This window comes from Streptomyces sp. NBC_00083 (assembly GCF_026343295.1).
Classification (GTDB): Bacteria; Actinomycetota; Actinomycetes; order Streptomycetales; family Streptomycetaceae; genus Streptomyces.
This window is the reverse complement of record NZ_JAPELY010000003.1, coordinates 512673-569359: the sequence shown is the minus strand read 5'-3', so window position 1 is coordinate 569359 and position 56687 is coordinate 512673. Positions and strand designations below refer to the sequence as shown.

48 protein-coding genes and 1 tRNA gene (2 of these 49 cut by a window edge) are annotated in these 56687 nt (G+C 72.5%); 21 read left to right on the top strand and 28 right to left on the bottom strand.

Annotated elements, in window-relative coordinates; translation table 11 throughout:
* On the bottom strand, positions 1 to 83 hold the 5' end (the start) of the coding sequence (locus OOJ98_RS26405) for a TetR/AcrR family transcriptional regulator (protein ID WP_267057525.1). The gene continues 517 nt to the left of window position 1, outside the view; 83 of the gene's 600 nt are visible here — the first part of the coding sequence; the start codon lies at positions 81 to 83; the stop codon falls past the left edge of the window.
* 170 nt (positions 84 to 253) lie between these two features.
* Here OOJ98_RS26405 and OOJ98_RS26400 point away from each other — a divergent pair, with 170 nt between their 5' ends.
* Both OOJ98_RS26400 and OOJ98_RS26395 read left to right on the top strand, forming a co-directional pair.
* Complete coding sequence (locus tag OOJ98_RS26400; protein WP_267057524.1) at positions 254 to 1258, top strand: phosphatase PAP2 family protein; 1005 nt, start codon at positions 254 to 256, stop codon at positions 1256 to 1258.
* Positions 1255 to 2187, top strand: a complete 933-nt coding sequence (locus tag OOJ98_RS26395) for a DMT family transporter (protein ID WP_267057523.1) — start codon at positions 1255 to 1257, stop codon at positions 2185 to 2187. The genes OOJ98_RS26400 and OOJ98_RS26395 overlap by 4 nt, the downstream gene beginning before the upstream one ends.
* 86 nt (positions 2188 to 2273) lie before the next feature.
* Here the strand turns inward: OOJ98_RS26395 and OOJ98_RS26390 are convergent, their stop codons facing one another.
* The 5 genes from OOJ98_RS26390 to OOJ98_RS34855 form a co-directional block, all read right to left on the bottom strand.
* Positions 2274 to 2627, bottom strand: coding sequence for a hypothetical protein (locus OOJ98_RS26390; protein ID WP_267057522.1), 354 nt, complete (start codon positions 2625 to 2627; stop codon positions 2274 to 2276).
* Positions 2628 to 2825: 198 nt separating this feature from the next.
* Entirely contained in the window at positions 2826 to 3392 is a 567-nt protein-coding gene (locus OOJ98_RS26385; protein WP_267057521.1) for a VOC family protein, read from the bottom strand.
* A gap of 267 nt (positions 3393 to 3659) precedes the next feature.
* A complete protein-coding gene (locus tag OOJ98_RS26380) occupies positions 3660 to 4649 on the bottom strand; it encodes an MDR family oxidoreductase (protein ID WP_267057520.1) in 990 nt (329 codons plus the stop codon).
* Positions 4650 to 4813: 164 nt separating this feature from the next.
* A complete protein-coding gene (locus OOJ98_RS26375; protein ID WP_267057519.1) occupies positions 4814 to 7435 on the bottom strand; it encodes a TIM-barrel domain-containing protein in 2622 nt (873 codons plus the stop codon).
* Positions 7436 to 8305: 870 nt separating this feature from the next.
* Positions 8306 to 8557, bottom strand: coding sequence for a hypothetical protein (locus OOJ98_RS34855; RefSeq protein WP_323177937.1), 252 nt, complete (start codon positions 8555 to 8557; stop codon positions 8306 to 8308).
* A 1138-nt stretch (positions 8558 to 9695) separates the two neighbouring features.
* Between OOJ98_RS34855 and OOJ98_RS26365 the strand changes: the two genes are divergently transcribed.
* From OOJ98_RS26365 to OOJ98_RS26355, 3 genes are all read left to right on the top strand, one after another.
* Entirely contained in the window at positions 9696 to 10139 is a 444-nt protein-coding gene (locus OOJ98_RS26365; RefSeq protein WP_267057517.1) for an NUDIX domain-containing protein, read from the top strand.
* Entirely contained in the window at positions 10136 to 10663 is a 528-nt protein-coding gene (locus tag OOJ98_RS26360) for an NUDIX domain-containing protein (protein WP_267057516.1), read from the top strand. The genes OOJ98_RS26365 and OOJ98_RS26360 overlap by 4 nt, the downstream gene beginning before the upstream one ends.
* Before the next feature lie 149 nt (positions 10664 to 10812).
* Complete coding sequence (locus tag OOJ98_RS26355) at positions 10813 to 12690, top strand: ABC transporter ATP-binding protein (RefSeq protein ID WP_267058252.1); 1878 nt, start codon at positions 10813 to 10815, stop codon at positions 12688 to 12690.
* A gap of 54 nt (positions 12691 to 12744) precedes the next feature.
* Here OOJ98_RS26355 and OOJ98_RS26350 read toward each other — a convergent pair whose 3' ends face one another.
* Positions 12745 to 13494 carry an SDR family oxidoreductase gene (locus OOJ98_RS26350; RefSeq protein WP_267057515.1) on the bottom strand — a complete coding sequence of 250 codons (750 nt, stop codon included), beginning with the start codon at positions 13492 to 13494 and terminating at the stop codon, positions 12745 to 12747.
* A gap of 172 nt (positions 13495 to 13666) precedes the next feature.
* On the opposite strand from OOJ98_RS26350, the gene OOJ98_RS26345 reads away from it, so the two are divergent.
* Complete coding sequence (locus tag OOJ98_RS26345; protein WP_267057514.1) at positions 13667 to 14308, top strand: TetR/AcrR family transcriptional regulator; 642 nt, start codon at positions 13667 to 13669, stop codon at positions 14306 to 14308.
* Between the two features lie 17 nt (positions 14309 to 14325).
* On the opposite strand, the gene rph is transcribed toward OOJ98_RS26345, so the two are convergent.
* Positions 14326 to 16953 carry a rifamycin-inactivating phosphotransferase gene (gene rph, locus OOJ98_RS26340; protein ID WP_267057513.1) on the bottom strand — a complete coding sequence of 876 codons (2628 nt, stop codon included), beginning with the start codon at positions 16951 to 16953 and terminating at the stop codon, positions 14326 to 14328.
* A 591-nt stretch (positions 16954 to 17544) separates the two neighbouring features.
* Here rph and OOJ98_RS26335 point away from each other — a divergent pair.
* Both OOJ98_RS26335 and OOJ98_RS26330 read left to right on the top strand, forming a co-directional pair.
* Entirely contained in the window at positions 17545 to 18981 is a 1437-nt protein-coding gene (locus tag OOJ98_RS26335) for an aminopeptidase P family protein (protein WP_267057512.1), read from the top strand.
* A gap of 106 nt (positions 18982 to 19087) precedes the next feature.
* On the top strand, positions 19088 to 20530 hold the full coding sequence (locus OOJ98_RS26330; protein WP_267057511.1) for an aminopeptidase P family protein: 1443 nt from the start codon (positions 19088 to 19090) through the stop codon (positions 20528 to 20530).
* A gap of 175 nt (positions 20531 to 20705) precedes the next feature.
* On the opposite strand, the gene OOJ98_RS26325 is transcribed toward OOJ98_RS26330, so the two are convergent.
* The 4 genes from OOJ98_RS26325 to OOJ98_RS26310 all read right to left on the bottom strand — a co-directional run bounded on the left by OOJ98_RS26325 (position 20706) and on the right by OOJ98_RS26310 (position 23756).
* Positions 20706 to 21560 carry a DUF1206 domain-containing protein gene (locus tag OOJ98_RS26325; RefSeq protein ID WP_267057510.1) on the bottom strand — a complete coding sequence of 285 codons (855 nt, stop codon included), beginning with the start codon at positions 21558 to 21560 and terminating at the stop codon, positions 20706 to 20708.
* Between the two features lie 251 nt (positions 21561 to 21811).
* Positions 21812 to 22141 (bottom strand): hypothetical protein, encoded by a 330-nt coding sequence (locus tag OOJ98_RS26320; RefSeq protein WP_267057509.1) that lies wholly within the window; start codon positions 22139 to 22141, stop codon positions 21812 to 21814.
* 258 nt (positions 22142 to 22399) lie between these two features.
* A tRNA-Pro gene (locus OOJ98_RS26315) sits at positions 22400 to 22473 on the bottom strand.
* Between the two features lie 86 nt (positions 22474 to 22559).
* On the bottom strand, positions 22560 to 23756 hold the full coding sequence (locus OOJ98_RS26310; protein WP_267057508.1) for a Gfo/Idh/MocA family protein: 1197 nt from the start codon (positions 23754 to 23756) through the stop codon (positions 22560 to 22562).
* Between the two features lie 1111 nt (positions 23757 to 24867).
* On the opposite strand from OOJ98_RS26310, the gene OOJ98_RS26305 reads away from it, so the two are divergent.
* Positions 24868 to 26073, top strand: a complete 1206-nt coding sequence (locus OOJ98_RS26305; RefSeq protein ID WP_267057507.1) for an acyl-CoA dehydrogenase family protein — start codon at positions 24868 to 24870, stop codon at positions 26071 to 26073.
* Positions 26074 to 26097: 24 nt separating this feature from the next.
* On the opposite strand, the gene OOJ98_RS26300 is transcribed toward OOJ98_RS26305, so the two are convergent.
* The 7 genes from OOJ98_RS26300 to OOJ98_RS26270 all read right to left on the bottom strand — a co-directional run bounded on the left by OOJ98_RS26300 (position 26098) and on the right by OOJ98_RS26270 (position 33433).
* Positions 26098 to 26670 carry a GAF domain-containing protein gene (locus OOJ98_RS26300; RefSeq protein ID WP_267057506.1) on the bottom strand — a complete coding sequence of 191 codons (573 nt, stop codon included), beginning with the start codon at positions 26668 to 26670 and terminating at the stop codon, positions 26098 to 26100.
* Between the two features lie 2 nt (positions 26671 to 26672).
* Positions 26673 to 27290 carry an ATP/GTP-binding protein gene (locus OOJ98_RS26295; protein ID WP_267057505.1) on the bottom strand — a complete coding sequence of 206 codons (618 nt, stop codon included), beginning with the start codon at positions 27288 to 27290 and terminating at the stop codon, positions 26673 to 26675.
* Positions 27268 to 27639, bottom strand: coding sequence for a DUF742 domain-containing protein (locus OOJ98_RS26290; RefSeq protein ID WP_267057504.1), 372 nt, complete (start codon positions 27637 to 27639; stop codon positions 27268 to 27270). The genes OOJ98_RS26295 and OOJ98_RS26290 overlap by 23 nt, the downstream gene beginning before the upstream one ends.
* A 2-nt stretch (positions 27640 to 27641) precedes the next feature.
* A complete protein-coding gene (locus tag OOJ98_RS26285; protein ID WP_267057503.1) occupies positions 27642 to 28076 on the bottom strand; it encodes a roadblock/LC7 domain-containing protein in 435 nt (144 codons plus the stop codon).
* Between the two features lie 7 nt (positions 28077 to 28083).
* Positions 28084 to 30069 (bottom strand): ATP-binding protein, encoded by a 1986-nt coding sequence (locus tag OOJ98_RS26280; protein WP_267057502.1) that lies wholly within the window; start codon positions 30067 to 30069, stop codon positions 28084 to 28086.
* 346 nt (positions 30070 to 30415) lie between these two features.
* Positions 30416 to 32506 (bottom strand): transglycosylase domain-containing protein, encoded by a 2091-nt coding sequence (locus OOJ98_RS26275; protein ID WP_267057501.1) that lies wholly within the window; start codon positions 32504 to 32506, stop codon positions 30416 to 30418.
* A gap of 30 nt (positions 32507 to 32536) precedes the next feature.
* A complete protein-coding gene (locus OOJ98_RS26270) occupies positions 32537 to 33433 on the bottom strand; it encodes an NAD(P)H-binding protein (RefSeq protein WP_267057500.1) in 897 nt (298 codons plus the stop codon).
* A 233-nt stretch (positions 33434 to 33666) separates the two neighbouring features.
* On the opposite strand from OOJ98_RS26270, the gene OOJ98_RS26265 reads away from it, so the two are divergent.
* Positions 33667 to 34869: an alpha/beta hydrolase fold domain-containing protein gene (locus tag OOJ98_RS26265; RefSeq protein WP_323177936.1), complete on the top strand. Its 1203-nt coding sequence runs from the start codon at positions 33667 to 33669 to the stop codon at positions 34867 to 34869.
* On the opposite strand, the gene OOJ98_RS26260 is transcribed toward OOJ98_RS26265, so the two are convergent.
* Complete coding sequence (locus OOJ98_RS26260) at positions 34790 to 35200, bottom strand: hypothetical protein (protein ID WP_267057499.1); 411 nt, start codon at positions 35198 to 35200, stop codon at positions 34790 to 34792. The genes OOJ98_RS26265 and OOJ98_RS26260 overlap by 80 nt on opposite strands.
* A 194-nt stretch (positions 35201 to 35394) precedes the next feature.
* Positions 35395 to 35877: a hypothetical protein gene (locus OOJ98_RS26255; RefSeq protein ID WP_267057498.1), complete on the bottom strand. Its 483-nt coding sequence runs from the start codon at positions 35875 to 35877 to the stop codon at positions 35395 to 35397.
* Between the two features lie 294 nt (positions 35878 to 36171).
* On the opposite strand from OOJ98_RS26255, the gene OOJ98_RS26250 reads away from it, so the two are divergent.
* From OOJ98_RS26250 to narI, 4 genes are read left to right on the top strand one after another with little or no spacing between them, the layout of a single operon-like run.
* Complete coding sequence (locus OOJ98_RS26250; protein WP_267058250.1) at positions 36172 to 39843, top strand: nitrate reductase subunit alpha; 3672 nt, start codon at positions 36172 to 36174, stop codon at positions 39841 to 39843.
* A gap of 4 nt (positions 39844 to 39847) precedes the next feature.
* Positions 39848 to 41503, top strand: coding sequence for a nitrate reductase subunit beta (narH, locus tag OOJ98_RS26245; RefSeq protein ID WP_267057497.1), 1656 nt, complete (start codon positions 39848 to 39850; stop codon positions 41501 to 41503).
* On the top strand, positions 41500 to 42162 hold the full coding sequence (gene narJ / locus OOJ98_RS26240; RefSeq protein WP_267057496.1) for a nitrate reductase molybdenum cofactor assembly chaperone: 663 nt from the start codon (positions 41500 to 41502) through the stop codon (positions 42160 to 42162). The genes narH and narJ overlap by 4 nt, the downstream gene beginning before the upstream one ends.
* Positions 42159 to 42899 (top strand): respiratory nitrate reductase subunit gamma, encoded by a 741-nt coding sequence (gene narI / locus OOJ98_RS26235; protein WP_267057495.1) that lies wholly within the window; start codon positions 42159 to 42161, stop codon positions 42897 to 42899. The genes narJ and narI overlap by 4 nt, the downstream gene beginning before the upstream one ends.
* Before the next feature lie 31 nt (positions 42900 to 42930).
* Here the strand turns inward: narI and OOJ98_RS26230 are convergent, their stop codons facing one another.
* Both OOJ98_RS26230 and OOJ98_RS26225 read right to left on the bottom strand, forming a co-directional pair.
* Positions 42931 to 43824, bottom strand: coding sequence for an NAD(P)H-binding protein (locus tag OOJ98_RS26230; RefSeq protein WP_267057494.1), 894 nt, complete (start codon positions 43822 to 43824; stop codon positions 42931 to 42933).
* A gap of 25 nt (positions 43825 to 43849) precedes the next feature.
* Positions 43850 to 44443 carry a MarR family winged helix-turn-helix transcriptional regulator gene (locus OOJ98_RS26225; protein ID WP_267057493.1) on the bottom strand — a complete coding sequence of 198 codons (594 nt, stop codon included), beginning with the start codon at positions 44441 to 44443 and terminating at the stop codon, positions 43850 to 43852.
* A gap of 149 nt (positions 44444 to 44592) precedes the next feature.
* Here OOJ98_RS26225 and OOJ98_RS26220 point away from each other — a divergent pair, with 149 nt between their 5' ends.
* The 3 genes from OOJ98_RS26220 to tsaD all read left to right on the top strand — a co-directional run bounded on the left by OOJ98_RS26220 (position 44593) and on the right by tsaD (position 48190).
* Positions 44593 to 44838, top strand: a complete 246-nt coding sequence (locus OOJ98_RS26220; RefSeq protein ID WP_267057492.1) for a hypothetical protein — start codon at positions 44593 to 44595, stop codon at positions 44836 to 44838.
* Positions 44839 to 45079: 241 nt separating this feature from the next.
* Positions 45080 to 46987 carry a chloride channel protein gene (locus OOJ98_RS26215; RefSeq protein WP_267057491.1) on the top strand — a complete coding sequence of 636 codons (1908 nt, stop codon included), beginning with the start codon at positions 45080 to 45082 and terminating at the stop codon, positions 46985 to 46987.
* Positions 46988 to 47128: 141 nt separating this feature from the next.
* Complete coding sequence (tsaD, locus tag OOJ98_RS26210) at positions 47129 to 48190, top strand: tRNA (adenosine(37)-N6)-threonylcarbamoyltransferase complex transferase subunit TsaD (RefSeq protein ID WP_267057490.1); 1062 nt, start codon at positions 47129 to 47131, stop codon at positions 48188 to 48190.
* Between the two features lie 56 nt (positions 48191 to 48246).
* Here the strand turns inward: tsaD and OOJ98_RS26205 are convergent, their stop codons facing one another.
* Together OOJ98_RS26205 and OOJ98_RS26200 are read right to left on the bottom strand one after the other, a co-directional pair.
* Entirely contained in the window at positions 48247 to 49443 is a 1197-nt protein-coding gene (locus OOJ98_RS26205) for an MBL fold metallo-hydrolase (RefSeq protein ID WP_267057489.1), read from the bottom strand.
* Between the two features lie 132 nt (positions 49444 to 49575).
* On the bottom strand, positions 49576 to 50019 hold the full coding sequence (locus OOJ98_RS26200; protein ID WP_267057488.1) for a PPOX class F420-dependent oxidoreductase: 444 nt from the start codon (positions 50017 to 50019) through the stop codon (positions 49576 to 49578).
* Positions 50020 to 50089: 70 nt separating this feature from the next.
* Between OOJ98_RS26200 and OOJ98_RS26195 the strand changes: the two genes are divergently transcribed.
* Entirely contained in the window at positions 50090 to 50689 is a 600-nt protein-coding gene (locus OOJ98_RS26195; RefSeq protein ID WP_267057487.1) for a GNAT family N-acetyltransferase, read from the top strand.
* 121 nt (positions 50690 to 50810) lie between these two features.
* Positions 50811 to 51803, top strand: coding sequence for an NAD-dependent epimerase/dehydratase family protein (locus OOJ98_RS26190; RefSeq protein ID WP_267057486.1), 993 nt, complete (start codon positions 50811 to 50813; stop codon positions 51801 to 51803).
* Positions 51804 to 51888: 85 nt separating this feature from the next.
* Here OOJ98_RS26190 and OOJ98_RS26185 read toward each other — a convergent pair whose 3' ends face one another.
* Positions 51889 to 52680, bottom strand: coding sequence for an SGNH/GDSL hydrolase family protein (locus tag OOJ98_RS26185; RefSeq protein WP_267057485.1), 792 nt, complete (start codon positions 52678 to 52680; stop codon positions 51889 to 51891).
* Positions 52681 to 52894: 214 nt separating this feature from the next.
* Between OOJ98_RS26185 and OOJ98_RS26180 the strand changes: the two genes are divergently transcribed.
* Positions 52895 to 54058 carry an erythromycin esterase family protein gene (locus tag OOJ98_RS26180; RefSeq protein WP_267057484.1) on the top strand — a complete coding sequence of 388 codons (1164 nt, stop codon included), beginning with the start codon at positions 52895 to 52897 and terminating at the stop codon, positions 54056 to 54058.
* A 74-nt stretch (positions 54059 to 54132) separates the two neighbouring features.
* Here OOJ98_RS26180 and OOJ98_RS26175 read toward each other — a convergent pair whose 3' ends face one another.
* Complete coding sequence (locus OOJ98_RS26175) at positions 54133 to 55374, bottom strand: S53 family peptidase (protein ID WP_267057483.1); 1242 nt, start codon at positions 55372 to 55374, stop codon at positions 54133 to 54135.
* Between the two features lie 357 nt (positions 55375 to 55731).
* Between OOJ98_RS26175 and OOJ98_RS26170 the strand changes: the two genes are divergently transcribed.
* On the top strand, positions 55732 to 56547 hold the full coding sequence (locus OOJ98_RS26170; protein ID WP_267057482.1) for a tyrosine-protein phosphatase: 816 nt from the start codon (positions 55732 to 55734) through the stop codon (positions 56545 to 56547).
* A gap of 32 nt (positions 56548 to 56579) precedes the next feature.
* Here OOJ98_RS26170 and OOJ98_RS26165 read toward each other — a convergent pair whose 3' ends face one another.
* Positions 56580 to 56687: the 3' portion of a DUF6126 family protein gene (locus tag OOJ98_RS26165; RefSeq protein WP_267057481.1), read on the bottom strand. It continues 63 nt past the right edge of the window; only the last 108 of its 171 coding nucleotides appear in the window; its start codon lies beyond the right edge, outside the window — the gene reads right to left on this strand; it ends in the stop codon at positions 56580 to 56582.

Below are 56687 nucleotides of genomic sequence, written 5' to 3'. Positions count from 1 at the left end.
AGCACCGCGTCGTACAGCTCCAGCTCCCGCTCGGGGCTGATCTTGCTGCGGCGTGCAGCGGCGGTGGCGGCCTGCGTCGACATCGTTCCCTCCGGAGAAAAACAAGCGGCACTCTGCACGTACGAGAGTAGGCTGCGCTCAATCGAGACGCAAACGTATCGAGACGTTTGCGTCTCGATGAGTTTCGATCTAGCCTTCCTACGTTTGCTTATGTTTTTCCCACGTATCGATCCAGGTTCAAAGGGGCCGGAGAATGTTTGCCGGTATAACCACGGGGGCGCGTCGCCAGACCCGCCCCGCCGGACCGGAGACGACCGCTTCCCGGCCGCCCCTGGTGCGCGAGCTGCTGCTCGTGACCGCGCTCTTCCTCGTCTACAAGTTCGGCCGGCAGCTGGCCAACGGACACGAGGCGAGCGCCTTCGACAACGCGGACCGCGTGTGGAGCTGGGAGCGCGCGCTGCACCTGCCCGGCGAGGGCTCCGTCCAGCATCTGCTGCTGCACGGCGACACTCTGGTGAAGGTCGCCAACACCTTCTACGCCACGGTGCACTTCCCCGCCACGGTCGCCTTCCTCGTCTATCTGTACCTGCGCCGCCCCGGCCACTACCTGTGGTCGCGCCGGGTACTCGCGGGGCTGACCGCCGCCGCCCTGGTGCTGCACATCACGGTCCCGCTCGCGCCGCCGCGCATGCTGACCACCGCAGGACTCGTCGACACCGCGCAGGTCTACGGACCCTCGGTGTACGCGGCGACCCCGGACACCGACACCATGGCCAACCAGTTCGCGGCGATGCCCTCGCTGCACTTCGGCTGGGCGCTGATGGTCGCCATCGGACTGATCTCCGCGACCCGGAGCCGCCTGCGATGGCTGTGGCTGCTGCACCCGCTGCTCACGCTGCTGGTGGTCGTCGGCACCGCCAACCACTACTGGCTGGATGCGATCGTGGCCTCGGCGCTGCTGGGTGCGGTGCTCTACTTCGTGCCGGCGCCCCAGCAGCTCGCACAGTTGCCTGCGGCATCCAAGTGGTTCCGCCGTGCGGCACCCCGGCGGACCACCCACGAGGCCGCGCCGGTCGCCCAGGCGGTCGCGGTCCCAGCGTCCGTGCCGCGGTCCGTCCAGGTCCCCGCTCAGCTGCCACTGCCCCAGCGGGCCCCCGCGTTCCCCGCCACACCTCTGGCGACGGCCGCGCAGGGGTCCTCTCCGGCGACCACTCCCCCGCGCATCCCCGCGCCCCAACTCTCCGAGGCCGTGCGATGAACCAGTCCGCGCTGCTCGCGATCGTGCTCTCGCTCGCCTCGGCCGCCGGCTACGCGCTGGCCGCCGTCGCCCAGTCCCGGCTGGCCGCCCAAGGCGGCGGCGGGGTCGGCCAGTTGCTCGCCCGGCCGCTGTGGTGGTGGGCGGTCGGCCTCAACGCGGCGGGCGCCCTCATGCACGTGGCCGCGCTCCACTACGGCCCGCTCACCCTCGTCCAGCCGCTCGGCGCGCTCACGCTCGTCGCCGCGCTGCCGCTCTCCGCGGCCTACGAGCGCCGCCGTGTCACGCGGCGCGAGTGGCGCGGCGCGGGCTGGACGCTGGCCGGGCTCACCGGCCTGATCGCGGTCACCGGCCCGGCGAACCCCGGCGACGCGCTCAGCCTGAGCGAGGCGCTCGCCATCACGGCGGCCACCGCGCTGCTGCTCGCCTTCCTCGTACGGAGCGGCGCGCACTCGGCGCACGGCAGCCGCCTCGGCCTCGCCACCGCGTCCGGTGTCGCCTCGGCGGTGGCGTCCGCGCTGACCCAGACGGTCACGGCCGCGCTCGCCACGCAGCTGCCGTCCGGCCCCCTCACCTGGTGGCAGATCAGCCTGTTGACGGTGCTCGTGGCGACGTTCGCGGTCGGCGGCCTGCTGCTGTCGCAGGCGGCCTACCGCGGCGGGCTGGCCGCCCCGCTGGCCGTGGTCAACCTCGCCAATCCGGCGGCGGCCTCGGTGATCGGGGTGGCCCTGCTCGGCGAGAGCTTCCACGGCGGCCCGCTCGGCTGGCTGACCGCGGCGGCCGCGGCGTGCGTGGCGGCCCGCGGCGTCCTCATGCTGACCGGCGCGAAGCCGGCCGCGGAGCCCCCGTCGACGGTGGTCCCGCCCGTGGACCTCCCCCTGCCGGCGCCCGACCTGCCCTCCCCGGACCCGGCCGTCCACATCGTCGCCTAGGTGGTGTCCGGGCGACGCCGGCCGGCCGGGAGTCGCCCTGGACGGAGGCTTCCGCGGACCGGCCCGCGCCGTGCCTGCTGCCGTGCCTACTTGGTGAAGAACGCGACGGAGCGCAGCTCAAGACGGTCGGTCGCGGGCCTGCCGTGCGGCTTCAGCGTCCAGGAGTCGCCCGTGCAGTCCTCCCCCGTGTACACCATGGCGTACATGTCGGTCCGATTGTGCGGGGCGAATGCCGGGTGGGAGGAATCCGGGTCGGCGACCTCCGGAATCGTGATGCAGACGATGTCCTCCGGGTCGGTGAGGGTGCCCGAACGCTGGTGCCCGTTCAGACCGATGTACTTGTAGTCGAAGTGCCCGGTGGCCGCGTGGGCGGGCGTACCGAGGGCGGCGATCAGCGCGAGGGCGCCGCAGGCCGAGACGAGAGCATGACGAAGGCGCATGGGGTTCTCTTCCGGAGATGCCCGCCGGAGCGAGCGACGGTGCGGGATGGATCGCCCGATGCCTACCTGGCCCGAGCCCGAGCCACCCCCGCGAACCGTGCCGAAAGGATTCGCTCTCACCCGTCAGGGCTATCCGCCACGGCGGGCCGCGCCCGGTCCGCGGGAGGGCGGGGCGGGGCGGCGCCGAGGGGGTGGCGGTCAGCGCCAGCGGTTGTTGGTGGTGTGGTCACCGGCGAGCCAGCGGGCGAGGTCGGCGCGGGCGGTGACGCGCTGCTCGGCGTCGATCTTCTCCACGTCGGGGTGGTCGACGACGAACTCCAGGATCAGCCCGTTGGGGTCCGTGACGTAGAGCGAGACGCAGAAGCCGTGGTCGATCACATGGGGGTTCGCGTCCGCGGAGCCGGCCGCGACGACGCGCTCGTGCAGGGCGTCCTGCGCGTCGGCCTCGACCTTGAAGGCTATGTGCCGCAAGGGAGTTGTGTTGATGCCGGTCCTGAATTCCTCCTGGTCCTCGGGGTCCGCGAACTGGAAGAAGGCGAGCGCGCTGCCGTCGGCCAAGCCGTAGAGGGCGTGGCTGTAGGCGCGCTCGACGCCGGCCATCACCTCGCGCTCGGTCCACGTGGCCACCAGGGGGAGGCCGATCACGTCCTCGTAGAAACGCCGGTTGGCTTCCTGGTCGTCGGTGATCCAGGCGTGGTGATGAAGACGGAGGGGCAGGGCCTGAGCCTGCGTCTGGGACCGGGGCTGCGTCTGGGTCTGCGTCATGTCGAGTCATCTCCCGTACGTAGGTGAGGCGTTGGGACGGACACCGAAGTGCTGTCCGCCACCGCCCCGACCAGCATGCGGCCAGATCCGGTTGAACGTTAAATCAATTTGGGCCATGTTTGGCCCGGGATCCCGCCCGCGACCGCCGGACAGGCCGAGGCGGCCCATGCCGGCCGGCAGCAAGCAGCGGCTCAGGGGCGCGGGGATTGGCACGGGCGGCCCCAGCCCGATCCGCACCGGCCGCCGCCCCCGCCCCCGTTCCCACCCTCAGGCGTTGACGTCCACCACCGTGCGCCCCCGGACCTGGCCGGCGAGGATGCGCTCTCCGACGCCGGGTACCTCGTCGAGGCCGACGACCGTGGTCATCGCTTCGAGGCGTGCCGTGTCGAGGTCGTGGACGAGCCGCTCGTACGCCCTGATCCGGCGGGCCATCGGGGCCTGTACCGAGTCGATGCCGACCAGGGTCACCGCGCGCAGGATGAACGGGATCACGGTGCCCGGCAGGTCGATGCCCTGGGCGAGGCCGCAGCTCGTGACGGTGCCGCCGTAGCGGGTGCCCGCGAGGACGTTGACGAGGGTGTGGCTGCCGACCGAGTCGACCGCTCCGGCCCAGCGTTCCTTGCCGAGCGGGCGGCCGGGCGCGGACAGTTCGGCCCGGTCGATGATCTCGGCGGCGCCGAGGTCACGCAGATAGCCGGCCTCGGCGGGCCGCCCGGTGGAGGCGAGCACCCGGTATCCGAGCCCCGCGAGCAACGTCACGGCGACCGAGCCGACACCGCCCGCGGCGCCGGTCACGAGCACGTCGCCGCTGTCCGGGGTGAGGCCGGCGTCCTCCAGGGCGAGCACGCTGAGCATCGCCGTGTATCCGGCGGTGCCGATCGCGGCGGCCTGCCGCGTGGTGAGCCCGGCGGGCAGCGGCACCAGCCAGTCGCCGCTGACCCGGGCCTTCTGCGCGAAGCCGCCGTCGTGGCCTTCGCCGACACCGAAGCCGTTGAGCACCACCTTGTCGCCGGGGGCGAACGAGGCGTGGCGCGACGACTCGACGGTGCCCGCGAAGTCGATGCCGGGCACCAGCGGATACGTCCGCACGATGCCCTTGCCGTGGGCGAGCGCGAGGCCGTCCTTGTAGTTGACGGTCGAGTAGTCCACGGCGACGGTCACATCGCCCTCGTGGAGGTCGTTCTCCTCCAGGGTGACGGTCTCGGCGTGGTGGCCACGCTCGTCGTCCTTGCTCACACGGATGGCGCGGAATGACATCGGATCGCTCTCCTGGCAGTCGGGTGCCTGTTCAGCTGTGCACCCATCCTGCCCCGGCCCGCGTCGCGCGCCTGCGGAGGGGCCGCACCGGACGGCTCACGGTACGGCCCCCGACCTGGTGGCGTCAGAACGTCGGGCGGGACGCCGGGGCCGTCAGGTCCCGCTCACGCGATCTGGACGGAGAAGGCGCGGCCGGTCGGCTGCGACGGCGTTTTGACCTCCGTCACCCCGGTCGCGGGGTCGACGTACCACCCCGAGCCCGCCGCGGCGAGCTGCGCCGCGGAACCGTACCGCTGCAGCCGCTTCCCGCCGAGCGCGACGACCCCGGGGGCCGCCTTGCCGTGGACGGTGAAGCGGTAGGAGCGGGCGACCGGCTTCCCCTGGTAACCGCCCACACTGGCACCGACGTTGATGACCGAGGCGCGGCCCGCCGAGGTGACCTGGACCCGCTGGGTGGCCGATGCGCCCTTGGTGAACTGCCGGGTGACGCCGTCGTCCTCGTACAGCGTGTAGGAGGAGCTGCCGGGCCGCGGGTAGATGTCGTAGTCCAGCTCGCCCTTGTCCCGGGTCTGCCAGGACGTGGTGCCCTTGGGCCACATCGGGACGATCGAGCCGCCCTTCACGAAGAGCGGAAGGGTGTCGAGCGGGGCGGCGTAGTGGTCGATGGTCGTCGGACCCTGGTAGGTCTTGCCCGTCCAGTAGTCGGTCCAGGTGCCCTTGGGCAGGTAGATCCCGTCACGGACGCTCGTGTCGCTGTAGACGGGCGCGACCAGGAAGTCGGGACCGGCGAGGAACTCGTACTTGGCGTTCGCGCCCAGGGTGGCGGGGTCGTCCGGGTACTCCAGGGAGAGCGGGCGGACCGCGCCGACGCCGGTCGTGGCGGCGTCCTTGGAGAGCCCGTACATGTACGGGATGAGCCGCTCCTTCAGCTGGAGGTACTTGCGGTTGATGGAGGCGTACGGTTCCCCGTCGAGCCAGGGCTGCTGATCGGCGGCCTTGCCGGTGGTGAGGTCCTTGGCCCAGCCGTCCATCGTCATGATGGCGGGCAGGAACGCCTTCCACTGCAGGTCACGGGTGTACATCTTCGGGTCGTGGCCGAAAATGCTCCCGACGTCGCCCGTGTTGTACGCGATGCCGGAGAGCGTGGCGCCCGCGTACGTGGGGATCTGCCAGCGCAGGTAGTCCCAGCTGAGCTTCTGGTCGCCGCTCCACAGGACGCCGCAGCGCTGGGCGCCGGCCCAGGAGACGGGCAGCCAGACGAAGCCGCGGGCGTCGCTGTTGTCCTCGATGCCGGCCTTCGCCTGGTCGCAGGCGTTCAGGGCGAAGCCGTAGCCGTTGCCGACCCAGGCGACGTCGAGCTTCGCGACCCGCTGGCCGGCCTTGACCTGGTCGGCGAGCTTGTCGAGACCGTCCTGGGTCCAGAGCCCCAGCTGGGCGTTGTGGTCCTGGAGGCCTTTGCCGGTCTCGGCGAGGTTCTCGTAGCCGCAGCCGTAGCCGTCGTTGACGAGCATCCAGCCGAGCGGCATCTGGTTCTGGGTGTAGCCGTCCGCCACCTTGAGCGCGTCCAGGGTGTGGCGTTCGCCCCTGTTCGCGTTGTGCAGGTAGCAGTCGGAGTCGCCGGGTTCGAGCCCGTACACCGGCGGCATGAACGGCTTGCCCACGAGGGAGGTGTACGCGCCGATGACGCTCTTGACGTCCCCGGTGAAGTAGTAGGCGTCCAGGCGTCGTTCCTGCTGTCCGGTACGCACGCGCGGGCCGAAGTCGTAGACGCCGGGCGTGAAGGTGTTGCGGAACACTCCGTATCCGGCGGAGGAGATGTAGAAGGGCTGGGAGTTGTTCCAGCCGCCCTCGTTCCAGTTGGTGTTGTTGCCGACGTTCATGACCTGGTCGCGGTGGGAGAAGCTGCCGTTCTGCTCGCCACCGCCGAAGAACTGCTCGTCGGCTCCGCGGGTCAGGCTCTGGCGCATGCCGCCGGAGGTCCAGCGCAGGGGGTCGGCCTCCGACCAGATGACGGTTCTGTTGTCGCCCTTGTAGAGCGCGAAGCGCAGCGGCTTCTTGTAGACGCGCAGCACGACGTCCTTGCTGTGGATGCCGTAATAGGCGCCCGCGTCGAAGGAGTTGGTGTTCTTCTGCGGCTTCGGCGGGGTCTGGATCATGTGGCTGCCGGGCGGGTCGGTGAAGGTGCCGTCCGGCGCGGCGCGCAGCCGCAGGGTGTCGTCGGCGAGGAAGTCCACGCGGGCCTTGAGGGCGCCCGCGGCGATGTCGTACGTGCCGTCCTTGCCGGTGAAGGAGGTGAGGTTACCGGCATCGGTCGGCTCCGGCAGGTAGGCGGTGCCGGTGAACGAGTTGTGGTGCACGTCGTAGGGGACGACGACCACGTGGTACGTCCCCGAGGCCTTCGGGATGACGGTCGCCTCGGGGTCGGCGGTGCCGGCGCTGGAGGCGACCTGCTTGCCGGCGTCGTCGTAGACGTACAGGTCGAAGTCGTCGGTGGGGGTGGCCCATTGGACGGATACGGGCACACCGCCCTCGGGATTGTCGTCCCACTGACCGGCCGGCGGCGTCACGGTGAGGTCGAAGCGCGCGCAGACGGCGCCGTCGGGGTCCTGGGCGGGCGGCGGGCACTTGTCGGGCGAGTCGACGGTGCCCTTCTCGTAGACGGGGCTCTGCCAGGTGAGCGACTTGTTCCCGCTGTCGAGGACACCGCCGGGCGGCGCGGCGGCGTCGGCGCGGGCGGCCGCCGGAACGGTCAACGCGGTGAGACCGATCGCGAGGGCCGACAGCACGGCGAGGGCGGGTCGTCGGGGCGGGTGAAAGCGATGCCAGGGAGTCCGCAAGGGTCGTTCTCCGTTCGTACCGAGCAACAGCGGGGTGCGGCGTGCGCGTTCATGCTTGGAACCGTGGAGTTTCGAGCATCAAGATTCACCGTGAGGCGGGTACATGTCAACGCCTGAGGGTGTGCCTAGCGGAGTTGAGGAGATCGCGTACGGCAGAAGCCGTGCGGCGCGCGGCCCGCCTTGCGACGCGGGCGAGTTGGCGGAGGCGGGGGCTTGGTGCGCGCGCCGGGGGCGAGGGTGTGGTGCGGCCCCGGTGCGCGGGCCGCTTGGTCGGATCGCGGGTGTGTGGCGGCTCCGGGCGCGGCAGCGACTTGGCAGGACCACAGGTGTGGTGCGGCCACGAGGGGCAGGCGACTTGGCCGGACTACGGGTGTGGTGTGGGGCTACGCCGGGGGGAGCAATTCGGCCGGACCCCGGGTGCGGTGGAACCCCGGGCGCCGGGGAAGGTGGCGGGGCCGCGGTGGTGCGGCTCGGGGCCGCGGGCGACTGGGCGGGGCCACGGGCGTGATGCGCCACCGGGCCCGGGGCCGACCCGGCACCCGGCAGGAGCGGCCGATGGGTTGCGGGGGCCGCCTGGGGTGGCCGGTCCCGTCTACGAGGGGGCGCCCCGAGGTGCCAACTCCTCCGCACCGCCGCCTGGACGGCGTAGGAGGCCGGCCCCGGCCCCGGGGGGGGGGGACGTACTCGCCCGCGCGGCGGCACGCCATGCGGGCGATCCCCGCCCGGGAGGGGGCCACGCAACGATCCTCACCCCGTCGGGCCGACGCCGCGCAGGGCGGTCGCAGGGCGGTCACCGGACCGACGCCAACCCCCGCGCGGTCACGGCAGCACGAACCAGTCCATGCCGAACGCCGCGGCCAGGCCCAGCACGAGGAGCCAGGACCCGAGGCGGGTGCGCCCGTTGCGGCTCAACTCGATGACCACGCCGCACAGGATGAGGGCGATCCCGTACACACCGACGACGAGCACGGAGGACCGGGTGGCCAGGCGCACGACGAGGATCACCCCCATCGCCGCCATGAGCACACCCGCGGCGACCATGCGTACCAGGCGTGCCTGCCGAGGCGCCATCCCACCGCGAGCGGTGTCCTCGCCGTCAAGGGAGTGGAGGTCGGGGGTTTCTTGAACTGCCCTGGCCGGGTTGGGAGTTGATGGCCCTGCCGGTTGCGGCGGGCTCGGGACCTCGGCGGAGGCAGCGGCCCTCGGGGCCTCCATGGCATCGGCGGTGCTTCGCGGTTCAGTGGCGCTCTGATGTTCGGCGGGCTCAGCGGAGCCGGGTGTCTTCGCGCGCTCAGCCGTGCGGCGGGCCTCGTCCACGTCACCCCGTTCCGCGGGCCCGCCGGCGCCCCCCGGCTTCTCCGCCCCCTCCGCGCCACCTCGCCCCGCGGCCTCGGCAACATCACCCCGCCCCGCGGCCTCGGCAACGCCTCCCGGGTTCGCGGCCCCGCCGGCGCCACCCGACTCGGCGACCCCCTCAACATCACCCCGTTGCACGGCCTCGGCAACGTCACCCCGCCTCGCAGCCTCGCCCGCGCCACCCGGCATCGCCGCCTCCATAGCGCCACCCCGCCCCGCCGCCCCGGCAGCGTCACCGACCCCCGGCGCCTCCCCCCGCGGCGTCGCGGTCGGATCCTGGGGCGGGTTCGCGGGCTCCGTCGGCGAAGGCCCCTTCGGGGTGGGCCCGTTCGGTATCGCCGGGGCCTTCGCCGGGGACGCCGCCGGCATCCGCGGGGCCGTGTCCGCCACTTGTTCCTGATCCGAGGTGCTCATGAGGCCGGATCGTAATCGCTCTCCCCCGGCCGCGTTCCACCCCGCCGCCGACAGCGACGCGTCCCTCACACGACCCCCTCGTCCCGGGCGCGCGAGCAGGGCCGGTGCGCGGGGGACGCGCCGCCCGCGCCGGGCACGAACGTCGTGGTCCGCGTCTCCTCGACGGCCGCACCCTGCCACCCTTTCCAGAGGGCCCGGTCACCCGGCGCCGAACCCTCAAGTCCCCTGGTGATCAAGGAAAGACAATCACCGATTCGGGTGACCGCACCCCCAGGGGTGGATCGAACGCAAGATCACGACGCTCCGGCCCACCAACGCGGCCCCGCGAAGCCGCCTGGAACGTTTGAGCGAGGATTCGCCCGCCCCTCACCGTTACGCATGACCCGCCCCGCGAGTTTTCCGAGCACCTGTCCGTACTGATGCCATCGGAGGAGCCCTCGTGCGAACCCAGCCCAACATCGTCGGCGTACATCTCGTGTTCGAGCATCTTGGACGGGTGCTCCTCCAACGGCGCGCCCCGGACGCCGCGTTCGCGCCCGCCACCTGGCACGTCCCGGCCGGGCATCTGGAGGCCGAGTCGGCCACCGCGTGCGCCGTCCGGGAGTCGCGCGAGGAACTCGGCGTGACCATCGAGCCCCAGGACCTCCGGCTCGTCCATGTGCTCCACCACCGCGGTGCCGCCGCCGGCACCCCCCGCATGCAGCTGTTCTTCCACGTCCTGGCCTACCGCGGAACCCCCAGGATCTGCGAGCCCGACCGGCACACCGCCCTGGAATGGCACCCCTACGCGGCGCTGCCCACGCCGCTCGTCGACTACACCGCCGTCGCCCTGACGGCCATCGCCGCGAACCGCCCCTTCGCCGCCATGGGGTGGGGCGCATGAGTGCGGCAAGCCCGGCACGCGCCATGGCCGGTTCGGCGGCGGCGGCCTTCATCCGGCGCGACGACGGCCGCGTCCTGCTCGTCCACCACGCCGGCACCCGGCGCTGGGTCATGCCCGGAGGCAAGGCCGACGACGGACCGTACGGCGGCGAGACGCCACGCGCGTGCTGCGAGCGCGAGGGCCGCGAGGAGACCGGCGTACGGGTCGCCGCGGGGCGGCTCCTGGTGGTGCAGTGGCTGGCCGCCGGCCGGCACGGCGCCTACGCGTACAACCCCTGCCCCTGCCACCTGTTCGTCTTTGCCGCCACCATCGCCTCCGACGACCACCTCAACATCCGTACGCCACAAGGCGAGTTGCTCGGATGGGACTGGTGGGACCCGGCCGAGGCCCCCGGCGCGATGGACGCGGCCAACGGCCGCCTGCTGCGCGCGGCGATCCGCGCCGCGGCGGGACACGAGCCCGCGCCCGCGTACCTGGAAGAGCTGCCCGCCGCCCGTGCCGCCGCCGGGGGTGTCCGCCGGTGAAGCTCACCCGGAAGCAGCGGAAGGCGGCCCGGCCGACGCCCGCCACGCCCACGTCCGCCTCCGAGGAAGCCCTGTTCGGCGGCTCGCTCCGCTACGACATCGGCTGGAACAAGCACGACGACGCGTTCCTCGAACTGAACCTGCGGGCCATGCTGTCGCGCCTGCCCCGGCTGATCGCCCTCACCGTGAAGCTGGCGTGGCAGGCCGACCGCCAGGCGCTGCGCCTGGTCACCGGCGCGGAGATCGGCCGGGGCATCTGCCAGGCCGTCGGCCTGATCGCCGTCAACCAGGCCCTGTCGCACCTCCTCGCCGGCGGCACCACCGCCCAGCGGCTCGCCGCGGCGAGCGGGGCGATCGTCATGTCCGCGGCCACGGCGGGCGTCGGCGCGGTGCTGCACGCGCTGTCGACCGCGGGGACGGGACGCCTGGAGCCGAAGGTCGAGCGGGTGGCGACCGAGCAGTACCTCACGCACACCGCCGCCGTGGAGCTGGCGGCCATCGAGGACGACGACTTCCACCGGCTCCTCGACAGCGCGTCCTACGGCGCCGGATCCGCACGGCGCCTGGTCAAGTTCGTACAGAACATCGTCAGCGGCCTGCTGTCGCTCGTCGCCGCGGCGGGGGTGCTCGCGGTCCTGCATCCGCTGCTGATCGTGCTGCTGATCGCGATGACCGTGCCGAGTTCCTGGGCGGCCCTGACGGTGGCGCGCCGCCGCTACGCCTCGTTCCAGATCTGGGTGCAGCATGCGCGGGCCGGTCAGCTGATCAGCCGTCTGCTGATGTCGACGGAGGCCGCCGCCGAGATCCGGGTGCATGACGTGGGGCCGTTTCTGCTGCACCACTTCCGGCAGATGTCGATGGCCCAGGAGGCCGAGCAGCGCAGGCTCGCCGGCCTCGCCGCGCGCACCGGTCTGGTCGCGGCGGGCTGGACGGGGCTGGCCACGGCGGCCGCGTACGCCACTCTGGGCGGGCTGTTGTGGAGCGGGGCGATGGCGCTGTCCGTCGGCGGCACCGCGATCCTCGCGATCCGCGCCGGGTCGGCCAGCCTGTCCAACCTCGTCCTGCAGATCAACTACTGCCACGAGGAGTCCCTGTTCGTGGCCGACCTCCACGAGCTGTGCGCGGAGGCGGCCGTCCGTGCGATCCCCATCGGCGGGCAGGCGCTTCCCCTGCAGCCGCGGGAGATCCGGTTCGAGAAGGTGGTGTTCACCTATCCGGGCAAGGAGTCCGACTCACCGAAGGAGGCCAAGCGGGCACTCGACGGCGTCGACCTCACCATCCCCACCGGCAAGATCGTCGCCCTGTGCGGCGAGAACGGTTCCGGCAAATCCACCCTCGTGAAGCTGCTCGCCGGGCTCTACCAGCCGGACGAGGGCCGCGTCCTGTGGGACGACGTCGACACCCGCACCGCCGACCGGCAGGAGCTGGTCTCGCGCATCGCGATGGTCGGCCAGGACTTCTACCGCTGGCCGTTCACCGCCGAGGTGAACGTCTGCATCGGGCGCAGCGACATCCCGCCGAGCACCGCACGGCGTGACCGCGCCGCCCACTACGCCGGGGCGGAGAACCTCGTGGCCGAGCTGCCCAACGGGTGGAACACGCTGCTCGCCCGCGGCTACAAGGACGGCCACAATCCGTCCGGCGGCGAATGGCAACGGCTCGGCATCGGCCGTGCCCACTACCGGGGCGGGGAGATCCTCATCGTGGACGAGCCGACGTCCGCCCTGGACGCCAAGGCCGAGCAGAAGCTCTTCGACCGGTTCCGCAGCCTCGCCGACGACGGGCAGACGGTCATCCTGATCACGCACCGGCTCGGCTCCGTCCGCACCGCCGACCTCATTCACGTACTCGACCGGGGCCGGGTCGTGGAGAGCGGCACCTTCACCGAGCTGCTGTCCGACGAGGCGCCGGGGGTGTTCCGGAGCCTGTACGAGCTTCAGGCCGCGCAGTACCGGCCGACCGGGACGGCGGGGCTGCCGCGCCAGGCCACCGGCTCCGCGTCGACGGAAGGGGCGAGCCCGGCGTGACCCGGAGCGGCGGCGCCGCAGGCCGCTCCGGGGTCCGGCACGGACCCCGGCCGGTCAGGCGGCGCCGCCGTTGGCAAAGAGGACCTGGCCGTTGACCCAGCGGCCACCGGGGCCGGCGAGGAACGCCACGGCGCCCGCGATGTCCTCGGGTGTGCCGAGCCGGTCGAGCGGCGAGAGCCCGGCGATCCGCTCGATCAGCCCGGGGCTCTTGCCGTCCAGGAAGAGCGGCGTGGCGGTCGGCCCGGGTGCCACGGCGTTGACGGTGATGTCCCGGCCGCGCAGTTCGCGGGCGAGGATCAGGGTCATCGCCTCGACCGCGCCCTTGGTGGCCGCATAGGCGGCGTACGTGGGCTGCTGGAGCCGGGTGACGGAGGTGGAGAAGTTCACGAGCGCGCCGCCGGGGCGCAGCCGGCGGGCCGCGAGCTGGGACACGAGGAACGTGCCGCGCACATTGACCCGGTGCATCCGGTCGAACGCGTCGAGGTCCATGTCGGCGAGCGGGGCCAGCAGCATGATCCCGGCGGTGTTCACCACCACGTCGACGCCGCCGAAGCGCTCCTCGGCGGCGTCGAACAGGGCGGTCATCGCCGACTCGTCGGCCACGTCTCCGGAGAGGGCCACGGCCGCCCCGCCCTCCTTCCGGATCGACGCGACGACCTCCTCCGCGCGCTCGGCCCGGCCGGAATAGTGCACGACCACGGCCATGCCGTCGGCGGCCAGCGCGTGCGCGACCGCGCCGCCGATCCCGCCGGAGCCCCCGATCACGAGCGCCACGCGGCTGGTGGAGTGCTGGGCGGTGGTCATGGTGACCTCCCTCATCGTTTTGTGGACGATGAGTACATTAGCAAGAAGTGGACGAGTAGTCCATATACATATGGCTCGACCGTCCATATGATGGCGGTCGGCGTCCGTGGGTGCCGGGTGCGGCGCGCCGCACGCCCAGCGAGATCGCCGAGCCCGGCGAGGAGGAGACCCGGTGGAGCGGACGGACGACGACAGGGAGCCCGGGGCGCTCAAGCCCGGCCGGGGCCGGCGCCGCGCGGAGGACGTCCGCCGGGCCACGCTCGACACGGCGGCCGAGCTGCTGCTCGCCGAGGGGGTCCACGCGCTGACCTTCTCCAAGGTCGCGACGCGGGCCGGGGTCAGCAAGATGACCCTCTACAAGTGGTGGCCCTCCCCCGGCGCCCTCGCCTTCGACGCCTACTTCGACACCTTCAAGGAGACCCTCGCGTTTCCCGACACGGGTGACGTCCGGCGCGACCTGACCACGCAACTGCACAGCTTCGTCGAGCTGTTGAACCGCAACGGCCCGGTCATCGCCGGGATCATCGGGGCCGCCCAGGGCGACCCCGACCTGGCCGAGGCGCTCTCCACGCACTACGTCACCCAGCGCCGGGAGCTCGCCGTCGAGCGGCTGACACGCGCACGGCAGGCGGGTCAGATCCGCGAGGGCGTCGACCTGGAGACGATCGTCGACCAGCTGTGGGGCGCCGCGTACCACCGGCTGCTCATGCCGGCCCAGCCACTGACCACGGAGTTCGCCGACCGGCTGATCGCCAACCTCTTCCTGGGGCTGGCCCCGGCCGCTCCCGACTCGACCCCATCGGGGCGGAGTTAGGCCCCCGGGCCGTCCGGTCAGGGCAGGAGCTCGACGTACCCGTCGGTCCCGTGCACGCGGATCCGCCGGCCGTCCCGGATCAGCCGGGTGGCCCCGGCCACGCCGACGACGGCCGGGAGTCCGTACTCCCGGGCGATCACCGCGCCGTGCGTCATCACACCGCCGACCTCCGTCACCAGGCCCGCGATCCCGACGAACAGCGGTGACCAGCTGGGGTCGGTGAACGTGGTGACCAGGATGTCGCCCGCTTCGAGGTCGGCGTCCGCCATGTCGAGGACGACGCGGGCCCGCCCCTCGATCGTGCCGGTGGAGACCGGGATGCCGAGGAGGGCACCGGCCGGGGCGTCGTCACGCCGGTACGCCCCGTCGAGGGCCTCGCCCTCCGAGGTGAGCACCCGGGGCGGCGTCAACGCCTCGTACGACCGGAACGCGTCCTTGCGCTCCTCGATCAGCGCGCGGTCCGCCCGGTTCGAGCGCGCGACGGCGTCGAGTTCCCCGAGGGTGAGGTAGTAGATGTCCTCCCGCTCGGCCAGCACACCGTCCCGCACGAGCCGCCCGGCCTCCCTCAGGAGCGCCTGCTTGTAGACGAAGTACCGGCTGATGATGGCGTACTTGGGGTATTCGCGGTAACCGACGAAGGTCCTGACCCGGTCGATCATCCGCTTGGTCTCGTCGGCCTTCGCGTCCCCGTCCGGCAGGGCCCGCAGGCGCGCCAGCACGTCCTGTTCCTTCTGCCACGCCCTCTGCCGGCCCTCCTCGAAGCGGCGCCCGGCCGCGCCCGCCTCGAACATCCTGATGTTGTCCAGGATGACGGGTACGAGGGCGGCGGGGCGCTCGCTCCAGCGCGGCCTCGTGATGTCGATCTCGCCGACGCAGCGCATCCCGTACCGGTCGAGGTAGGCCACGATCGCGTCGCGCGTCTCGATGCCGCCCGGGAGCTTCGCCAGCCCGTCCAGGAAGCCGTCGTCCTCGACACCTCGCAGGAACGCGACGACCTCGGGGTGCGGACGGACCACGTCGGCGACGTCGAGCAGCGCGAGGCCCATCTCGGAGGTGATGTTGTCGGGGGCGGACAGCGTGAGGGTGTCGGCCGCGTTCTTCTCGCCCAGCCACTCCTCCAGGTTGTCGTTGAGCCACCAGGTGGCCTCCATCCCCGCCATGATCACCTGCATGCTCAGCGGGTCGCTCAGGACCCGCTTGTGCTCCGCGAAGGCCTCGGTCAGGAAGTCGAACAGCGCCGGTCCCGTCTTCGTCCGGATGTCGTCGCGCAGGGTGGCGAGGAACGCCTCGCTGCGTCCGATCAGCTCGGTGACGACGGCCGGGTCGGTCTCGATCGGGGCAGCGGGTCCGGTGGCGGGCGTCCCTCCGCGGGACGGACGCCCGGCTGCCGGGCCGCCCGGGTCCGCGTCCGGGCGGGACCGGACGAATCCGTCACGCGCCAGGACGGTCTCCAGCGCGTCCCTGGTCAGCGGATCGCCCCTGCCGACGAGGTCCAGGAGCGCGGCGCGGCTCGCGGGCGACGCCAGGCGCGGCGTGGCGTCGACGAACAGCCGGCCGCCCGCCTCGCACATCGTCGCCATGGCCGTCGCCTTCCACACCGAAAGCCCCAGCGGCCGCATGGCGTCGGTCATCATCTGCTGATGGCCGACGGAGAGGTAGACGTGGTTCTCCCCGTCACCGCTCTCAGGGACCGGGAACAGTGTGGTGACGGGCCGGCTCTGCACGATGTGGAACCCGTCGTCGACCAGGCACCACTCGATGTCCTGCGGGCGCCCGAAGTGCGCCTCGATCCGCCGTCCGAGCCGTACGAGCCGCAGAGCCTGCGCGTCCGTCAGGGCCGGCTCCTCCTGCCGCCCGGCGTCGACGGCCACCTCGCGCGTGCCGCCGGCCGGCAGGGCCTCGACGGCCCTCTGCTTGGCGGCGAGGGACCGGGAGACGACGGCGTCGTCCCGGATCTTGAAGACGTCGGGGTTCACCAGGCCGGAGACGAGCGCCTCGCCGAGGCCGAAGCCGGCGTCCACGGTGGCGACCTCGCGGTTGCCGGTGACGGGGTCGGCGGTGAACAGGACGCCCGACGCCTGCGGGAGGACCATGCGCTGCACGACCACGGCCATGTGCACCGCGCGGTGGTCGATGCCGTTGCGCCGGCGGTAGATCACGGCCCGGTCGGTGAAGAGCGAGGCCCAGCACCGGCCGATGTGCTCCAGGACCGCGCCCGGCCCCACCACGTTGAGGTAGGTGTCCTGCTGACCGGCGAAGGAGGCGGTCGGCAGATCCTCCGCCGTGGCGCTCGACCGGACGGCGTAGGCGGCCCGCTCACCGTGCCGGGCGAGCGCACGGGTGATCTCCGCCGCGATGTCGTCCGGAACGGCGATCCCTTCCACGGTCCTGCGGAGCTCCGCGCCGAGCGCGCCGAGCGCCTCGCGGTCGTCCGGGTCCACGTCCGACAGCCGGCCGAGCAGGGCCTCGACCGACGGTGTGCCCGCCACGACCCGGCGGAAGGCGTCCGTGGTCACACAGAAGCCGGCCGGCACGTCGACGCCGTCGATCCGCGACAGCTCGCCCAGGTGCGCGCCCTTGCCGCCGACGACGGCGGCCTGTGTCGCGTCCGTCTGCTGAAGATCCAGCACGTACTGCGCAGTCAAAGCGATACCTCCGAGGGGCGCCGTGCCCCGTTGTGGTTCTGTCCGGCCGGGCCGGGTGATCCGACTGATTCGACGTGACCGCACCATCGGTCCCCCGACAGTGACACGCACCTGCCACGTCCGCGTTCGCGCAGGTGGTGGCGGTAGGCCGACGATTGTGCGACGCCACCGGGGCCTTGTGGCAAGCCCCCCTGTGCGCTATACGTTGAGAGAGGCAGGGAGAGACATCTCCCTGCCTTTGTCGTGCGGCCATCCGACAGCCGCCGCCCGCGACCGCACGCCGCCCGTCGGCCCACCTCCCCGCACGCCCATCGACAGATGACGCAAAACCGCCTCCGACCTTTCATACATCTGTACGACGTGGGAGCGGAGAGGTTCTGCGAGAGTGCCGTTCGCGACAAGGAGCCGTGCCGATGGGGGAGTTGAGCGGCCCGGCGGCGCCGTTCGGTCCGCGCCGAGCCCCGCCCGGTCCGCGCCGACGACCGGGCTTCGAGATCTTTTCCGAACGGTCGCGCCCACCGGATCCGGCGAGGTGCCGGCCGCTGACGGTCGACGGGAACTTGAGTGACGCATTCGCTTCAGGAGGCTGCTGTGACGGACGAGACAGACGAGAACAAGACCCGGAAGAACGGCCTGTACGGGGGCGTGAGCACGGAGCTCACCGAGAACATGAAGGAAGGCTGGGCCGACACCGAGCGCCGCCACCTGGAGCCCATCGAGCAGGCCGCGCACACCGCCCGTCGCCGGACGGCGCTGTCCGCCCTGTTCCCCGGCGAGCTGCTCGTGATCCCGGCCGGCAACCCCAAGGTCCGCTCCAACGACACGAACTACCCGTTCCGCCCCTCGTCGGAGTACGTGTATCTGACGGGTGATCAGTCACAGGGCGCCGTCCTCGTCCTCGAACCCCGGGCCGCCGGGGGGCACCGGGCCGTCGCCCATCTCCTCCCCCGCTCCGACCGCGAGTCCGGCGAGTTCTGGCTCGACTACCACGGAGAACTCTGGGACGGCCGCCGCAACAGCCTCACCGAGAACGAGCAGCTCCTCGGCCTGCCCTGCCGCGACGTCCGCACGCTCACCGAGCGGCTCGCCGAGGCCCGCGGACCGATCCGGCTGCTGCGCGGGTACGACGCCGGGACCGACGCCGCCCTCGCCGACAAGGTGACCGCCGAGCGGGACATCGAGTTCCGCGCCGCCCTGGCCGAACTGCGCCTGATCAAGGACGAGTTCGAGATCGCCGACCTGCGCCACGCCTGCCGGGCCACGGCCCGCGGCTTCGAGGACGTCGTGGGGATCCTCGGCACGGACACGCCGACCCTGGAGCGGGCCATCGAGGGCACGTTCTGGATGCGCGCGCGGATCGAGGGCAACGACGTGGGCTACGCGTCGGTCTGTGCGGCCGGCCCGCACGCCACGACGCTGCACTGGGTCCGCAACGACGGTGCGACCCGCCCCGGCGACCTGCTGCTGCTCGACGCCGGCGTCGAGAGCCGCAACCTCTACACCGCCGACGTCACCCGCACCCTGCCCGTCGACGGCCGCTTCACCCCGGTGCAGCGACGGGTGTACGACGCGGTGTACGCGGCGCAGTCGGCCGGCATCGCCGCCGTCAAGCCGGGCGCCAAGTACCGGGACTTCCACCACGCCGCCCAGCGCGTGCTCACCGAACACCTCGCCTCCTGGGGCCTGTTCGGCGGCCGGTCGGTCGACGAGGCGTACGAGCTCGGGCTCTTCCGGCGCTGGACCCTGGCCGGCACCGGCCACATGATCGGCCTCGACGTCCACGACTGCGCCAAGGCCCGCACCGAGCTGTACGTGGAGGGCACCCTGGAGGCGGGCATGGTGCTCACCGTCGAACCGGGCCTGTACTTCCAGTCGGACGACCTGACCGTGCCCGAGGAGTTCCGCGGCATCGGCGTCCGCATCGAGGACGACATCCTGGTCACCGAGGACGGCAACGAGAACCTCTCCGCGGACCTCCCGCGCTCCGCCGACGACGTGGAGGCATGGATGGCGCGGCTGCGGGGCTGAGCACGCCCGCCGCGGTCCGGCCCCGTCGACGGGTCGGCGCCGGGCCGCGGCCGGACCTGTCGCGTTCTCTGCCGAGAACGGACCACCACACGAGGGGACGTGAGCGATGGAACAGCGGGACGGTACGCGCGGATTGCGCAGCCACGATCATCAGGTGCCGGACGCGGTGGCGGAGGTCTTCCGGCACGGATGGGCCGAGAGCGCCCTGCCGTCGCGGCCCCTGCCGGGGGCGGCCTGGGCGGCGAAGCGGCGCGCCGCGCTCTCCGAGCGGTTCCCCGGCGAGCGGATCGTCATTCCGTCGGGCGGCATCAAGACCCGCAGCAACGACTTCGACTACGCGTTCCGGCCGCACTCCGCGTACATCCACCTCACCGCCGAGCAGGGTACGTCCGCGGTGCCGGACAGTGTGCTGGTCTTCGAGCCCACCGGACACGGCCACGAGGTCACCCTCTTCACCCGGCCTCGGTCGGCGCGCGACGCCGGTCCGCGCGGCGCGGAGCTGTACAGCGACCGACGGCACGGAGAGTTCTGGGTCGGCCGGCGCCGTACGCTCACCGAGACCGCGGGCGCCCTCGGCATCGAGGCGGTCTCCCGCGACCGCCTGGAGCAGGCGCTCGGCTCCGATGTGCCGACGCGGGCCGTGCGGGGCGAGGACCCGGTGGTCGACGCCCTGGTGGCGCCGTCCGCGCGCGCCGACTCCGAACTGCTCGCCTTCCTGTCGGAGTCACGGCTCGTCAAGGACGAGTGGGAGATCGAGCAGCTGCGCGCGGCCGTGGGACACACGGTGGCCGGCTTCCACGACGTGGCCGCCGAGCTGCCGTACGCCACGCGGGTCGCCCGGGGCGAGCGCTGGGTCGAGGGAACCTTCAACCGCCGCGCCCGGATGGAGGGTTACGGCCTGGGGTTCGAGACGATCGCGGCTGCCGGCGCGCACGCGTGCGTCCTGCACTGGATGCACAACGACGGTCCGGTGCGCGAGGGCGAGCTGCTGCTCCTCGACGCGGGCGTCGAGGCCGACTCGTTCTACACCGGCGACGTCACCCGGACCCTGCCCGTCGGCGGGCGCTTCACCGACGTCCAACGCCGCGTGTACGACCTGGTGTTCGCCGCGCAGTCGGCGGGCATCGCCGCGCTGCGGCCCGGCGCGCCGTACGGCGCGTTCCACGACGCGGCGACGCGGGTCATCACGGAAGGGCTGGACGCCTGGGGGCTGCGGCCGGGCGGCGACAAGGTCGCGCACGAACCCGCCCTGTACCGCAGGTACACCGTCTGCGGCACGGGGCACATGCTCGGCCTCGACTGCCACGACTGCGCCGCGGCCCGCAGCGAGACGTACGCCCGGGGCGTGCTCCAGGAGGGCCATGTGCTCACCGTCGAGCCCGGACTGTACTTCCAGGCCGACGACTTGACGATCCCTCAGGAACTGCGGGGGATCGGCGTGCGCATCGAGGACGACTTCCTCATCACGTCCGACGGCGCCGCACGCCTGTCGGCGGGCCTGCCGCGCGGCGCCGACGAGATCGAGGCCTGGATGGGCGCGTTGCGGTGAGAGCGCACCCCGCCCCCTGGTCGAGCAGGTCCGCGGACAGCTGCGGAAGGCCGGCGCGGTGGCGGCACGGTCCTGTCCTGCCTCCAGGCCCGGGGGCGGGGAGCGGCTGCTGCTGACCGCGGACGACGCGGACCGGTGGGGCGGGACGGCCTCGGCGTGCGCGCCGGCGGCCGGGCTACAGACGGCGCCAGCGCGCGGAGGCGAAGGAGAAGACCCCGAAGAGGATCAGGCCGAGGGCGACGGCGAGCAGCAGCCAGGGGCCCATCGGGGTGTCGGCGAGGCTGCGCAGGGTCGCGTCCATGCCCTTGGCCTGGTTGGGATCGAACCGTACGGCGGCCACCAGGACGAAGATCCCGGCCGCGGCGAACACGATGCCGCGCGCCACTCCGCCGCCCACTCCGAGAGCGGTGACCGCCATCTTCGTACGGGAACTCATCGTGGCGGTGTTCAGCTGGCGCAGGAAGCGCCGCATGGCGGCCCGCACGGCGAGGGTGAGGCCGACGCCGATCAGGACGCAGCCGGCCGCGCCGACCAGGAACCGGCCGAAGGAGAGCTTGAGGGCGGTCGCCGTCCAGTCCCGGGACTTCGCGTTGCCGTCGGAGCCGCCGCTGTCGCCGGTCGCGAAGGTGGCGGTGCCCCAGCAGACCGTGGCGTAGAACACGGCCCGGCCGCCGTCCATGACGCGCGAGCCGACCTTGCGGTGCGGCCCCCTGCTCAGCACGGCCCTCGCGCCCCGCCACAGCGCCATGCAGCCGAAGCCTACGACGAGCAGCCACAGCATGACCTTCCCGAAGGGCTGCGCCGCGACCTGGTCGAGGGCGCCCTGCCGGTCGGCCTGGCCGCCGCTGCCCAGAGCTATTCGGATGGCCAGCACACCGATGAGCACGTACACGACGCCGCGGGCGACGAACCCCGCGCGTCCGGCGGCGCTCAGCGTCTCCTTCTGCGCGTTGCGCCGGCTGAACCCGCGGCTCACGGACGCCAGCGCCCTGCTTCCCGCTCCTTGGTGACGTGCGTGGGACGAACTCACGATGCCCTCCTTCGGGGCCGAACGCGCCATGCGGGACGGCGGGTTGCCTGCCAAACGGTCAGCCGGTCGGACGACCACGACGGTCACGGAGCGCCGTACGCCGTGGGGGCGGCCGGTCCCGTGTGCACGTCGAGTGTGCCCCCGACCGCGGAGGTCAACCGGTCGGGCCGCCGGAAGCCCCGTGGGACGCGCCGCCCGCTCCCCCTTCGCCTGGTGCGGCCCCGCGCGGGGCCGCACCAGGCGAAGTCGTACTAGGAGAAGACGACGGAACGGAACTTGACGTCCGTGCCGCGCTGCTGGCTGGGCTGCAGGACGTAGTACGTGTCCCCGGCACAGTCGGCGTCGAGGAAGACCGTCGCGGTGGCGTTGGTGTGGTTCTTGGGCGCCTGTGCGGGGGCGGCGCCAGTGGTCCCGGGCAGATCGAGGCACTGCCCGCTCTCCGGGTCGTGAATGCCGCCCGGGGCGCCCGCCTGGGTCGTGTAGAGAAGTTCGCCGTGCGCCGCCGCCTGGGCGGAGCTCGGCAGGGCGAGGGCCAGCATGAACGCGCCGGCGGCAGCGCCGGGGGTGTGGTGAAGACGCATGGGGACTCCTTGGCACAGAGATGTGCCCGCAGGGGACAATTCCGCCCAAGCCTCCCCACCCTCCCCGCTCCCGCCGGCGGCCACCACCCGGGTTCCCCGAAGGGAGCAGTGAAGAATCGCTCCTGCATGCGCCATGCGGGTTCGGCGGGGGCCCTCGGCCCGTGACTCCCGCGCCGGCCCGGCTCACGGAGGCCGAAAACGATCAAGGGCCGGTGTCGGATTTCTCCGATACCGGCCCTGATCTGCGACTCTTTCGAGTCGGGACGACAGGATTTGAACCTGCGACCCCTTGACCCCCAGTCAAGTGCGCTACCAAGCTGCGCCACGTCCCGATGCCCGTCTGACCTGGGGTTTCCCCCGGCCGTTCGTGCAGGGAAACAATACCGCACTTGACGGGGTGGTCACGAACCCCTTTGTCTCAGCCCGCCGGGGCCTCCCGCTGGCCCCGCTCGAAGTACGCCGCGAGCTCCGGGTCGAGGCCGGGGATCCGGCGGGGGGCGCTGCCGGTGCGCAGGGAGGCCGTGGCCTCGTAGCCTGCCGCCACCGCCATCCGGGCCGCGACGGGCGAGGTGTCGGTGACGCCGCCGTCGCGCGCGAAGCGCAGGAACTCGTCCATGATCAGCGGGTCCGCCCCGGCGTGCCCCTCGTCGTCCTCCTCCCCCGGTATCGCGTACGTCTCGTCGGGCTCGGCCCGGTATCCGGAGCGCCGGGCGTTCCAGACCTTCACCTCGCCGCCCGGACCGTCCCCGAAGTTCTCCAGTCGGCCGGCGTCACCGATGACCGTGTAGTTGCGCCAGTAGTCGGGGGTGAAGTGGCACTGCTGATAGGAGGCGAGCACACCGTTGTCCAGTCGCATATGGAGCAGCGACACATCCTCGATGTCGATCACCGGGTTGAGCGCGCGCTGGGTGTGCGGAGGCCAGTGGCCGTCCTTCGTGTACCAGTCCTCGGCCTTCGGCTCGCCCGGGGCGCGGCGGTGCGGGTTGTCGCCGTACACCATCAGATCGCCCATGGCCTGGACCTCGCGCACATAGCCGCCGGACAGCCAGTGCACCACGTCGATGTCGTGCGCCGCCTTCTGGAGCAGGAGGCCGGTGGTGTACTGGCGCTCGGCGTGCCAGTCCTTGAAGTACCAGTCGCCTCCGTACCCCACGAAGTGCCGCACCCAGACCGTCTTGACCGTGCCGACGGCGCCGCGGCGGACGAGGTCGCGCATGATCCGTACGACGGGCATGTGCCGCATGTTGTGGCCCACGTAGAGCCGGGTGCCGGTGGAGCGTGCCGTGCGCAGGATCTCGTCGCAGCGCTCGACCGTGATGTCGAGGGGCTTCTCGACGAAGACCGGCTTTCCCGCGCGCAGGGCGGCGCAGGCGAGGTCGGCGTGGGTGTGGTCGGGGGTGAGGACGAGCAGGGCGTCGATGTCGGGGGCGTCGATCACCTCGCGGTGGCCGGCGGTGGTCCGCGCGCCGGGGAACGCGGTGACGGCCGCGTCGCGCGCCCGGGGGTCGGGGTCGGCCACGGCCGCGACGACGGAACCGTGCCCCGGGCGGTGCGCGGTGCGCGCGATGCTGCCGCGCAAGCCGTATCCGATGACACCGATACGGAGGTCGTTCATGTCAACTTCCTTGTCTTCGGGCTGTGTTGCGGCAGGGACCGCTGGTGCGTCGAGGCGGTCGGAACGGGCCGCCCGATGGCCGGATCGCTCACCATTTCCGCACACACCGGCGACCGCTCCGGCCGCTGCGCAGGCGAGGTCCGCCCGGTCGGCCGCTCTCGCACCCTCGCGGCGTCTGTCCTGATACGGGCGTTCACCGGCCGGGGTTCGCCGCCGCCGAGCGGCCCCCACCAGGGAGGCGTCCGATTCCGCATCGCGCACTCCGTCGCGCGCTCCCTGCCACCCTCGTGCTCCCTTCGCGCCGGTGCTCACCCCGATGCGCCCTCCCCGGCCGCAGGCGAAAGAACACGGCAAGGGTCCCACAGCCCGTCCCGGGCGGCGCCGATTCCCCTTAGGGACGGAGGGAGCCGCAGTTCACAGCCGTGGGACCGCACCGGCGCGCGGGGCCCGTGCCGGCCCGTCGCCACGCCGCGCCACCCCTCGCGCCCCGGTCGCACGCCCGCTGTGCCTCCCCCGGACCGCCCCGCCCCCGGCCCTGCTCGCTGTGAAGATCACCAGGTCAGCGGGGCCGGACGGGCAGCCGGACCGCCCCGGCGACCAGGTGCACGGGGCACCGGCGTTCGGTTGGCCACCCCGGCCGGGCGCCCCGCTCCGCCACCCCCCGCCACCCCCGCGGCGCGGCGACGGCGGATGAGCCCGTCGCGCGGGGCCCCGCCGTTCACCCACACGCGTGAAGGAGAGTCCGCTTTCGGCACGCTCGAAGCTGAATCGGTTCTGCAGTTGTCCCCAGATGTCACGACCGTGCCCATTCGATTCCGCTTCCTGTCCCTCAGTGCCACATGCCCACGAAACCTTTGCCGTGGGCATGTGGCAGAAACTTGTGTGAAGGGGATGCAATCGACTGGGACCGGGCGGGGCCGAGTCGCACACAACGCATCGTCTTTACAACGCCAACTCGCTTGGATCTGGCCAAGGTTGACGATGAATGAGTAGGAACCGACAGTGATCCACCACAGTAAGGAGGCCGGCCCCTTCGGGACGGGACCACTGCCGATGCACCACCTGCCGGGGCCACCCCCGCGGCAGGCGATTCGCGGAGGAGGGCTCGCGGATGTACGGATACTTCACCAGCCGGCTGCACCAGCAACTCAGGGAAGATGTCAGGCACTTCGCGGAACGCGAGGTACGGCCGCGGATAGCCGAGATGGAGTCGGCCCGCACCGTTCAGCACGAGCTGTCCCGGCTCATCGCACGCCAGGGATGGATAGGGGCGACGGTGAGCCCCGCGTACGGCGGCATGGGGGTCGGGCACCTCGGCAAGACCATCATCATCGAGGAGCTGTCACGGGTCAGCGGCGCGATGGGCGCCATGGTGCAGGCCTCGCAGCTCGGCGTCGCCAAGATCCTCCACTTCGGCAGTGAGGAACAGCGCACGCGGTGGCTGCCGGCCGTCGCGGCGGGAGCGTGCCTGCCGACGATCGCGGTCACCGAACCCGAGTCGGGCGGCCATGTGCTGGGCATGGCCGCGAGCGCGGTGCGGGACGGTGACGACTACGTCCTCAATGGCCGGAAGATATATGTGGGCAACAGCCATGTGGGCGATCTCCATGGGGTGATCCTGCGCACCGCGCCGGGCTCCAAGGGGCTCTCGGCCTTCCTGGTCGAAGCCGACCGGCCCGGCTTCTCCCTGGGCGAGCACCGCGAGTCGATGGGGCTGCACGGGTTCAGTTTCGGTGAGGTCCGCTTCGACAACTGCCGGGTTCCGGCGTCCCATCGGCTGGGCGAGGAGGGCGACGGGCTCGCCGTCGCGTACTCCTCCAGCGTGCTGTACGGACGGGCCAACCTCACCGCCGTATCGCTCGGCATCCACCAGGCGATCCTGGAGGAGACCACGAAGTTCTGCCGTGAACGCGTCCGCTACGGCAAGCCGCTGCACGAACTGCCCAACATCAAAATCAAGTTGGGGCAGTTGCAGTCCCGGGTGATGACGGCTCGGCTGCTCGCCTATCACGCGGTCGAACTGCTCGACCAGGGGCTGCCCTGCGACGCGGAGCTGATGAACGCCAAGGTCGTCAACGTGGAGTCGGCCCTGGACTCGGCGCGCAACGCCATGGAGATCCACGCGGCGGCCGGGCTCTTCACCGACCGGCCCATCGAGCGGTATCTGCGCGACGCCCACCACATCTTCGCCCCGGCCGGCACGTCGGACATCCAGCTGCTGAGACTGGCCGAGGTGGCGCTCGGCACGGCGAAGGGCCAGTGGTCGCAGAAGCTCTCCGACGTGGTGCGCACGGAGGAGCTGGCCACGGTCCACTGACCGCCGGTGTCCCGCGAGGACGGCTCAGATGCGGCCGTCCTCGCGCCGGTGGATCTGCTCGATCAGCTCGGCCGCCATCGACTTGATCGTCTCCAGGCCGGCCCTGCCCCACGGCCGGGGTTCGGTGTCGACCACGCAGATGGTGCCGAGGGCGATGCCCGTACGGTCGATGAGCGGCGCCCCGAGATAGGAGCGGATCCCGATCTCGTCCACCACCGGGTTGCCCGCGAACCTGGGGTAGTCGCACACGTCCTCCAGGACCAGGGCCTTGCGCCGCACCACGACGTGGGGGCAGTACCCGTGGTCGCGCGCCATGATCCGGCTGACGCCGCCCGTCCCGGCCACCGCGGCGCCCAGGTCCGCGCCCGTGTGGGCGCCGTTCGGGGTGTGCAGGCCGGCGAAGAACTGCTGGTTCTCATCGATGAAGTTGACCATCGAGAAGGGGGCGCCGGTCACCTCGGCGAGCTTGCTCGCGAACGCGTCGAAGGCGGGGTCGGGCAGTCGCCCCATGCCCAGCTGCCGCAGCCGCTGCACACGGACCGGCGCCTCCCGGTCGACGGGGGTGAGCAGGAGGTGTCCGGTCGGGTCGTACGTCATAGTCAGGCTCCATGGCTGGTGGCTGCCGGGACGGTGGCGAGCAGATGCTGGACCAGGGTGACCAGCGTCCGGACGCCGGAGCTGCCGATGCGGGCGTCGCACAGCACGACGGGGACCTCCGGCTTGAGGTCTATGGCGGCCCGCACCTCCTCCGGGTCGTAGCGGTACGAACCGTCGAACTCGTTGACCGCGACGAGGAATTGGATGCCCCGCCGCTCGAAGAAGTCGACGGCGGCGAAGCATGCGTCGAGTCTGCGGGTGTCGGCGAGGATCACCGCGCCGAGGGCGCCCTCGGACAGCTCGTCCCACATGAACCAGAAGCGCTCCTGTCCGGGCGTGCCGAAGAGGTAGAGCACATGGCGGTCGTCGAGGGTGATGCGGCCGAAGTCCATGGCGACCGTGGTGGTGGTCTTGGACTCGACCCCTTCGAGGCTGTCGTGCGCCACGCTGACCGTGGTGAGGAGCTCTTCCGTGGAGAGCGGTTCGATCTCGCTGACCGCTCCGACGAAGGTCGTCTTGCCGACCCCGAACCCGCCCGCGACGAGAATCTTCAGCGCAGTCGGGAAGAGGTCCACGGCCTCCTGGGCGGGGCGGGTGTCACAGCCGTCGTCGTAGGCCATCGAGCACTGCCTCCAGCAGAGATCGGTCGGTGGGCGTATGGGTGGAGCGGGGTGCCCGTGCGGTCACCGCCCCGCAGTCCACCAGATCGGACAGGAGCACTTTGGTGACGACGGCCGGCAGCCGCAGATGGGCCGAGATCTCCGCCACCGACGTGGGGCCCTTGCACAGGCCGAGCGCCTGCGAATGCTCGGGGCCCAGATGGGTCTGGGGAAGCGCGCCGGTGGCCATGACCTGGGAGAGCAGATCGAGCGTCGCGGTGGGCCTGGTGCGGCCGTTGCTCACCGTGTAGGGGCGGATCAGGCGGCCGGCCGCGTCGTCGAGCCACGGCCCGTCCTGGGGGGAGCCCACGGTCAGCCCCTCGGACCGCTCGGTGTTCCGGCGGTCTGCCGGGCCGGCGTCACCAGGTAGGGCCGTACGCTCTTGACCAGCATCGCCATCTCGTAGCCGAGGACCGCCGCGTCCGTCTCCCGGCCGGCGAGCACGGCGAGACAGGTGCCCGAGCCGGCCGTGGAGACGAACAGGAGGGTGGAGTCGAGCTCCACCACCACCTGCCTGACCTCGCCCCCGTCGCCGAAGCGCGCCCCCGCGCTGCGGCCGAGCGAGTAGAGGCCCGAGGCGAGGGCCGCCATGTGGTCGGCGCTGTCGGGGTCCAGGCCGTGAACGGATTTCACCAGACCGTCGCAGGAGAGCAGAACCGCATTGCGGGTGTAGGGAACCCGCTGGACCAGTCCGCTCAGCAGCCAGTCGAGGTCCGAGACGTGTCCGGTCGGCGCATCGCTCGCCATGGTGCATCTACTCCTTGGAGTGTTCGGCGTCCGTTTCCGACGGGAACGCCGTGGGTGACTGGTGGGTCGGGTGTGCGGGGTGGCTCTGCTGCGCCTCGGCGAGCCCGATGCCCCGCTGGAAGGCGGCCATCAACCCCGGGTCGTGCAGGGTGTGTTCGTCGTTCCGGCGCGGCGCGGGGGCGTCCCGCAGCTGCGGTACGAGGTGTTCCTGGCTGCGCCGCTTGGGCAGATCGGGGCGGCCCATGGTGCCGCGGACGGCGCCGTTCTGGGATCTGGGCGCGACGATCAGCCGGGGCTCGGGGCTCTCGGCTGCCGTGCCGTGGTAGACCCCGGGTGACGCGGACGCCGGGTTGGGCCGCTCCTCGTGCGCGCCGCGCACCGGCAGCGGTCCGCTTCCGCGCCCGGCTGTGGTGGGCTCGGAGAGCGGCTGCCGGGGCGGGGGCAGCAGGTCGGCGGAGGGCGCCTGGTGCACGGGCTCCGGGTGCATGGGCTCCGGGCGTACGGGCTCCAGGTGTACGGGTTCGGGGCGGGCGGGGGCCGGCTCGGGCAGCGGCGCCGGAAGGGCGCTCGGCAGGGGTCCGGCCGGCTCGGCGAGGCGGGCCGCCGGGTCGGGGGCCGGCGGGGGCGTGAGGCCGTGCCCGGTGTCCGCCCGCTCCGTGCGCACCTCCCGCTCCGCTGCCCGCCCCTGTTCCTGCGGCCGGCCCTGCTGGTCCCCGTCGCCGGGCTCGTCGCCCAACAGCTCCTGCGGCAGCACCAGTACGGCCTGCACTCCGCCGTAGATGTTGGTCCCGAGCCGGACCGCGATGCCGTGCCTGCGGGCGAGGGCGGAGACCACGAACAGGCCGATGCGGCCGTCCTGGAGCAGATGGGCCACATTGACCTGGTCGGGGTCGCAGAGCAGCGCGTTCATCTTGTTCTGCTCGGTGACGGGCATGCCGAGGCCGCGGTCCTCCACCTCCACCGCGAGGCCCGCCGTCACGAACTGCGCGCGGAGCAGGACCTGGGTGTGCGGTGCGGAGAACACCGTGGCGTTCTCGACGAGTTCGGCGAGCAGGTGGATCACGTCGGCCACGGCGTGGCCGCGCAGCGTCCCGTCGATCGGCGGGACCAGCTTGACCCGCGGGTACTGCTCGACCTCGGCGATCGAGGAGCGCAGCACCTCGGTCATGGTGACTGGGTGGGACCACTGGCGCCGGGAGATGGCGCCGCCGAGTACGGCGAGGTTCTCGGCGTGCCGGCGGATGCGCGTGGCCAGGTGGTCGACGTGGAAGAGCCCCTTGAGCAGTTCGGGGTCCTCGACCTCGTTCTCCAGCTCGTCCAGGAGCTGGATCTCGCGGTGCACGAGGGACTGAAGACGGCGGGCGAGGTTGACGAAGACCTCGACCTTCTGTTCGTTGCCGACGCTGCTGGAGAGCTGGGACGCCTGCACCACGGCGACCACGGCCGCGTCGTGGGAGCGGGTCAGCTCGTGGGCGAGCAGCTCGAACTCGTCCGCGCCGGGGGGCAGTTGGGCCGGTGCGGAGCGCGTGGGCGGGCCTTCACCGCGGCGCAGCGCCTCGACCACCGTACGGAGGTCGGCGGCCGACCTCGCACTGCCGCGGCGCAGCCCGTTGGCGCGGCCGAGCACGCTCTTGGCCGCCCGGTCGGCGCTGATGCCGCCCGCGACCAGCGCGGCGAGCGCCAGTACGGCCAGGCCCGCGAGCAGCGCCCAGAGCCCCATCGAGGGGTGCCTGCCGGTGGAGTGCAGGGTGAAGGCGACGGCGGCCGCGCCGCAGAGCACCGCGACGGTGGCGGGCAGCACGGCGGCGCGCAGTAGATGGGGTCGTATGCGGGGTTCGGGCGAGGTGTGCGGGCCGGGGGCGCGTGGTGCGCGGCGCGCCGGGTCGTGGCGGCCGGCGTCGACGTGGGCCTGCTGCGGCCGGGTGGTGCTCCGGCCGTGCCGTCCGCCCTCGCGGCGGTCCGGCCGCGCTGCGGGTGCGCGGAGATGAGACATCGGCGTCCTCGGTGCGTGGGGTCCCATGGATCACTCTGGCAGGCCCAACTCGGCTGATGTAAGGCCCATTTTGATCGTCGACCACTCACCGTAGTCGTCCGCACATCGCCCTCGGTGCGCTGTTGCCAAAGTTCCCCGGCCGGGGTCCCACTCTGGTATGACACGTCGCACGACAGATCGATAACCTGCGGGAACGTGTCCCGCCCTGCGCGGAACGCCTCCCGCCGGTTCCGTCACCGCCGCCCCGCAGGTGCGACGCCCGGGAGCCGGAACGGGCGGGGGCCGGAGCATCCCGCCCGCCCCGGCCCCCGCCCCGCTCCCGGCCCGCCCGCTGCCGTGCCGCTCCTCAGCCGCCCGAGCCCGGCAGCGTCGTCGTGGTGAGGGTGCCGGCCGGGACTCCCGACAGCGCGCCTTCGATGGAGTCGCGCCACACGGGGCCCGCGAGGGTGCCGCCGAAGGCCTGGCCGACGGTGGTGCCGCCGATGCTCTGGCCGTCGAGGTCGTGCGGGCTCTTCGTGTCGCTGACGACGGCCGCTCCGGACAGTTCGGGGGTGTACCCGGCGAACCAGACCTGCTTGCTGTCGTCGGTGGTGCCGGTCTTGCCCGCGCTGTCGCGGTCGGTGAGTCCGGCGGGCTTGCCGGTGCCGTCCTGCACCACGCCCAGGAGCATGGTCGTCACGGTGTCGGCGGTCTGTGGCGACATCACCTGGTGGCAGTCGGCCTGCGGCACCGCGATGCTGCCGCCGTCGGGCTTGGTCACCGCGGTCACGGCGACCGGGGTGCAGTACGTGCCGTGGTTGGCGAACGTCGCGTACACGTTGGCCATCTCCAGCGGCGTCAGGTCGTTGCTGCCGAGCGTCAGCGAGGGGACCACCTGGAGCTTGGTGCCGCCCGCCTGGGCCTTGAGGCCGAGCGAGTTGGCCATCTTCGCCACGTCGCACAGTCCGGTGTCGGCCTCCAGTTCGGCGAAGTAGGTGTTGACCGACTGGGCCATGGCGTCCGGCATCGCGAAGGGGCCGACGAGCGAGTGGCTGTCGTTGTGGACCTCGCCGTTCTCCGGGTAGGTGTTGCCGGCGCAGTCGGACATCGCGGGCCAGGGCATGGAGTACGGGGCGGGGTACTGCTGGGTCGGGCTCGTGCCCTTCTCCAGGGCCGCGGCCGCCACGATCGGCTTGAACGTGGAGCCGGTCGGGAAGCCCAGGCCGCCGCCCATGCTGGTGCCGACGTTGAGGTTGATCTCCGTCTGGTGCGGGCCGAGGCCGTAGTCCCTGCTCTGCCCCATCGCGACGATCTTGCCGCTGCCCGGCTGCACGAGGCTCATCACCGCGGCCGCGTCGTCGGTGGTGTACGCGTGCGACGTGACCGAGTCCTGGAGGGCCTTCTGCGCCTTGGGCGAGAGCGTCGTGTGGATCTGCAGTCCGCCCCTGCTCCACAGCGCCCGCCGTTCGGTGGCCGTCCTGCCGAACGCCGGGTCGGCGAGGACCGTGCGGTGTACGTAGTCGCAGAAGAAGCCCTCGCCCTGGTGGGCGGTGATGCAGCCCTGCCGCGGCGCGCTGATGTGCAGCTTGACGGGCGTGCCGATCGCCTGCTGGGCCTGGGCCGCGGTGATCGACCCGTACTCGGCCATCTTGTTCAGGACGGTGTCACGGCGCTGCTTGGCGAGGGACGCGTTGGTCACCGGGTCGTACATCGACGGCGACTGCACGAGCCCGGCCAGCAAGGCAGCCTGAGGGAGCGTCAGATCCTTGGCGTGCACGCTGAAGTAGCGCTGCGACGCCGCCTCGATCCCGTACGCCTGCTCCCCGAAGAACGTGATGTTGAGGTAGTTGGTGAGGATCTGGTCCTTGGGCAGGGTCTGTTCGAGCTCGATCGCGTACCGCAGTTCCTGGATCTTGCGGCCGATGGTCTGGCGCTGGGCTTCGAGGACCGCCTTCTGGTCACTGCCCGCCTGCTCGACGAAGACGTTCTTGACGTACTGCTGGGTGAGGGTGGAGGCGCCCTGGGCGACGCTTCCGCTGGCGGCGTTCTTGTTCAGCGCGCGCAGCACGCCCTGGAGGTCGACGGCGCCGTGCTGGTAGAACCGGTTGTCCTCGATGTCGACCAGCGCCTTGCGCATCACCGGTGCGATCCGGTCGCCGGGTATGACGGTGCGGTCGCGGTCGTAGACCGTGGCTATGAGCCCGCCGTCGGCGTCGTAGATCTTGGACGCCTGGGAGAGCGGCGGTGTCTTGAACTCGTCGGGCAGGCTGTTGAAGCTCTCCGCCGCTGACTTGGCGCCCACCCCCAGCGCGCCCGCCACCGGCAGCGCGATGCCGGCGGCCATGGCGCCCGCCAGGACGCTCACGCCGAGGAAGCGAAGGGTGCGGACGACGGGGGATCCGGGAGACGAGGATCCGGTGGCCGATGATCCGGCCGGGCGGGAGCGCGTGAAGGGCATACAGCGAAAGATACGCAGTACACCTATGAGTCAGCTCACGGTCCCCGTTCCTGTGTCACCGATCAGGTGACGGAGGTGGTCGTAGGCCCAGGAAGCGAGGGTGGTCGGGGTGGTGGTCCGCACCGTGCGCGGCTGTTCGGGCACGAAGTCCTCGCGCAGGCCGGTCGACATGCCGAGCACCGCCTCGACCAGGCCGTCGGTCATGCCGGCGCCGTGGAGCAGGCCGCGCATCGCGTCGTCCGTGATCCGCTCGACGCCGATCGGGTGTCCCGTGGCGGCGGTGAGGATGCCGGCGACCTCGCGCCAGGTGAGGTCGGCGGGGCCGTGCACCGCCTGCACGCACCGGCCGGACCAGGCGGACGAGAGCAGCCGGCCCGCGGCCACCTCGGCGATGTCGCGGGGCGCGACCCAGGCCATGGGCTGGTCGAGCGGGAGCACGACCCGGAGGGCGCCGGCGCGCAGCGCGTCGAGTTGCAGTTCGAGGTTGGTGAAGAAGTAGCCGCAGCGCAGATGGGTCACGTCGACGCCGAGGGCGTCGAGCGCGGTCTCCGTGCGGGCAAGACCGTCGATCTCGCCCGCGCCCTGGCGCTTCTCGGCGCCGACGCTGCTCTGGAAGACGACGCGGCCGATGTGGTTCTCGGTGACGGCGCGGACCACGCTCGCGGTGGCCCGGGTGTAGTCGCCGAGGGGGTCCTCGCTGCCCGTGGTCGGGTCCACCCAGAACAGGGCGTCCACATCACGGGTGGCTCCCGCCACGGCGGCGGAGTCGTACTGGTCGACCCGTACGGCGTCCACCTCGTCCTTGACTGCGGGGTCCAGCCGCGCGGGGTCGCGCAGCAGCACGCGCGGGCGGACGCCGGCCCGCAGCAGGGCGGTGACGACGTGCCGGCCGACGTTGCCGGTCGGGGTGGTGACGGCGATCTGCATGATGTCCTCCCAGGGGGGGGCGGCCCCGGCCGGTGGCGCCGGGGTCCGCGAGCGGCCGTCGGCAGGATGGCCGACGCGGGCACGGGTACCCGTCGGCAACACGCCTTCCCGGACACGTCCGTCGGATGCGGTCGTCGCCCCGTCGCCCCGGGGCGGGCGTGAGGGTGGTCCGCTCCGCGAACCCCGGAGGGCTCGCGGCCTCACCGGTGCGGCCGGATGGTTGACTGAGCCGTATGGATCACGCACCGGCGGACCCCGCCCGTACGGCAGGGACGACCGACCCCGGGCCGCCCGCGCTCCCCGCGGGTCCTTGCGCGCCCGTACCGCCCCCGCTCGATCCCGAACTCCGTGTCGCGCTGGACGCGTTGGGGCCCGGCGCGATGGAGCCGTTCACGCCGGGGAACCTCGCGGAGCGGCAGGAGCGGGACGCCGCCGCGCGGCCCCGGCCGAGCGTGCGGGACCTGTGCGCCGACGGCCGATTCGAGGTGGCCGAGCTGTGTGTGCCGGGGGCGGCGGACGGACGGCGGGTCACCCTCGTGAGCGCGCGGCCCGCCGGCGCCGAGGGGCCGCTGCCCCTGCTGTTCTACCTGCACGGCGGCGGCATGGTCGTGGGCAACGCCTGGTCCGTGCTGCCGAAGGTGCTGCGGGAGTGGGCCCTCCCGCTGGGCCTCGCCGTGCTCTCCGTCGCCTACCCGCTGGCACCGCACGCCCGGTACCCGGTGCCGGTGGAGGACTGTTACGCCGCCCTGCGCTGGGCGGTCGCCCACTCCGTCACCCTGGGGATCGACGCGGAGCGGATCGTCCTCGGCGGCCGGAGCGCGGGCGGCGGGCTCGCCGCCGCGCTGGCCCTCGTCGCCCGCGACCGGGGCGGCCCGGCTCCGATCGGGCAACTGCTCCTGTGCCCGATGCTCGACGACCGCGGCGCCACGTTCTCGGCCGCCCAGATGGCCGGCGCGGACATCTGGGACAGGACCTCGAACGCGACGGCGTGGCAGGCCCTGCTGGGCGAGCGGTACGGCACGCGGGATGTTCCGCCGTACGCCGCCCCGGCCCGCGCCACGGACCTGACGAGGCTGCCTCCGGCGTACATCGAGGTCGGCTCGGCCGAGACCCTCAGGGACGAGGGTGTCGCCTACGCCGACGCGATCTGGCGGGCCGGCGGCCGGGCCGAGCTGCATGTGTGGCCGGGCGCGTTCCACGGCTTCGACAGTTTCGCGCCGGGCTCCGCGCTCGGCCAGGACGCCCGCGAGGCCCGCACCCGCTGGCTGCGGCGCGTCCTCGCTCCGTCCGGGGGTGTCACGGCCCCCCCTGAACTCGGCTTCGCGGCATCGCAGTTGACGCGCGCCGGGCACGTCGTCACATCTGACGGAGCACCACGAACACCACGAGGAGCACCGTGGCGCCCGCGCACATCCCGTGGGCGACGACCGCGGTGAGGGGGAAGTGGCGCTCGGCCGTGGTGCTGCCCGTGGAGTGGCGCCCGGAGCTGGGCAGCCAGCGCAGCAGCATCGTGAAGCCGAACGCGGCCACGACCAGGACCCCGGCGCAGGCCGCCCAGGCGAGACTCCTCAGGTCGCCCATGAGGTATCCGCTCCAGGCCACCAGGCCCGCGACCGCGACGAGCACATGGCCGCCGATCAGCCACAGCGGCAGGCGCGTCACACCGGGCGCCCGCTGGCGCAGCCCGCCGTGGCGGATCCACACGAGGGCGAGGTAGCCGCCCAGAGCGGCGGTCAGCAGCCACGCACACAGCACGAAGACGCCCATGTACTCCCCCAAGGATTCCCGTCACGGGATGTCGTGCACCAGCAGAGCGCACGACGAGGAGGCGGCCCGGACGCCCATTCCCCGATTCACCCGTTGGCGTGAACTGGGGCCCCTTTCCTCCGCGTTGAGACCCCCCGCTGCGGCATGGCATCGCCGGGGGACCGTGACCGGCCCGCCTCCGGGCCGGCCCCCGCTCACCCCTCCAGCGCCGTACCGCAGCTCCAGCAGAAGCGCGCGCCGCGCTCGCCGGAGAGCCGGCCGCACTCCGGGCACACCCGCGCGAGCAGGCACGCGGCCTCGCCGCCCTCCTCGCCCGGGGCGCCGCCGATGGTGAGCCCCGGCCTGCGGCGGTGCACGGAGAGGTACCCCATGCCGTCGGCGCCGGCGACCAGGGCGCGCCGCGAGCCCTTCGGCAGCCAGAGCGCGGTGACGGGCCGCAGCTCCTCGGTGCCGTCCTGGGTGCGGAGGTGGCCGCCGCCTTCGAGGACGACCAGCAGCACGTCGAGGCTGAGGTCGGTGTGCTCGTCGATGGTGCGGCCCGGCGGCAGCCGCAGCAGGTTCGCATCGAGTCCCCGCCCGCTCTCGCTCAGCCGCCACAGGGCGCCGCCCGCGTGCGGCGGGGCCGCCGCGAGCTCCCGGCCGAGATCGGCCACCACCCGGGCACTTTGCTCCTGCATCAGTCCTTCACCCTCCCATTGACCAGCATTGACCAGCACGGATTCGCTCCGGCCGCCCCATCGGCCCCCCACACACGTGCGTATTGCAAGTATTGCAAAGAGCAAGACAAAAAGCGTATAGCTCGCATCAACTCTCCGGAGTTGCTCCCTCACACACAGCTGCGCGGATGCAGTCTGAGGGTGAAGCGGAACACCGGCCACCGTAAGCCAGAGTGGGGGACCGGTGTGTTCCGGGCAGCCCTGGAAGGAGCGACGGTGTCAGTACGGCGCGGTGCCCGCAAGGAAGCGGAGAAGGTGGCGGCCAACGCCGCGGAACAGCTTCTGCGAGCGGGGCGGATACTGCGGCGGACCACGACGACACCGGATCTGCGGGCGGTGTACCGCACGGACCAGAAGGTCAACGACGAGCCGTACCGCGAGCGTTGGGCCCACGACAAGGTGGTGCGCTCCACACACGGGGTGAACTGCACGGGGTCGTGTTCGTGGAAGGTGTACGTCAAGGACGGCCTCATCACGTGGGAGACGCAGGAGACCGACTACCCGTCGGTGGGCCCCGACCGCCCGGAGTACGAGCCCCGCGGCTGCCCCCGGGGCGCCTCCTTCTCCTGGTACACCTACTCCCCCACGCGCGTACGGTTCCCGCTGGCGCGCGGGGTCCTGGTGGAGATGTACCGGGAGGCGAAGGCGCGTCTGAAGGACCCGGTGGCGGCGTGGGCCGAGGTCACCCAGGACCCCGAGCGGCGCCGGCGCTACCAGTCGGCGCGGGGCAAGGGCGGCCTGGTGCGGGTCGGCTGGGACGAGGCGCTGGAGATGGCGGCCGCCGCCCAGGTGCACACCATCAAGACGTACGGGCCCGACCGGGTCGCCGGGTTCTCGCCGATCCCCGCGATGTCGATGGCCTCGCACGCGGTCGGCGCCCGCTACCACTCGCTCATCGGCGCGCCGATGCTCTCCTTCTACGACTGGTACGCCGACCTGCCGATCGCCTCCCCGCAGGTCTTCGGCGACCAGACGGACGTGCCGGAGTCGGGCGACTGGTGGGACGCGGCGTACCTCATGCTGTGGGGCTCCAACGTGCCGGTGACGCGGACGCCGGACGCGCACTGGATGGCGGAGGCGCGCTACCGGGGGCAGAAGGTGGTGGTGGTCTCCCCCGACTACGCGGACGCGACCAAGTTCGCGGACGAGTGGCTGCACCCGCACCCCGGCACCGACGGGGCGCTGGCCATGGCCATGGGGCACGTCATCCTGAGCGAGTTCTTCGTGAAGCGCCAGGTGCCGTACTTCACCGACTACGTACGGAAGTTCACCGATCTGCCGTTCCTGGTCGAGGTGACGACCGGCGGGGACGGCCGCAGTGTGGCGGGGAAGTTCGTGACCGCCGCCGACCTCGGGCTCGGTCACGAACCGGGCGCGGCGGCCGACCGGTTCCGGCCGGTCCTGGTCGACGAGGTGTCCGGCCGGCCGGTCGTGCCGGGCGGCACGCTCGGCGACCGCTGGTCCAAGGAGGGCGAGGGGCGGTGGAACCTGGAGCTCGGCGATGTCGTGCCCGAGCTGACCTTCCACCGGTCCACGGGCGCCCTGAGCACGGAGATCCTGCTGCCCCGCTTCGACCGGCCCGGCACGGTGCGGCGGGCGGTGCCGGTGCGGGAGATCGGCGGGCGCCGGGTGACCACCGTCTTCGACCTGCTGCTCGCCCAGTACGGCGTGTGGCGCGAGGGCCTGACCGGGCAGTGGCCCGTCGACTACGAGGACGCCTCGCAGCCGTGCACGCCCGCCTGGCAGGAGACCATCACCTCGGTCCCGGCGGGCGCGGTGGTGCGGGCGACCCGGGAGTTCGCGCACACCGCGGAGAAGACCCGCGGCCGCTGCATGATCGTGATGGGGGCGGGGACCAACCACTGGTTCCACTCCGACACGATCTACCGCTCGTTCCTGTCCCTGCTGCTCCTGACGGGGTGTCAGGGAGTCAACGGGGGCGGCTGGGCACACTACGTGGGGCAGGAGAAGGTCCGCCCCTACACGGGCTGGCAGCAGATGCAGTCCGCGGCGGACTGGGTGCGCCCCTCGCGGCAGATGGCGGGCACCCCGTTCTGGTACCTCCACACCGACCAGTGGCGTTACGAGAGGTACGGCGCGGACGCGCTGTCCTCGCCGGTCGGGCAGGGGCTCTTCACCGGGCGGCACACCGCCGACCTGGTCGCGCAGTCCGCGCGCCTGGGCTGGATGCCGTCCTACCCCACCTTCACCGCCAACCCGCTCGAACTCGGCGCCCGGGTGCACGCCAGTGGGCACGAGCCGGGCGAGTGGACGGCGACCGAACTCGCGGCGGGGCGGATCGAGTTCGCCGCGTCGGACCCCGACGCGCCGGCCAACTGGCCCCGGGTGCTGACCGTCTGGCGGGCCAATCTCATCGGCTCGTCCGCCAAGGGCAACGAGTTCTTCCTGCGCCATCTGCTCGGCACCAGCGACAACACGTCCGCCGACGAGGCGGGCCCCGAGGAGCGGCCCCGTGACGTCGTCTGGCGGGAGGAGGCGCCGCGTGGCAAGCTCGATCTGCTGCTCGCCCTCGACTTCCGCATGACGTCCACGACGCTGATGGCGGACCTGGTCCTGCCGGCCGCCACCTGGTACGAGAAGCACGACCTGTCCAGCACGGACATGCACCCCTATGTGCACGCGTTCTCGCCGGCGATCGATCCGCCGTGGCAGGCCCGTACCGACTTCGAGATCTTCCACGGACTCGCGGCCAAGCTCAGCGAGCTCTCGGCCGGACATCTGGACACCGCCCACGACCTGGTGGCCACCGCCCTGCAGCACGACACGCCGGGCGAGACGGCCCAGCCCGGGGGCACCACTCCCGAGTGGCAGGGCGGCCCGGCGCCCGTGCCCGGGTTCAACATGCCGAACCTCACGCTGGTGGAGCGCGACTACACCGCCGTCGCCGACCGGCTCGCCGCGCTCGGGCCGCTGGCCGAGCAGCACGGCATGACGGTGAAGGGCGTCACCGTCCATCCGGGGCCCGAGATGCGCTGGCTGGCGAGCCGGTGCGGCACCAAGGCCGAGGGGCCGGCGAGCGGCAGGCCGCTCCTGGACACCGATGTGAAGCTGTGCGAGGCGATCCTGGCGCTCTCCGGCACCACCAACGGCCGCCTCGCCGCCGAGGGGTTCGAGCAGCTCGCCCTGCGCTGCGGGCCCGAGAGCGCTCTCGTCTCGCTGTCGGAGACCGTCTCCGAGCGGCGGGTGGTGTTCTCCGACACCCAGCGCGGGCCCGTCCAGGTCGGAGCCAGCTTCGAGTGGTCCGGCAAGGAGGCCCCCGACCGCCGCTACTCGCCCTTCACCATCAACACCGAGCACCGCAAGCCCTGGCACACCCTCACCGGCCGCCAGCACTTCTACCTCGACCACGACTGGATGGCCGAGCTGGGCGAGCAACTACCGCTGTACCGGCCTCCGTTGGACCTCGCGGCGCTCGGCGAGTACGCCGGGACACAGGAGCCCGGCGCCCGTTCGGTGGCGGTCCGCTACGTCACCCCGCACTCGAAGTGGTCCATCCACTCCGAGTACCAGGAGAACCTGCTGATGCAGACCCTGGCGCGCGGCGGCCCCGTCATCTGGATGAGCGTCCAGGACGCCGAGGCCATCGAGGTGGCGGACAACGACTGGATCGAGGCGGTCAACGCCAACGGTGTCGTCGTGGCCCGCGCCATCGTCTCGCACCGGATGCCGGCCGGCACCGTGTTCATGTACCACGTGCAGGAGCGGATGGTGAACGTCCCCAAGTCGGAGACGACCGGCCGGCGCGGCGGAGTCCACAACGCGCTCACCAAGGTCCTCATCAAACCGACCCATCTGATCGGCGGATACGGCCAGTTGTCGTTCGCGCCCAACTACTACGGGCCCACCGGCAACCAGCGCGACGCCGTCACCGTGATCCGCCGCCGCTCGCAGAACGTGGAGTACTGAGACCATGCCCCGTGGTGAAGCACGCATCGGACGTGTCATGGCGCAGGTCGCCATGGTCATGAACCTCGACAAGTGCATCGGCTGTCACACCTGTTCGGTCACCTGCAAGCAGACGTGGACCAACCGGGCGGGCACCGAGTACGCCTGGTTCAACAACGTGGAGACCCGCCCCGGCCAGGGCTACCCGCGCGGCCACGAGGACCAGGAGAAGTGGAAGGGCGGCTGGCGGCTCAGGAACGGCCGTCTCGTGCCGCGCAGCGGGGGCCGCGCGCGGCGCCTCGCCACTCTCTTCGCCAACCCCGAACTGCCTTCCCTGGCCGACTACTACGAGCCCTGGACCTACGACTACGAGACGCTGATCAGCGCCCCGCTCGGCGACGACGTGCCGACCGCCCGGCCCCGCTCCCTGATCGACGGCCGGCCCACCGAGGTGACCTGGGGTCCGAACTGGGACGACGACCTGGGCGGCGGCCCGGCCCATCTCGCCGGGGACCCCGTACTGCGGCAGATGAACGAGTCGGTGCGCCTGGAGTACGAGCAGGCGTTCATGTTCTACCTGCCGCGGATCTGCGAGCACTGCCTCAACCCGTCGTGCGTCGCGGTCTGCCCGTCGGGCGCCCTGTACAAGCGCATCGAGGACGGCATCGTCATGGTCGACCAGGACCGCTGCCGCGGCTGGCGGATGTGCGTGTCGGGATGCCCGTACAAGAAGATCTACTTCAACCACCAGAGCGGCAAGGCCGAGAAGTGCACCTTCTGCTACCCGCGCATCGAGGCGGGTGAGCCCACCGTCTGCTCGGAGACCTGTGTGGGCCGGCTCCGCTACCTCGGCGTGATGCTGTACGACGCCGACAAGGTGGGCGAGGCCGCGGCGGTCGCCGACGAGAAGGACCTGTACGAGGCGCAGTTGGGGTGCTTCCTCGACCCGGACGATCCCGAAGTCGCCCGCGCCGCCGAGGAGTCGGGCATCCCGCACGACTGGATCACGGCCGCGCGCCGCTCACCGGTGCGCGCCCTGATCACCGACTACCGGGTGGCGCTGCCCCTGCATCCGGAGTACCGCACCATGCCGATGGTCTGGTACGTGCCGCCGCTGTCGCCCATCGTGGACTCGCTGACCCGCAGCGGTCACGACGGTGAGGACCCGGCCCGGCTCTTCGGCGCCATCGACTCGCTGCGCATCCCCCTGGAGTACCTCGCGGGGCTCTTCAGCGCCGGAGACGTCGAGCCGGTGGAGGCGGCCCTGTGCCGGCTCGCCGCGATGCGGTCCCACATGCGGCGCGTCAACCTCGGCGAGGAGCGCGACCCGGCGATCGCCCGCGGGGTGGGCCTGGACGAGCGCCGCATCGAGGAGATGTACCGGCTGCTGGCCGTGGCGAAGTACGAGGACCGCTATGTGATCCCCACCAGTTACACCGGTTCCGTCCCCAGCGATCCGGGCGACGGGTGCAGCCTGGATGGTGACGGCGGCCCCGGCATGTACGAGGCGGGGCTGCCCGGCATGGAGGCCTTCCACGCGCCACCGGTGCCCGCGGCGGCGGCCGGGGCGGGCGGTGGGTCCGACGCCGGGCTGCGCGGCCGGGTCAACCTGCTCAACTGGGACGGCCGGGGAGCGCCGGGCGGGCTCTTCCCGCGCCGCAGGAAGGACGAGAGCCGGTGATCCGCGTTCTTCCCGCGGCGCGGGCGGGGCGCGGGCCCGCGGTGCGCCCCGCCCTCCACCAGGCCGCCTCGCTCCTGCTGGGCTACCCCGACGCGGACTGGCCCGGCCGGCTGGGGCTCGTCCGCACGACTCTGGAGCAACTCGCCCTGCCCGAAGCCGAGTTGATGCTCGGATTCTGCGACAGCGTGGCGTCGGTGACGCCCTTGGAGCTCGGCGCCCGCTATGTCGCCACCTTCGACCGGAGCCGGCGCCGCGCCCTGCATCTGACGTACTACACCGACGGCGACACCCGGCGGCGCGGCGGCTCGCTGGCCCGGCTCAAGGGCCTCTTCCGCGATCACGGCTGGGAGCAGGACGACGGGGAGCTGCCCGACTTCCTGCCCGGCGTCCTGGAGTTCGCGGCCCGCTGCCCCGGGCCGGGCCTCGCCGTCCTGGTCGAGCACCGGGCCGCCCTCGAACTGCTCGGCCACGCGCTGGCGAAGTTCCGCAGCCCCTATGCCGACGTGGTGCGGGCCGTGTGCCGCACCCTGCCGGGGCCCGCACCGGCCGACCACGCGGCGGCGCTGCGCCTGGCGCGCAACGGCCCGCCCACCGAGACCGTGGGTCTCGCCCCCTTCCCGCCTCAAGGGTCCCGGCCCACCGAAGGAGCCCGCCGGTGACACATCTGCACATCGCCCTGTGGGGCGTGCTGCCCTACCTCGTCCTGACCGTCCTCGTCGCCGGCACCGCCTGGCGCTACCGCTACGACCGCTTCGGCTTCACCACCCGCTCCAGCCAGCTCCACGAGTCACGGCTGCTGCGGGTGGGCGGGCCGCTCTTCCACTACGCGCTGCTGCTCGTCATCGGCGGCCACATCACGGGGCTCCTCGTGCCCGAGGCACTCACCCAGCGCCTGCACGTCAGCGAGGAGATGTACCACGCGTCGGCGCTGGCGATGGGCGGCGCCGCGGGGGTCGCGGCCGCCGCCGGCCTGGGCATTCTGCTCGTACGCCGGCTGCGCACCCCCGGGGTACGCCGTGCCACCAGCCGCAGCGACCGGCTGATCCACCCGCTGCTGACCCTGGTGCTCCTCGCGGGGCTCACGGCGACGGCGACCAGCGCCACCAACCCGTACGACTACCGGCTCGGCGTCTCGGTGTGGTTCCGCAGCCTGTTCGCGCTCGACCCCGACGTGGACGCGATGGCCCACGCCCCGCTCGTGTACCGGCTGCACGCGCTGCTCGCGATGACGCTGTTCGCCGCCTGGCCGTTCAGCCGTCTCATCCACGCCTTCACGGCGCCGCTGGGGTATCTGGTCAGGCCGTACGTCGTCTACCGCTCGCGCGCCCGCGCCACGCCGTACCGCCATCCCGCGGCGGGGGTGCGGCCGCGCGGCGAGAAGCCGGCGGCGCGCTGACCGCCCGCCCGAAGGGCCCGCTCCGCGCGGCTCAGCCGTCGGCGGCGGCCTCGCGGAAGTGGTCGGCGAGGTGGCGGCGGCCCGTCGCGGGAGCCAGGACGTCCTCGGTGAGCACGGTCAGCGGGAACTCCAGCCGGCCGTACACCCGCAGCGGGGTCAGCAGCCGCGCCGCCCCGAGCCCCGCCCGCAGCGTCCAGGCGGGCAGCCGGGTGATGCGGGCGGGGCGGCCGAGCGCGCGGTAGGCCTGTCGCGCGATCTCCTCGTGGGTGAGGACGTCGGGGCCGCCGAGCTCGACCTCTTCGGCTGCCCCGGTGACCGCGTCGGCGACCGCCGCCGCGACGTCCGCCCCGTCGACCGGGTTGATGCGGAAGCGTCCGCCGCCGAAGACGATCGCGCGGCCCTTGCGGGCCATGTCCAGGTACTCGTTCATGTCGGAGAAGAACCCGTTGGGGTACAGCACGGTGTGCGCGAGCCCGGAGCGCTTCAGCTCCGCCTCGAACGCCCGCTTGGCCCGCACCAGTTGGACGCGTTCGAGGCCGGGGGCGCGCACCACCGACACATAGACGAAGCGGGCCGCCCCGGCGCGGCGCGCCTCCGCCAGGAGGGCGCGGTTCGCGCCGTAGTCGACGTCCCAGCAGGTCGGCGCCGGGCCCCGGCCGCCGCCCTTGCCAGGCCCCCTGCCGCCGCTCCTGCCCTTGCCCACCAGGCCGATCGTGCTGACCACGACGTCGACGCCGTCGCAGCATCCGCGCAGGGCTGCGGCGTCGGTCGCGTCGCCGGTGTGCACCTCGTGGACCCAGGCCCGGACCGGGGCGAGCCGGTCCGGGGTGCGGGCCAGCGCCCTGACCTCGTGGCCGCGCCCGGCCAGCTCGCGTACGACCCGGCTGCCCACGTAGCCGGTCGCGCCGGCCACCAGTACCTTCATCCGTCCCGCCCCCTCGCGGTCGCCGTCAGCGTCCGGGCGCCAGCGGGTCCGTGACCAGTCCGCCGAGGCGCCGCACTTCGTCGAACGGGTCCACGCCCAGCTCGCCCGCGGCGCGGGTCAGGGCGCGCAGGGCGGGCACCAGGCCGGCCCGCTCCTCGGCCGGCACCCGTGCGACGAGCGCGCCGACCTCGGCCCGGCGGTGTGCCATCACCTTCCCCACCAGGGAGCGGCCCGCGTCCGTCAGGTTCAGTACGACCTCGCGCCGGCTGGCCGGGTTGGTCCTGCGGTCGACCAGGCCGGCGGCCTCCAGACGGTCGACCATCCGCATCGCGGTGGACGGGTTCACGCCGAGCGTCGTGGCCATCGCGGCGAGCTTGAGCGGCTCGCAGCTCTCCAGGACGACGAGGGCGCGCAGCTGCGGAAGCGTCATGGAGTCGTCGATCGACGCGAGGGCGCGGGCGGAGATCGCGACCAGGAGCCGCGACGCGGCCATGACGGCCACGGCGACCTCCTCGGCCTCGTGGTCCAAGGCGCGCCGGTCGGGCGCCGCGTCGTCGTCCCCGGCCTCGCTGCCGGAAGGTTTCCGCGGCTTCCGCGCCGCGGCTTCGTCGTGCGCCATGGACATCGATATCCACCCCGATGGGTCAAGGCTGCCTCAAGACGGACAGACGGCCCTTGTAATCATTGCAGTCTGCAATGTTAGCCTGTGTTCGGATCGACCGGACCTGCGCGGGCGCGACGGGACCGGTCAGCAAGGAGTGATTGACGATGAAGGTGGAGCCGATACGCGAAGCCTATTCGTTCGCGTGTCTGCACTGCGGGCACGCCTGGGAAGGTTCGTACGAGATACACCACTCGACGGATGCCAACGGTGTCCTGCGCGCGGACTACTACGTCCGGGGCGTCCAGGAGCCCTCTCCCCTGACCTGGAACACGTGCCGGATCTGCCACCGCACCACGATCCGAGTCCTGCGTTCCGGCCGCGTCACAGCGGCCCGCCCGCTCGTCGACTGACCGGGCGCCGTCCGCAGGCACCGCGTCCGACGAAGCACGCCGCGCCTTCGGGCACGTGAGGGCCGGGCCCCGCGCGTCCCACCGCCGTCCGCCTTCCGCCACCCGCCTCATCCGTTCTCGCCCCACCCCCTCCTGACGGGCAGCGCCGCCCGTCCACTCCCCGCTGCCCCGGTCCCGCGGGCACCCCGTCGTGCCCGGGTCGGCGGACCCCGCTCACCCTGCCCGAACACGGAGCCCTGCCATGCCCTTCACCAGCGCCGCCCATCCGCATCCACCCGCACGCCACAGCGTGAAGATTCCACACCTCGGGGACTTCCACGTGCCGCCGCGCGTCGTCGCCATCACCGCGCTCGCCATCCCGATCGGCGGGGCCGCGGCGCTGGTCGCCGTCGCGCTGCTCAAGCTGATCGCGCTCTTCACCAACCTCTGCTTCTACGGCCGGTTCGCCTTCTCCACGACGGCGCCCCACGGCACCCCGCACCGCTGGCTCCTCGTGGTCATGCCCATCGTCGGCGGTCTGGTCATCGGCGTGATGGCGCGCTACGGATCGGAGAAGATCCGGGGCCACGGCATGCCCGAGGCCATCGAGTCGATCCTGATCGGCGGCAGCCGCGTACAGCCCCGCGTGGCGGCGCTCAAGCCGCTGTCGGCGGCGATATCCATCGGTACCGGCGGCCCCTTCGGCGCCGAGGGCCCCATCATCATGACCGGCGGCGCGGTCGGTTCGATCATCTCCCAGCACCTGCGCGTCACCACCGACGAACGCAAGGCGCTGCTCGTCGCGGGCTCCGCGGCCGGCATGGCCGCGACGTTCAACGCGCCGCTCGCCGCGATCCTGCTCGCCGTGGAGCTACTGCTCTTCGAGTGGCGCCCGCGCTCCTACCTGCCCGTCGCCGTCGCCGCCGCGACCGCCACGCTCGTCCGCGGCCCGCTGCTCGGCACCGCGCCCCTGTTCGGCGGCGCCCACGTCCCCGCACACCTGTCCATATCCGCGTACGGGCTGTGCGTCGTCGCGGGCCTGGCCGCCGGACTGCTCGCCCTCGGGGCGACCTGGCTCGTCTACTTCTCCGAGGACCTCTTCGCCAAGCTGCCCTTCCACTGGATGTGGTGGCCGGCCATCGGCGGCGCCATCATCGGCGTCGGCGGCCTCTTCGAGCCCCGCGCCCTCGGTGTCGGGTACGACGTCATCGACCAGCTCCTGACCGGGCGCGCCACGACGGGCCTGATCGTCGGCATCCTGGTCGTGAAGACCCTCATCTGGGGCCTGTCGCTGGGCTCGGGCACATCGGGCGGCGTCCTCGCCCCGATGTTCATGATCGGCGGTGCGCTCGGCGCCGCGGAGGGGCTCGTCTTCCCCCAGGTCAGCCCCGGCTTCTGGGCGCTGGTCTCGCTGGCGGGCGTGCTGGGCGGCGTGATGCGCTCCCCGCTCACCGGCATCGTGTTCTGCCTCGAACTGACCCATGAGATGAACGCCCTCATCCCGATGGTGATCACCGCGTCGGCCGCGTACCTCCTGTCGGTCATCGTGCTCAAGCGCTCGGTCCTCACCGAGAAGCTCGCCCGCCGCGGGATGCACCTGACGCGCGAGTACTCCGTCGACCCGCTGGAGGTCCATCTCGTACGGCAGTTGGAGACTCCGCTGCGCCTCACCCTGGAAGCCGGGCAGACGGTGGGCGAGGCCGCCCGGACGCTGCACACCGCGTACGAGGCCGGCGACCCGGACAAGCTCCTGGCGCAGCGCCTCTACCCCGTGCTCGACGGCGACACCCTCGCCGGTGTCGTTACGCGTCACCAGCTGGTCCACGGCTCCGACGACGACGGCACGCCCCTGTCCGCTCTCGCACGCCCCGCCGTGACCGCCTTCGAGGACGAGACGCTGCGGACCCTGGCCAACCGGATGGCCGAGCACGACATCACCCGGATCCTCATCGTCAGCCGCGATGAACTGCCGCGCCTGGAAGGCCTGGTGAGTCTGCGTCAGCTCCTGCACGCGCGCCGGGTCGACCTGCACGAGGAGCAGCACCGCCAGCGCCATCTGACGCTGCGGCCCCGCGGTGGCCGCTCCCTCGTGGTGGCCTCGGGCCCCGGCATCAAGCCCCTGCCGGGCGACGAGGAGCCGACACCGCTCCCCGCCCAGCACGCCGGCTGACCGCGCCCCCACCCCACGGACCGAGCGGGCCCCGGGATCTCCCCCGGGGCCCGGCACATGGCCCGAGGTGGGCGCCCCCTGCCCGTATCCTTATTGCGAAGAGTTCGCAATAACAACAGCGAGGCAGAAGAGGTGTTCGGGGTGGGGTATCCGGTGGTGCTCGGGATCGAGTCGTCCTGCGACGAGACCGGCGCCGGTCTGGTGCGGGGCGGGCGGCTGCTGGGGCACGCGGTGGCGTCCAGCATGGATGAGCACGCCCGGTACGGCGGAGTGGTCCCCGAGATCGCCGCTCGGGCCCATGTCCACTCCTTCACCCCGGTCGTCCACCGCGCGCTCGACGAGGCGGGGCTGCGGATGTCCGACATCGACGCGGTCGCCGTGACCACCGGCCCCGGCCTGTCCGGCGCGCTCCAGGTGGGCCTGGCGGGCGCGAAGGGGCTGGCGTACGCCCTGGACGTGCCGCTGTACGGCGTCCACCACCTGGCGGGGCACGTCGCCGCCGACACCCTGGAGCACGGCCCGCTCCCCGACCCGTGCGTGGTGCTCATCGTGTCCGGCGGCCACACCTCGCTGCTGCTCGTACGGGACCTGGCCCGCGATCCGATCACGCACCTCGGCGACACCCTGGACGACGCGGCGGGCGAATGCTTCGACAAGGTGGCCCGCGTCTTCGGGCTGCCCTACCCCGGCGGCCCCGCGGTCGACCGGGCGGCGCGGGATGGCGACCCGCACGCCGTCGCCTTCCCGCGGCCCCTGACCGGGCCGCGGGACGACCCGTACGCCTTCTCCTTCTCGGGCCTGAAGACCGCGGCCGCCCGCTGGGCCGAGCGCCACGAAGGCCGGCCGCTCCCCGTCGCCGACGGCTCGGCCGCGCTCCAGGAGGCCGTCGCCGATGTGCTGACCCGTAAGGCCGTGGCCGCCTGCCGCGCGCACGGGGTGACCACCCTGGTCGTGGTGGGCGGGGTCGCCGCCAACTCACGGGTGCGCTCGCTCGCCGAGCAGCGCTGCGCCGCGGCCGGGATCACCCTGCGGGTGCCGCCCCTGAAGCTGTGCACGGACAACGGCGCGATGATCGCCGCGGTGGGCGACCTGCTGGTCCGCGCGGGCGCCGAACCGGCGCCGCTCGACGTCTCCATCGATCCGTCGGCCCCGCTGGAGTACGCGGCGCTGCACCCGCGCGCGCGGACCGCGCGCGCCGCGTAGCCCCGGACGGGCGGGGCCTGCGGCCCGGCGGACGTCAGCCCCGCGTCAGCCCCGCCTCACCGCTCGCCGGCGAGGTCGAGCTCGCCCAGCGGCTCGGGCGTGACGGCCGGCGCCCCGGAGGTGCGCCACGGGTGGTCGAGCGGCGCGCTCAGCGGCTGCCACCACGGCGTGGTGGGCAGCTCGCCCGCCGGCTCGAAGGGCTCACCGGGGCGGGGGAAGACCGCGGCCTGTTCGGCCCGTTCCGCCGCGTCCTTCGTCCACTCGGCGGGCTCGGCCCACGCGTGCGGCGCGAGGTTGAACGTGCCCCAGTGGATCGGCATCGTCACGCCGTGCGGAGCGCCGCCCTGAAGGTCGAGGTGGGCCTGCATGCCCTCGGCCGGAGTCATGTGGATGTCGGGCCAGAACTCGCTGTACGCGCCGATCTGGATCATGGTCGCGTCGAACGGGCCGTGCTCGGCGCCGATGGTCCTGAAGCCGTCGAAGTAGCCCGTGTCGCCGCTGTGGTAGATGCGGTGATCGGGCCCGGCCACCACCCACGAGGCCCACAGGGTGTGCTGCCGGTTGCGCAGACCGCGCCCGCAGAAGTGGCGGGCCGGGGTCGCGGTGAGGGTGATCCCCCCGACCTCGGCCGACTCGTTCCAGTCGAGCTCGTGGATCCGGTCGGGGGCGACGCCCCAGTGCTCCAGGTGGGCGCCGACACCGAGCGGCACCGCGAACACCGTGCTCGTACCGGCCAGGGCGCGGATGGTCGGCAGGTCGAGGTGGTCGTAGTGGTCGTGCGAGATGACCACGACGTCGACCGGGCCGAGCGCGGCCAGCGGCAGCGGTACGGGGTGCAGCCGCTTGGGTCCGGCGAACGCGAACGGCGAGCAGCGCTCGCCCCACACCGGGTCGAACAGCACCCGGCGGCCGTCGATCTCGGCGAGCACGCTCGAATGCCCCATCCAGGTGAGGCGCAGTCCGGTCGCGGGCGGCGCCGCGATGTCGGCGAGGGTGGTCGGGTGGACCGGAATGGTGCCGGTGGGCGCGCGGCGTACGCGCTGCTCCTTGGCGAAGAACTGTTTCGCGAACTCCACGGTGGAGCCCGAGGGGCGGGTGCGCGCGCCCTCGGGGTTCTGGAACACACCGTCGGCGAAGTTGGGCGAGCGGCGGATCCGGTCCCAGCGCTCGCCCTTCGAGTCGGCGCCGAACGCGTCGGGCCGCAGCTCGCGGAGTCTGGAACGGAGCGGATGCAGAGAACCAGCGCCGGTCACGGCACCTCCTGGGGTTCGGTTTGTTTCCATTATGTGCGCCTTGGCGCGCGCCCTCGCGCCGTCGTCCTCCGCACGCGCCGGGGCTCGCACTCCGGGAGCGTGCGCTCGTGGTGGGGCGCCGGGCCGTCAGGCTCAGCCCCGACGAGGCTGACCGTACGCCCGCTCCACGCGCAGCCGCAGCACGAGGCGCCGGTCACGGACCATGGCGGCGCGGTACTCGTCCCAGTCGGGATGCTCGCCCTGGACGTCCCGGTACAGGGCGACGAGTTCCTCGACCGTCTCGTCGTACGGATCCCCGGCGACCGGCGTGAGGTCGGCCGTCCCCTCCGCGACCGTCCAGGCCCAGCGGTCGTCGCTGGTCACGTGGTAGCTCGCCCGGGGGTCACGCCGCAGGTTCCGGGTCTTCGCCCGGTCGTCGGTGAGCGAGACCTTGATGACGCCGTCCGCCGGGTAGTAGGCGTGGTTGACGTTGGACAGCTGGGGCCGGCCGTCCCGCTTCAGGGTGACCAGTACGCCGCCGCCGTACTCGGCGACGAGGGCGAGCAGCGCTTCCTGGGGTGCGTCGAATGCGGTCATGGTTCGGGAACGCGCATGCGGGCGCCCGGATTCCCCGGACCGCCCGGCCGGGGCCTGCCATGATGCGGGGATGATCACTTCCATACCCCCCGTGGTCCCCGCCGGGCGGATGGCGCGGCACCCTCAGCCCGCCCTCGTGCTGCCCGGCGGCCGCGAGCTGCGCCCCTGGCGGGAGTCGGACGCGGACGTCCTGGTGGCCTCGTGCCTCGACCCGGCGATCGCGCAGTGGAACCGCCCGGAGCCGCTGTCGCGCGGCGCCGCGCGCGAGAAGATCGCCCGCTGGGGGCACCGCTGGACCGAGGAGGCCGCCGCGATCTGGGCGATCTCGCGCCGCGACGACGACCGGCCGGTGGGCCTGATCGGGGTCGGGGACCTCGATCTGCGCGGCGGCAGCGGCGAGCTCCTGTACTGGCTGCTCCCCTCCGGACGCGGCGAGGGTGCCGCACTCGACGCGACCCTGCGGGTCAGCCGGTGGGCGCTCGACGAGCTCGGACTGCACCGCCTGCGCATCACGCACTCGGTGCGCAATCCGGCCTCGTGCCAGGTGGCGCGCCGGGCCGGGTTCACCCTCGAAGGCACGATGCGCAGCGCCCTGCTGCACGCCGACGGCTGGCACGACGAGCACCTGCACGCCCGGGTGGCGGGCGACCCCTGGCCCCGAGGGAACTGACCCCGTCCCGCACGAGGCCGCGCACGGGACGAACGGAGTCGGCCGGTCCGCACCGGTCGTCCATTACGCCCACAGCAAGCAACGCTTCCCCGCACCCCTCGCCCTGGGCAGAGTGGCCGCCATGAGACTGCTGATGCTGGGTGGAACGGAATTCGTCGGGCGGGCCGTCACCGAGGCGGCGCTCGCTCGCGGACACGAGGTGACGGTCTTCCACCGGGGACGGCACGAGCCGCCCGCCGGGGTGACCTCGCTGTACGGCGACCGCACCCATGCCGAGGGGCTCGCGGCGCTCGCGGGCGGCGAGTGGGACGCGGTCGTGGACACCTGGTCCGGCGCTCCCGCCTCGGTACGCGATGCCGCCCGGCTGCTCGCCGGGCGGGCCGGGCGGTACGTGTACGTGTCGAGCCGCTCGGTGTACCCCCACCCGACGCCGCGCGACGCCGACGAGAGCGCGCCGCTGGTGGAAGGGGGCTCACCCGACGAGGCGGGCGAGGTGGCCTATCCGCAGGCCAAGCGCGGCGGCGAACTGGCCGCGGTCCGTGAATTCGGCGCGGACCGGGCGCTGTTGGTGCGCGCGGGGCTGATCCTCGGCCCGTGGGAGAACATCGGCCGTCTGCCGTGGTGGCTCACCCGCGCGGCGCGGGGCGGTGACATGCTCGCGCCGGGGCCGCGCGACCTGGGAGTGCAGTACATCGACTGCCGGGACCTCGCGGAGTGGACCGTCGACGCGGTGCAGTCCGGGCTCGGGGGCGCGTACAACCTCGTGGGGCCGCCGGACCACGCCACGATGGGCTCGCTCCTCGACGCCTGCGTACGCGTCACCGGCGGGCGGGCCGTGCTGCGCTGGACCGACCCCGAGGTGATCCTCGCCGCCGGGATCGAGCCGTGGCAGCACCTGCCGGTGTGGATTCCGCCCGGCGAGCTGCACGACACGATGCACGGCACGGTGGTCACCAAGGCGCTCGCGAGCGGGCTGCGCTGCCGCCCCGTCGAGGAGACCGTCGCCGACACCTGGGCGTGGCTCCGCTCGATCGGCGGTACCGCTCCGCAGCGTCCGGACCGCCCCCGCGTCGGCCTCGACCCGGAGACCGAGGCGAAGGTACTGGCCCGCTGAGGCGCGACTCCCGCACACGGACGCCAGGTTGACGCTCCGTCAGGTCCACCGGCGCATACCGTTCCCGGCGGACAGGACGGAGCGCTCAGAGCGGCAGCAGGTCCGGACGCTTGGCCGAGACGGCGTCGCCCGACGACTCCCCGCGCAGCCGTCGCCCGATCCACGGCACCAGGTATTCGCGTGCCCAGTGGATGTCGTCGCGCCGCACCTCCAGGGTGCCCCGCGGCGGCAGCGGGGGCCACGGCTGGTCCGGGTCGGCCGGCACGTCGAGCCCGAGCACCTGGGCGGCGCGCAGCGCGACCCGGGTGTGCCCCTCGGCGGACAGGTGGAGCCGGTCGCCGTCCCAGGCACGCCGGTCCTGGACGGACCTGAGCGACCACAGGTCGAGCACCGGGCAGTCGTAGCGGTCCGCGATGGCCCGCACATGCCCGTTGTACGTCGCGATCTTGCCGCGCAGATGGCGCAGGAGCGTGACGCCCCGGGTGTCGAAGCCCGTGGTCACCATGACGGTGCCGACCGCGGGTCTGAGGTCGGCCAGCGCCCGCTCGAAGCGCTCGGCCACCTCGTCGGGGTCGGTGCCGGGGCGGATGATGTCGTTGCCGCCGGCGCAGAAGCTCACCAGGTCGGGGGCGAGCTCCTTGGCCCTCGGCACCTGGTCCTCGACGATCTGGTCGAGGAGCTTGCCGCGCACCGCGAGGTTGGCGTAGCGGAAGGAGCCCTCCGGTCGCCGGTCGGCGAGGAGCACCGCGAACCGGTCGGCCCAGCCGACGAACGTCCCGTCCGGGCCGGGGTCGCCGACGCCCTCGGTGAAGCTGTCTCCGATCGCCGTGTACGACCCGAACGTGCCCTTGCTGAATGATCTCGAATCGTCTGCCACGAGGGCTTATCCTCCTCCAACGCAAGTGACCTACGCCACCGTAGGGAGGGGTTGACGGGGGGTGATATAGACCACCCGGTCAGTTTGCGGAGACCGGGAATAGGCCCTCGGCGGATCCACAACAGCCCGCCTTCGTCGGCCTGTTGGCACCGTTGCGGACACGTCGGCCACGCTCCTTGACCTCAAGTGGGCTTCAGGTCACAGGCTTGCCGGCATGACGAACGACATCGCACACGCCGCGCTTCCGTTGTCCGACCCCCTGCTCGACGAGCTGGCCGCGAGCCTGGCCGGTCCGGCGGCCGTCGTCGGGATCGGCGGCTCCACCCGGTTCTCCCATGAGGTCTTCGCCGTCCAGGACCAGCTCATGCGGCGCCTGGTCCGGGACCACGGCTTCCGGGCGCTGGCCGTGCAGGACGGCGCCGGAGCCGGGGCCGCGCTCGACCGGTACGTACGCGGCGGCGAGGGCTCGGCCGCCGACGCGCTGGCCCACGCCTGGCGGCCCCAGCGCACCGAGGAGACGGCCGAAGCCCTGCGTTGGATCCGCGCCTTCAACCGGGACCACCCGCACGACCCGGTCCGTGTGTTCGGGGTCAAGCCCGCCCAAGCCGGGCCCGAGGACTACGACGCCGTCCTCGCGCGGGTGCGCGCCTCGGCGCCGTCCCGACTGGACGCCGTGGCAGCCCACTTGGACCCGATCCGTACCGCCCATGCCGTCGACGAACACGTACAACGGGCGCGGGGCGTCCATCCGGGCCGTCCCTTCGCCGAGCACGCGCGGGATGCTCTCGCGCTGGTCGGCTCGCTGCCGGGACCCGGCGACGACGCCGACGTCATGAGGCGGCTGCGGCTGATCGTGGACTTCCACGAGCACAGCGTGGCCGGGCGGGACGACTACGCGGGCGAGGCGGCGGCATGGGCCGGCACCATCGGCGCCTGGGGACGCCGGACCGGCGCACGCGTGGTCTATTGGGACGGCGTCGCCCACACGGCCGCCACCGAGACGGTCCTCGGCATGGCCCCCGGACGCGGCGCCCGGCCCGGCGTCGGCAGCGTGTTGCGCGAGCGCCTCGGGTCGCGGTACGTGTCCGTCGCCGTCGGCTTCCACCACGGGGACCTGGGTTCCGTCGCCGTACCGGAACCGGGCGCCGACCTGGTCGACGCGCGGCTCGGCGCGGTGGACGCGCCCGGCCACTGGGTCGATCTGCGCGCCGCGGACGCCCGCCGCCACTGGGACGGGCCCGCGAAGGCCCGGGTCATCAGCGGGGTCTACGACCCGGAGCAGGACGCGACCGGATACATCGCCGTCCCCTCGATCGCCGACGCCTTCGACGTCCTCGTGCATCTGCGCCGGGTGACGCCGGTGCGGTGGCTGCCCTGAGCGGGGCCGGACCATCCATCAGCAGGGGCCGCCGCGATGCCGCGACGGCCCCTGCTGATGGATGGTCCGGCGGATCAGCCGGTGAAGGCCGCGGTGCCGTTCGGGGTGCCGAGGCCGGTCGGGCCGTCGTAGCCGGAGCCCGCCGTGCACAGGTAGGTGCCGCAGCTGCCGTTGGCGCCCGAGGTCACGTCGTTGAGGGCGGAGGTGTGGGCGTAGGGGAAGGAGGAGGGAGTGGAGCCGGAGCTCGGTGCGCCGGCGAGTGCGTACACGCCCGCGATGATGGGCGAGGAGGCGCTGGTGCCGCCGTACACGTTCCAGCCGTTGGCCTGGTAGGTGTCGTACACGGCGAGGCCGGTGGCCGGGTCGGCGACCGCGGAGACGTCGGCGACGGCGCGCTTGGCGCAGCCGCTGTCCTTCTGCCAGGACGGCTTCGCCTCGTAGGCGGAGCAGCCCGAACCGGCGCCGTCGCCGCCGCCGCTGGAGCCCCAGACCGACTCCGACCAGCCCCGCGTGCTGCTGTCCTGCTTCAGGGAGGTGCCGCCGACCGCGGTGACGTACGAGGACGCCGCCGGGTACTCGACGCCGTAGCCGCCGTCACCGGAGGAGACGGTGATGGCCACGCCCGGGTGGTTGAAGTACTTGCTGTCGGCGGCCGTGTCGCTGGAGTCCTCCGAGCCGCCGTAGCTGTTGGAGACGTACTTCGCGCCCATCGTCACCGCGCGGTTCACCGCGGCGCCGAGGTCGTCCATGTTCGCGGAGTCGGCCTCGACGAGCAGGATGTGGCACTGCGGGCACGCGGCGCTGACCATGTCGACATCGAGGGAGATCTCACCGGCCCAACCGGCGTCCGCCGTCGGGTAGTTGGTCCCTCCGTTCTGGTCGGCCTTCTTGAAGCAGCCGTTGGCGGTGGTGCAGGCCGGCAGTCCGTACTGCGAGCGGTAGGCGGCCAGGTCCGACTCCGCGTTCGGGTCGTCCTGCGCGTCGACGATCGCCACGGTCGCACCGGCGCCGCCGGACGGCAGGTTGTACGCCTTCTGGAGATCGGCGGGGCCGAGGCCGGAGGGGGCGGCGTCGGCGGTGAGGCCTCTGTGCTGCTTGACGTCCGTACGCTGCAGCGCGAGGCAGTGCATGACGCCGGGCTTGGCCTGCGCCGCGCACAACTGCTTGACGTCCAAGGCCGGGTGGGCGGCCTGCTCGGCACCGGCCGACGGAGCCGCGGCGAGGAGCCCGCCGGTGACGAGTGCGAGAAGGGAGACCAGGGCGGACGCGGTGCCTGCGGACCGCTGTCCGAACCTGGAGGTTCGTATGTGGTGCACGGTTCTTCCTCCATGGGGGGATCGTCCGGACCTGGGACGGACCGGACGCGAAGAAACGTCGAGTGCATGACAAATTGACGTTCGGAGATTGCCACCACGGCGAGTGGGGGCAGTCATGAACGTACCTACAGGCACCACTGGTTGACAGGAGCCCCACGGCAAAGGCTTTCTCTCGACTATGTGGGGACTTGTGCCTCGGGTGACGGAGCGGTGAAGAGATCACACCGGAATCGGCCGGCCCCTTGCCCGCGCGCCCCGAAGGGGACTCCACCGGGTCAGGAACGCGGGCCGCGCGGTCTGCCGTATCGTCAAAAGACGCGCAGGCCGCGCCGCCAGGACCGACGTTCAGGAGTCCCCATGACCCAAGAGATTCCGCACTCCCCCTCGACCGAGCCCGAGCTGACGGGGGTGCGCAACTTCCGTGACGTGGGCGGGTTGCCGACCGTGGACGGCCTGCGGGTGCGCGGCGGGCGGCTCTTCCGCAGCGGTCACCTCGCCCACGCCAGCGCGGCCGACGCCGCCTTCCTCGGCACGCTCGGGCTGCACACCGTCTTCGACTTCCGCAATGCGGGGGACCAGAAGCTGGAGGGGCCCGACATCGCGCTGCCGGGCGTGCGCAACGTCAACATTCCGCTGACCGACCCGGCCGACGGGGCCGAGTTCTGGAAGATGGTCCGCGACGGCGACCTCGACGAGCTGCGGGCCGCGCTGTCGGGAACCCGGGGCGCGGACCGGATGATCGCCTCGTACCGCGAGGTCGTCACGCAGCGGACCGCCGAGCACAGCCGGGTGCTGCACGCGCTCGCCGAGGACAGCGTGCCGGCGCTGATGCACTGCGCCGCGGGCAAGGACCGGGCCGGGATCTCCATAGCGGTGGCGCTGCTCGCGGTGGGCGTCGAGCGGGACGCCATCGAGGCCGACTACCTCAAGTCCAACGCGCCGCACCGGCGCTACGCGGTGCGCCGCACCAGCACGTCGGCGGATGCGATGTCGCCCGAGGTGATGGAGCTGCTCAGCCCCCTCTTCGACGCCCGCGCCGACTATCTGCGCGCCGCCTTCGACACCATCGAGTCGACCTGGGGATCGCCCGACCGCTACTTCCGCGACGCCCTGAAGCTCACCGACGAGACCCGCGAGAAGCTGCGCGGACAGCTCCTGGAAAGCGCCGCCTGAGCGTCCGGCCCCGTCGGCGTCGCGGCCGTGCGCTACTTGCCGCCGACCTCGAACAGCAGATAGAGGAAGCCGGCGAAGATGTGTCCGGCGACGAGGTAGGCGAAGAGGCGCACGACAAGTCCCCTCGGGAACTTGGTCTC

Excerpts from the sequence above, each read along its gene's own strand:
- OOJ98_RS26400 (WP_267057524.1), top strand. The coding sequence starts at position 254 with ATGTTTGCCGGTATAACCACGGGGGCGCGTCGCCAGACCCGCCCCGCC.
- OOJ98_RS26395 (WP_267057523.1), top strand. The coding sequence starts at position 1,255 with ATGAACCAGTCCGCGCTGCTCGCGATCGTGCTCTCGCTCGCCTCGGCC.
- OOJ98_RS26390 (WP_267057522.1), bottom strand. The coding sequence starts at position 2,627 with ATGCGCCTTCGTCATGCTCTCGTCTCGGCCTGCGGCGCCCTCGCGCTG.
- OOJ98_RS26385 (WP_267057521.1), bottom strand. The coding sequence starts at position 3,392 with ATGACGCAGACCCAGACGCAGCCCCGGTCCCAGACGCAGGCTCAGGCC.
- OOJ98_RS26380 (WP_267057520.1), bottom strand. The coding sequence starts at position 4,649 with ATGTCATTCCGCGCCATCCGTGTGAGCAAGGACGACGAGCGTGGCCAC.
- OOJ98_RS34855 (WP_323177937.1), bottom strand. The coding sequence starts at position 8,557 with ATGGCGCCTCGGCAGGCACGCCTGGTACGCATGGTCGCCGCGGGTGTG.
- OOJ98_RS26360 (WP_267057516.1), top strand. The coding sequence starts at position 10,136 with ATGAGTGCGGCAAGCCCGGCACGCGCCATGGCCGGTTCGGCGGCGGCG.
- OOJ98_RS26355 (WP_267058252.1), top strand. The coding sequence starts at position 10,813 with ATGCTGTCGCGCCTGCCCCGGCTGATCGCCCTCACCGTGAAGCTGGCG.
- OOJ98_RS26350 (WP_267057515.1), bottom strand. The coding sequence starts at position 13,494 with ATGACCACCGCCCAGCACTCCACCAGCCGCGTGGCGCTCGTGATCGGG.
- OOJ98_RS26330 (WP_267057511.1), top strand. The coding sequence starts at position 19,088 with ATGGAACAGCGGGACGGTACGCGCGGATTGCGCAGCCACGATCATCAG.
- OOJ98_RS26320 (WP_267057509.1), bottom strand. The coding sequence starts at position 22,141 with ATGCGTCTTCACCACACCCCCGGCGCTGCCGCCGGCGCGTTCATGCTG.
- OOJ98_RS26310 (WP_267057508.1), bottom strand. The coding sequence starts at position 23,756 with ATGAACGACCTCCGTATCGGTGTCATCGGATACGGCTTGCGCGGCAGC.
- OOJ98_RS26305 (WP_267057507.1), top strand. The coding sequence starts at position 24,868 with ATGTACGGATACTTCACCAGCCGGCTGCACCAGCAACTCAGGGAAGAT.
- OOJ98_RS26300 (WP_267057506.1), bottom strand. The coding sequence starts at position 26,670 with ATGACGTACGACCCGACCGGACACCTCCTGCTCACCCCCGTCGACCGG.
- OOJ98_RS26295 (WP_267057505.1), bottom strand. The coding sequence starts at position 27,290 with ATGGCCTACGACGACGGCTGTGACACCCGCCCCGCCCAGGAGGCCGTG.
- OOJ98_RS26285 (WP_267057503.1), bottom strand. The coding sequence starts at position 28,076 with ATGGCGAGCGATGCGCCGACCGGACACGTCTCGGACCTCGACTGGCTG.
- OOJ98_RS26280 (WP_267057502.1), bottom strand. The coding sequence starts at position 30,069 with ATGTCTCATCTCCGCGCACCCGCAGCGCGGCCGGACCGCCGCGAGGGC.
- OOJ98_RS26275 (WP_267057501.1), bottom strand. The coding sequence starts at position 32,506 with ATGCCCTTCACGCGCTCCCGCCCGGCCGGATCATCGGCCACCGGATCC.
- OOJ98_RS26270 (WP_267057500.1), bottom strand. The coding sequence starts at position 33,433 with ATGCAGATCGCCGTCACCACCCCGACCGGCAACGTCGGCCGGCACGTC.
- OOJ98_RS26265 (WP_323177936.1), top strand. The coding sequence starts at position 33,667 with ATGGATCACGCACCGGCGGACCCCGCCCGTACGGCAGGGACGACCGAC.
- OOJ98_RS26260 (WP_267057499.1), bottom strand. The coding sequence starts at position 35,200 with ATGGGCGTCTTCGTGCTGTGTGCGTGGCTGCTGACCGCCGCTCTGGGC.
- OOJ98_RS26255 (WP_267057498.1), bottom strand. The coding sequence starts at position 35,877 with ATGCAGGAGCAAAGTGCCCGGGTGGTGGCCGATCTCGGCCGGGAGCTC.
- narH (WP_267057497.1), top strand. The coding sequence starts at position 39,848 with ATGCCCCGTGGTGAAGCACGCATCGGACGTGTCATGGCGCAGGTCGCC.
- OOJ98_RS26230 (WP_267057494.1), bottom strand. The coding sequence starts at position 43,824 with ATGAAGGTACTGGTGGCCGGCGCGACCGGCTACGTGGGCAGCCGGGTC.
- OOJ98_RS26225 (WP_267057493.1), bottom strand. The coding sequence starts at position 44,443 with ATGGCGCACGACGAAGCCGCGGCGCGGAAGCCGCGGAAACCTTCCGGC.
- OOJ98_RS26220 (WP_267057492.1), top strand. The coding sequence starts at position 44,593 with ATGAAGGTGGAGCCGATACGCGAAGCCTATTCGTTCGCGTGTCTGCAC.
- OOJ98_RS26215 (WP_267057491.1), top strand. The coding sequence starts at position 45,080 with ATGCCCTTCACCAGCGCCGCCCATCCGCATCCACCCGCACGCCACAGC.
- OOJ98_RS26200 (WP_267057488.1), bottom strand. The coding sequence starts at position 50,019 with ATGACCGCATTCGACGCACCCCAGGAAGCGCTGCTCGCCCTCGTCGCC.
- OOJ98_RS26195 (WP_267057487.1), top strand. The coding sequence starts at position 50,090 with ATGATCACTTCCATACCCCCCGTGGTCCCCGCCGGGCGGATGGCGCGG.
- OOJ98_RS26190 (WP_267057486.1), top strand. The coding sequence starts at position 50,811 with ATGAGACTGCTGATGCTGGGTGGAACGGAATTCGTCGGGCGGGCCGTC.
- OOJ98_RS26180 (WP_267057484.1), top strand. The coding sequence starts at position 52,895 with ATGACGAACGACATCGCACACGCCGCGCTTCCGTTGTCCGACCCCCTG.
- OOJ98_RS26170 (WP_267057482.1), top strand. The coding sequence starts at position 55,732 with ATGACCCAAGAGATTCCGCACTCCCCCTCGACCGAGCCCGAGCTGACG.